This is a genomic window from Microbispora sp. H10670 (assembly GCF_014161385.1).
Classification (GTDB): Bacteria; Actinomycetota; Actinomycetes; order Streptosporangiales; family Streptosporangiaceae; genus Microbispora; species Microbispora triticiradicis.
The window spans coordinates 57,389-114,134 of the sequence record NZ_JABBWW010000007.1 but is presented as its reverse complement, the minus strand read 5'-3'; the positions used below and the strand labels follow the sequence as shown (position 1 = coordinate 114,134).

Annotated in this window: 53 protein-coding genes and 1 pseudogene (2 of these 54 cut by a window edge); 35 read left to right on the top strand and 19 right to left on the bottom strand. The window is 72.0% G+C overall.

Features of this window, described 5'->3' with window-relative positions; all coding sequences use genetic code 11:
• From hflX to holA, 8 genes are all read left to right on the top strand, one after another.
• Positions 1-1,087, top strand: partial view of a GTPase HflX gene (gene hflX, locus HHX33_RS12705; RefSeq protein ID WP_244302040.1) — the 3' portion only. Its footprint begins 317 nt before the window's first position; 1,087 of the gene's 1,404 nt are visible here — the last part of the coding sequence; the start codon falls outside the window, past its left edge; it ends in the stop codon at positions 1,085-1,087.
• Positions 1,088-1,584: 497 nt separating this feature from the next.
• Positions 1,585-2,793 (top strand): imidazolonepropionase, encoded by a 1,209-nt coding sequence (gene hutI / locus HHX33_RS12700; protein WP_111697217.1) that lies wholly within the window; start codon positions 1,585-1,587, stop codon positions 2,791-2,793.
• Positions 2,794-3,175: 382 nt separating this feature from the next.
• Positions 3,176-3,970, top strand: coding sequence for an MOSC domain-containing protein (locus HHX33_RS12695; RefSeq protein ID WP_182874754.1), 795 nt, complete (start codon positions 3,176-3,178; stop codon positions 3,968-3,970).
• A 28-nt stretch (positions 3,971-3,998) separates the two neighbouring features.
• On the top strand, positions 3,999-4,853 hold the full coding sequence (locus tag HHX33_RS12690; RefSeq protein WP_182874753.1) for a DegV family protein: 855 nt from the start codon (positions 3,999-4,001) through the stop codon (positions 4,851-4,853).
• A gap of 730 nt (positions 4,854-5,583) precedes the next feature.
• Entirely contained in the window at positions 5,584-6,378 is a 795-nt protein-coding gene (locus HHX33_RS12685) for a ComEA family DNA-binding protein (protein WP_220501756.1), read from the top strand.
• A gap of 377 nt (positions 6,379-6,755) precedes the next feature.
• Positions 6,756-9,278 carry a ComEC/Rec2 family competence protein gene (locus HHX33_RS12680; RefSeq protein WP_310741346.1) on the top strand — a complete coding sequence of 841 codons (2,523 nt, stop codon included), beginning with the start codon at positions 6,756-6,758 and terminating at the stop codon, positions 9,276-9,278.
• A 312-nt stretch (positions 9,279-9,590) separates the two neighbouring features.
• Positions 9,591-9,869, top strand: coding sequence for a hypothetical protein (locus HHX33_RS12675; protein WP_182874752.1), 279 nt, complete (start codon positions 9,591-9,593; stop codon positions 9,867-9,869).
• Between the two features lie 252 nt (positions 9,870-10,121).
• Positions 10,122-11,087 (top strand): DNA polymerase III subunit delta, encoded by a 966-nt coding sequence (gene holA / locus HHX33_RS12670; RefSeq protein WP_220501755.1) that lies wholly within the window; start codon positions 10,122-10,124, stop codon positions 11,085-11,087.
• A gap of 210 nt (positions 11,088-11,297) precedes the next feature.
• Here holA and rpsT read toward each other — a convergent pair whose 3' ends face one another.
• Positions 11,298-11,570 (bottom strand): 30S ribosomal protein S20, encoded by a 273-nt coding sequence (rpsT, locus tag HHX33_RS12665; protein WP_111697213.1) that lies wholly within the window; start codon positions 11,568-11,570, stop codon positions 11,298-11,300.
• Positions 11,571-11,708: 138 nt separating this feature from the next.
• Entirely contained in the window at positions 11,709-12,788 is a 1,080-nt protein-coding gene (locus HHX33_RS12660; protein ID WP_182874750.1) for a glycosyl hydrolase family 18 protein, read from the bottom strand.
• A 142-nt stretch (positions 12,789-12,930) separates the two neighbouring features.
• Here HHX33_RS12660 and lepA point away from each other — a divergent pair, with 142 nt between their 5' ends.
• From lepA to HHX33_RS12645, 3 genes are all read left to right on the top strand, one after another.
• Positions 12,931-14,754, top strand: a complete 1,824-nt coding sequence (lepA, locus tag HHX33_RS12655; protein WP_182874749.1) for a translation elongation factor 4 — start codon at positions 12,931-12,933, stop codon at positions 14,752-14,754.
• 69 nt (positions 14,755-14,823) lie between these two features.
• Positions 14,824-15,471, top strand: coding sequence for an MOSC domain-containing protein (locus tag HHX33_RS12650; RefSeq protein WP_182874748.1), 648 nt, complete (start codon positions 14,824-14,826; stop codon positions 15,469-15,471).
• 389 nt (positions 15,472-15,860) lie between these two features.
• Positions 15,861-17,528 (top strand): cellulose binding domain-containing protein, encoded by a 1,668-nt coding sequence (locus HHX33_RS12645; protein WP_220501754.1) that lies wholly within the window; start codon positions 15,861-15,863, stop codon positions 17,526-17,528.
• A gap of 50 nt (positions 17,529-17,578) precedes the next feature.
• On the opposite strand, the gene HHX33_RS12640 is transcribed toward HHX33_RS12645, so the two are convergent.
• Entirely contained in the window at positions 17,579-18,835 is a 1,257-nt protein-coding gene (locus tag HHX33_RS12640; RefSeq protein ID WP_182874747.1) for a glycoside hydrolase family 18 protein, read from the bottom strand.
• Between the two features lie 116 nt (positions 18,836-18,951).
• Here HHX33_RS12640 and hemW point away from each other — a divergent pair, with 116 nt between their 5' ends.
• On the top strand, positions 18,952-20,172 hold the full coding sequence (gene hemW, locus HHX33_RS12635; protein ID WP_111697208.1) for a radical SAM family heme chaperone HemW: 1,221 nt from the start codon (positions 18,952-18,954) through the stop codon (positions 20,170-20,172).
• Positions 20,173-20,185: 13 nt separating this feature from the next.
• On the opposite strand, the gene HHX33_RS12630 is transcribed toward hemW, so the two are convergent.
• Positions 20,186-21,001: a DUF3097 domain-containing protein gene (locus HHX33_RS12630; protein WP_182874746.1), complete on the bottom strand. Its 816-nt coding sequence runs from the start codon at positions 20,999-21,001 to the stop codon at positions 20,186-20,188.
• Positions 21,002-21,177: 176 nt separating this feature from the next.
• Between HHX33_RS12630 and hrcA the strand changes: the two genes are divergently transcribed.
• The 3 genes from hrcA to HHX33_RS12615 all read left to right on the top strand — a co-directional run bounded on the left by hrcA (position 21,178) and on the right by HHX33_RS12615 (position 24,126).
• Positions 21,178-22,191, top strand: a complete 1,014-nt coding sequence (gene hrcA / locus HHX33_RS12625) for a heat-inducible transcriptional repressor HrcA (RefSeq protein WP_111697206.1) — start codon at positions 21,178-21,180, stop codon at positions 22,189-22,191.
• Positions 22,192-23,328: a molecular chaperone DnaJ gene (gene dnaJ / locus HHX33_RS12620; RefSeq protein ID WP_111697205.1), complete on the top strand. Its 1,137-nt coding sequence runs from the start codon at positions 22,192-22,194 to the stop codon at positions 23,326-23,328.
• 63 nt (positions 23,329-23,391) lie between these two features.
• Positions 23,392-24,126, top strand: a complete 735-nt coding sequence (locus HHX33_RS12615) for a 16S rRNA (uracil(1498)-N(3))-methyltransferase (protein WP_182874745.1) — start codon at positions 23,392-23,394, stop codon at positions 24,124-24,126.
• A gap of 16 nt (positions 24,127-24,142) precedes the next feature.
• On the opposite strand, the gene HHX33_RS12610 is transcribed toward HHX33_RS12615, so the two are convergent.
• Together HHX33_RS12610 and HHX33_RS12605 are read right to left on the bottom strand one after the other, a co-directional pair.
• Positions 24,143-24,817: a hypothetical protein gene (locus HHX33_RS12610; protein WP_182874744.1), complete on the bottom strand. Its 675-nt coding sequence runs from the start codon at positions 24,815-24,817 to the stop codon at positions 24,143-24,145.
• Entirely contained in the window at positions 24,814-25,293 is a 480-nt protein-coding gene (locus tag HHX33_RS12605; protein ID WP_111697223.1) for a SigE family RNA polymerase sigma factor, read from the bottom strand. The genes HHX33_RS12610 and HHX33_RS12605 overlap by 4 nt, the downstream gene beginning before the upstream one ends.
• 247 nt (positions 25,294-25,540) lie before the next feature.
• Here HHX33_RS12605 and HHX33_RS12600 point away from each other — a divergent pair, with 247 nt between their 5' ends.
• The 8 genes from HHX33_RS12600 to era all read left to right on the top strand — a co-directional run bounded on the left by HHX33_RS12600 (position 25,541) and on the right by era (position 33,448).
• Positions 25,541-25,885: a histidine triad nucleotide-binding protein gene (locus HHX33_RS12600; protein WP_310741345.1), complete on the top strand. Its 345-nt coding sequence runs from the start codon at positions 25,541-25,543 to the stop codon at positions 25,883-25,885.
• Positions 25,886-25,944: 59 nt separating this feature from the next.
• Positions 25,945-26,967, top strand: coding sequence for a PhoH family protein (locus tag HHX33_RS12595; protein WP_182874743.1), 1,023 nt, complete (start codon positions 25,945-25,947; stop codon positions 26,965-26,967).
• Positions 26,968-26,995: 28 nt separating this feature from the next.
• Positions 26,996-27,466, top strand: a complete 471-nt coding sequence (gene ybeY, locus HHX33_RS12590) for an rRNA maturation RNase YbeY (protein ID WP_111697200.1) — start codon at positions 26,996-26,998, stop codon at positions 27,464-27,466.
• The gene (locus HHX33_RS12585) at positions 27,463-28,758 is read left to right on the top strand and encodes a hemolysin family protein (protein ID WP_310741344.1); all 1,296 of its coding nucleotides are present in this window, start codon (positions 27,463-27,465) and stop codon (positions 28,756-28,758) included. The genes ybeY and HHX33_RS12585 overlap by 4 nt, the downstream gene beginning before the upstream one ends.
• 39 nt (positions 28,759-28,797) lie before the next feature.
• The gene (locus HHX33_RS12580) at positions 28,798-31,146 is read left to right on the top strand and encodes a BTAD domain-containing putative transcriptional regulator (protein ID WP_182874742.1); all 2,349 of its coding nucleotides are present in this window, start codon (positions 28,798-28,800) and stop codon (positions 31,144-31,146) included.
• A gap of 250 nt (positions 31,147-31,396) precedes the next feature.
• Positions 31,397-32,203, top strand: coding sequence for a hypothetical protein (locus HHX33_RS12575; protein WP_182874741.1), 807 nt, complete (start codon positions 31,397-31,399; stop codon positions 32,201-32,203).
• On the top strand, positions 32,200-32,535 hold the full coding sequence (locus HHX33_RS12570) for a cytidine deaminase (RefSeq protein WP_182874740.1): 336 nt from the start codon (positions 32,200-32,202) through the stop codon (positions 32,533-32,535). The genes HHX33_RS12575 and HHX33_RS12570 overlap by 4 nt, the downstream gene beginning before the upstream one ends.
• A gap of 1 nt (position 32,536) precedes the next feature.
• The gene (gene era, locus HHX33_RS12565) at positions 32,537-33,448 is read left to right on the top strand and encodes a GTPase Era (protein WP_182874739.1); all 912 of its coding nucleotides are present in this window, start codon (positions 32,537-32,539) and stop codon (positions 33,446-33,448) included.
• A gap of 43 nt (positions 33,449-33,491) precedes the next feature.
• Here the strand turns inward: era and HHX33_RS12560 are convergent, their stop codons facing one another.
• The 7 genes from HHX33_RS12560 to HHX33_RS12530 all read right to left on the bottom strand — a co-directional run bounded on the left by HHX33_RS12560 (position 33,492) and on the right by HHX33_RS12530 (position 39,321).
• Positions 33,492-33,971, bottom strand: coding sequence for a hypothetical protein (locus HHX33_RS12560; protein WP_182874738.1), 480 nt, complete (start codon positions 33,969-33,971; stop codon positions 33,492-33,494).
• A 189-nt stretch (positions 33,972-34,160) separates the two neighbouring features.
• The gene (locus HHX33_RS12555; protein WP_310741343.1) at positions 34,161-34,928 is read right to left on the bottom strand and encodes an urease accessory protein UreD; all 768 of its coding nucleotides are present in this window, start codon (positions 34,926-34,928) and stop codon (positions 34,161-34,163) included.
• Positions 34,925-35,764: an urease accessory protein UreG gene (gene ureG, locus HHX33_RS12550; protein ID WP_182874737.1), complete on the bottom strand. Its 840-nt coding sequence runs from the start codon at positions 35,762-35,764 to the stop codon at positions 34,925-34,927. Before ureG ends, HHX33_RS12555 begins: the two co-directional genes overlap by 4 nt.
• Before the next feature lie 78 nt (positions 35,765-35,842).
• Positions 35,843-36,937, bottom strand: coding sequence for an urease accessory protein UreF (locus HHX33_RS12545; protein ID WP_259402400.1), 1,095 nt, complete (start codon positions 36,935-36,937; stop codon positions 35,843-35,845).
• A gap of 8 nt (positions 36,938-36,945) precedes the next feature.
• Positions 36,946-38,664 carry an urease subunit alpha gene (locus HHX33_RS12540; RefSeq protein WP_182874736.1) on the bottom strand — a complete coding sequence of 573 codons (1,719 nt, stop codon included), beginning with the start codon at positions 38,662-38,664 and terminating at the stop codon, positions 36,946-36,948.
• Entirely contained in the window at positions 38,657-39,022 is a 366-nt protein-coding gene (locus tag HHX33_RS12535; RefSeq protein ID WP_182874735.1) for an urease subunit beta, read from the bottom strand. The genes HHX33_RS12540 and HHX33_RS12535 overlap by 8 nt, the downstream gene beginning before the upstream one ends.
• The gene (locus HHX33_RS12530) at positions 39,019-39,321 is read right to left on the bottom strand and encodes an urease subunit gamma (protein ID WP_111697191.1); all 303 of its coding nucleotides are present in this window, start codon (positions 39,319-39,321) and stop codon (positions 39,019-39,021) included. The genes HHX33_RS12535 and HHX33_RS12530 overlap by 4 nt, the downstream gene beginning before the upstream one ends.
• 215 nt (positions 39,322-39,536) lie before the next feature.
• Here HHX33_RS12530 and urtA point away from each other — a divergent pair, with 215 nt between their 5' ends.
• From urtA to HHX33_RS35875, 6 genes and pseudogenes are all read left to right on the top strand, one after another.
• Entirely contained in the window at positions 39,537-40,730 is a 1,194-nt protein-coding gene (gene urtA, locus HHX33_RS12525; protein WP_204288235.1) for an urea ABC transporter substrate-binding protein, read from the top strand.
• A gap of 74 nt (positions 40,731-40,804) precedes the next feature.
• The gene (urtB, locus tag HHX33_RS12520; protein ID WP_182874734.1) at positions 40,805-41,659 is read left to right on the top strand and encodes an urea ABC transporter permease subunit UrtB; all 855 of its coding nucleotides are present in this window, start codon (positions 40,805-40,807) and stop codon (positions 41,657-41,659) included.
• Entirely contained in the window at positions 41,656-42,729 is a 1,074-nt protein-coding gene (gene urtC / locus HHX33_RS12515; RefSeq protein ID WP_310741342.1) for an urea ABC transporter permease subunit UrtC, read from the top strand. Before urtB ends, urtC begins: the two co-directional genes overlap by 4 nt.
• Positions 42,726-43,517, top strand: a complete 792-nt coding sequence (urtD, locus tag HHX33_RS12510) for an urea ABC transporter ATP-binding protein UrtD (protein WP_182874733.1) — start codon at positions 42,726-42,728, stop codon at positions 43,515-43,517. Before urtC ends, urtD begins: the two co-directional genes overlap by 4 nt.
• Positions 43,504-44,196 carry an urea ABC transporter ATP-binding subunit UrtE gene (gene urtE, locus HHX33_RS12505; protein WP_182874732.1) on the top strand — a complete coding sequence of 231 codons (693 nt, stop codon included), beginning with the start codon at positions 43,504-43,506 and terminating at the stop codon, positions 44,194-44,196. The genes urtD and urtE overlap by 14 nt, the downstream gene beginning before the upstream one ends.
• Before the next feature lie 197 nt (positions 44,197-44,393).
• Positions 44,394-45,833 (top strand): annotated as a pseudogene (locus tag HHX33_RS35875) (RNA polymerase subunit sigma-70); the annotation flags it as partial.
• Positions 45,834-45,922: 89 nt separating this feature from the next.
• Here the strand turns inward: HHX33_RS35875 and HHX33_RS35865 are convergent.
• Together HHX33_RS35865 and HHX33_RS12495 are read right to left on the bottom strand one after the other, a co-directional pair.
• Complete coding sequence (locus HHX33_RS35865; RefSeq protein WP_259402399.1) at positions 45,923-46,936, bottom strand: GNAT family N-acetyltransferase; 1,014 nt, start codon at positions 46,934-46,936, stop codon at positions 45,923-45,925.
• A gap of 153 nt (positions 46,937-47,089) precedes the next feature.
• A complete protein-coding gene (locus HHX33_RS12495) occupies positions 47,090-47,335 on the bottom strand; it encodes a DUF2630 family protein (protein WP_111697182.1) in 246 nt (81 codons plus the stop codon).
• A 307-nt stretch (positions 47,336-47,642) separates the two neighbouring features.
• Between HHX33_RS12495 and leuA the strand changes: the two genes are divergently transcribed.
• A complete protein-coding gene (gene leuA, locus HHX33_RS12490; protein ID WP_182874730.1) occupies positions 47,643-49,367 on the top strand; it encodes a 2-isopropylmalate synthase in 1,725 nt (574 codons plus the stop codon).
• 300 nt (positions 49,368-49,667) lie between these two features.
• Here the strand turns inward: leuA and HHX33_RS12485 are convergent, their stop codons facing one another.
• The 3 genes from HHX33_RS12485 to HHX33_RS12475 form a co-directional block, all read right to left on the bottom strand.
• On the bottom strand, positions 49,668-50,561 hold the full coding sequence (locus HHX33_RS12485) for a nucleotidyl transferase AbiEii/AbiGii toxin family protein (RefSeq protein ID WP_182874729.1): 894 nt from the start codon (positions 50,559-50,561) through the stop codon (positions 49,668-49,670).
• A 15-nt stretch (positions 50,562-50,576) separates the two neighbouring features.
• The gene (locus tag HHX33_RS12480; RefSeq protein ID WP_182874728.1) at positions 50,577-51,212 is read right to left on the bottom strand and encodes a type IV toxin-antitoxin system AbiEi family antitoxin domain-containing protein; all 636 of its coding nucleotides are present in this window, start codon (positions 51,210-51,212) and stop codon (positions 50,577-50,579) included.
• Positions 51,213-51,385: 173 nt separating this feature from the next.
• On the bottom strand, positions 51,386-51,898 hold the full coding sequence (locus HHX33_RS12475; RefSeq protein ID WP_182874727.1) for a carboxymuconolactone decarboxylase family protein: 513 nt from the start codon (positions 51,896-51,898) through the stop codon (positions 51,386-51,388).
• 152 nt (positions 51,899-52,050) lie between these two features.
• Between HHX33_RS12475 and sigJ the strand changes: the two genes are divergently transcribed.
• On the top strand, positions 52,051-53,019 hold the full coding sequence (sigJ, locus tag HHX33_RS12470; protein ID WP_310741341.1) for an RNA polymerase sigma factor SigJ: 969 nt from the start codon (positions 52,051-52,053) through the stop codon (positions 53,017-53,019).
• Between the two features lie 230 nt (positions 53,020-53,249).
• Positions 53,250-53,984: a hypothetical protein gene (locus tag HHX33_RS12465; protein WP_182874726.1), complete on the top strand. Its 735-nt coding sequence runs from the start codon at positions 53,250-53,252 to the stop codon at positions 53,982-53,984.
• 52 nt (positions 53,985-54,036) lie between these two features.
• On the opposite strand, the gene HHX33_RS12460 is transcribed toward HHX33_RS12465, so the two are convergent.
• On the bottom strand, positions 54,037-54,735 hold the full coding sequence (locus tag HHX33_RS12460; protein ID WP_182874725.1) for a TetR/AcrR family transcriptional regulator: 699 nt from the start codon (positions 54,733-54,735) through the stop codon (positions 54,037-54,039).
• A 107-nt stretch (positions 54,736-54,842) separates the two neighbouring features.
• Here HHX33_RS12460 and HHX33_RS12455 point away from each other — a divergent pair, with 107 nt between their 5' ends.
• The 3 genes from HHX33_RS12455 to HHX33_RS12445 all read left to right on the top strand — a co-directional run.
• Positions 54,843-55,187, top strand: a complete 345-nt coding sequence (locus HHX33_RS12455) for a YrdB family protein (protein WP_182874724.1) — start codon at positions 54,843-54,845, stop codon at positions 55,185-55,187.
• Between the two features lie 18 nt (positions 55,188-55,205).
• Positions 55,206-56,135, top strand: coding sequence for an NAD-dependent epimerase/dehydratase family protein (locus HHX33_RS12450; protein ID WP_182874723.1), 930 nt, complete (start codon positions 55,206-55,208; stop codon positions 56,133-56,135).
• A gap of 276 nt (positions 56,136-56,411) precedes the next feature.
• On the top strand, positions 56,412-56,746 hold the start of the coding sequence (locus HHX33_RS12445; RefSeq protein ID WP_310741340.1) for an AfsR/SARP family transcriptional regulator. Its footprint extends 2,668 nt past the window's final position; 335 of the gene's 3,003 nt are visible here — the first part of the coding sequence; it begins with the start codon at positions 56,412-56,414; the stop codon falls past the right edge of the window.

Below are 56,746 nucleotides of genomic sequence, written 5' to 3'. Positions count from 1 at the left end.
CATCGTGGCCGCCAGCGGGGCCGACACCGTGATCTGCGACGGCGAGCTGACCCCCGGCCAGCTCCGCCAGCTCGAAGAGGTCGTCAAGGTCAAGGTCATCGACCGGACCGCGCTGATCCTCGACATCTTCGCGCAGCACGCCAAGAGCCGGGAGGGCAAGGCCCAGGTCGAGCTGGCGCAGCTGCAGTACCTGCTGCCGCGCCTGCGCGGCTGGGGCGGCAACCTGTCACGTCAGGTCGGCGGCCGGGCCGCCGGCGGCGTCGGCATCGGCGGCCGCGGCCCCGGTGAGACCAAGATCGAGCTGGACCGGCGGCGGATCCGCGAGCGCATGGCCAAGCTGCGGCGGCAGATCAAGGAGATGTCCACCGCCCGGCAGACCATGCGGCACCGCAGGCAGGCCCGCGAGGTGCCCGGGGTGGCGATCGCCGGATACACCAACGCCGGCAAGTCGTCGCTGCTCAACCGGCTGACCGGCGCGGGAGTGCTGGTCGAGGACGCGTTGTTCGCGACCCTCGACCCCACCGTGCGGAGGGCCCGCACGCCCGAGGGCCGGCTGTTCACGCTCGCCGACACCGTCGGGTTCGTACGGCACCTGCCCCACCAGCTCGTCGAGGCGTTCCGCTCGACGCTGGAGGAGGTGGCCGACGCCGACCTGATCCTGCACGTGGTGGACGGGTCGCACCCCGACCCCGAGTCGCAGATCGCCGCCGTCCGCGAGGTGCTGGCGGAGATCGAGGGCGCGCGGGACATCCCGGAGATCATCGTCGTCAACAAGGCCGACGCCGCCGACCCCGTCGTGCTGACCCGGCTGACCATGAAGGAACGGCACAGCATCGTCGTCTCCGCCCGGACCGGGTCCGGGATCGGCGAGCTGATGGCGATGATCGAGCGCGAGCTTCCCCGCCTCGACCACGAGGTCAGGATGCTGGTGCCGTACGACAGGGGCGACCTCGTCGCGCGGGCGCACAGCGAGGGCGAGGTGCTGTCGCTGGAGCACACCGGCGACGGCACGATCCTGCACGCGCGGGTCTTCGCCGACCTGTACGCGGAGCTCGACAGGGTGGCGAAGCCCGTCGAAACCGTCTGATCCGGTCCGGACCGCTCTGGTCCGGACCGTCTGATCCGCTGGATCCGCGCCCTTCCCGACGGGCCGCCTCGGCGTGTCGGTGGCCCGTCAAGGCATGCCCTTGGTATGATAAGGAAAGCCCAATGGGACCTTATGGCGTGGGTGGAATATGTCTCCAGACAGCGTGGTCACCCTTCCGCAGGCGCTCGCGGACACCGGGTCGGAGCTGGGCGTCCTAACCTCGCCGCCGCGCGTGAAACAACTGGTAAGTCTCGGTGCTGGCGAGGCTGACGTGGGTTCTTGTCGATAACCCTGTACATCGAACCCACCCGTGAAATAACGTAACTGAACTGAATCGCCCGGGTTCGACACCCCGGCGGTAGGGTCATCGCACAACAACCCCGTGCGCGATGAGGCAGGAGACCCCCAATGACGTCCGAATACGAAGCGGACACGGCGGGCCCGGAGCCCACCGGCTGGGGCCGCTCGACGTCCAGGGGTGACCGGCAGGTGGTCGGATGACCGTTCGCCTTCTCACCAACATCGGTCGGCTGTGGACCGGGCACGACGTGTGCAGCAACGCCGCGATCCTGGTGCACAACGACCGCATCGCCTGGGTGGGCCGCGCCGCGGACCTCCCGCAGAGCGTTCCGGGGGTCGTCGACGACATCGTCGACGTCGACCACGTGGAGAACCTCGGCGGAGCGCTCGTCACGCCCGGCCTCATCGACGCGCACACCCATCCCGTGTACGCCGGCAACCGGTACGCCGAGATGGCGATGCGCTCTGGTGGCTCCAGCTCCTCGGCCATCGCGGCGGCGGGCGGCGGCATCGGCTCGACCGTCACGGTGACCCGCGGCACCGACCCCTGGACCCTCTGCAACGGCGTGCGGGAGCGGCTGCGCGAGTGGCTGCTCAGCGGCACCACCACCGTCGAGGCCAAGACCGGCTACCACCTGACCCGCGACGGCGAGCTCGCCGACGTGCGGCTCCTGCGTGAGCTCGAGAAAGAGCCGATGATGCCGCGGGTCCACGTCACGTTCCTGGCCGCCCATGTGGTGCCGCCCGAATACTTCGGCCGTCAGCGCGACTACGTCGAGGCGGTCGCCTCCTGGTGCGCGGACGCCGCCGGAGCCGGGGCCGACAGCGTCGACGTCTACTGCGACGACGGTCACTTCACCGCCGAGGAGGCCCGCTGGGTGCTGGCCTCCGGCCGCAACGTCGGGCTCCTGCCGCGCGTCCACGCCGGCGCGTACAACCGCCGCGGCGCCGTCCAGCTCGCCGCCGAGATGGGCTGCGCCTCCGCCGACCTGCTCCACCACGCCTCCGACGAGGACATCGCCCTCATGGCGAGGTACGGCGTGCCCGCGGTCGTCTGCCCGGGCGCGGCGCTCCAGGTGGGGCATCTCCCGCCGGTGCGCCGGATGCTGGCCCAGGGCGTGCCCGTGGCGCTCGGCAGCGACCACAACCCCGGCCACTGCGGCATCACCTCCATGTCCCTGGTGATCAGCCTGGCCGTGGCGGCGTTCGGGATGAGCGTCGGCGACGCGCTGCGGGCGGCCACGCTGGGCGGCGCCCAGGTTCTCGGCGCGCCGGACCGCGGCATCCTCGCCCCCGGCCGTCTCGCCGACATCGTGCAGTGGGACGCCGACCACGAGGGCGCCTTCGCCTGGTCGTTCGGCCTGAAGCCGCGGCGCGTCTGGCGGGGCGGCGTCCCCGTACAGTGAGCTCTGCGCACTGAGTTCTGTGCGTTGGGTTCTTCGCGCGTAGCGTCCTGTGCGCTGAGCCCTGCGCATTGAGTTCTTCGCGCGTAGCGTCCTACGCATTGAGTTTCGCGCGGTAAGGCCCGGGCTGTGAGCATGTTGCGGGCGGCGCCGGCGCGCCCGGCCCGGCCGGGGAGGCGCTGCGCCACCGGCACGCCGAGTCCTCCGGCGGCGCCCGCGATGAGAGTTTCACGGAAAGCGGTTCCCGGACTGCCGGCGGACGGTCCCCGCCGCCACGTCGAAGAGCACGGGAAACGCACATTTCAGAGGGGTCGAAGACCCCGCCCCGGCACCCCGTGGACACGCTCCCGTACCCCGAGAGAGCGCTTTCTTCTATCCTTGTCCAATGGAACTCGCCGAGATCCGCACCTACCCCATCAAGTCCGGCAAAGGCATTCCCCGCCTCTCTGCCAAGGTCTTGCCCTGGGGTCTGGAGGGCGACCGCCGCTGGGGTGTGGTCGACCCGATGGGCGAACTGATCTGGGTGGGCGAACACCCCCGGCTCCTCTCGGTCTCGGCCGTGGAGACGCCCGAAGGCGGCCTCCACCTGTCGGCGAAGGACATGGGCGAACTCAAGGTTCCCCCGGCCGCCGGCGACACGATCTCGCTGAGCTGCTCCACCCTCGACCGAGCCGTGCTCGCCCACGCCGACGCCCACGAATGGTTCACCCGCCTGCTCGGCCAGCCCGCCCGCCTCGTCTGGCTGGACGAACCCGAACGCCGGACCCTCGCCGCACACACCGGCGGCCTCTGGGACGGGCCCCTCCATCTCGTCTCCAGGAGTTCGCTCCGGCGCCTGGACGACTGGATCGCCGAAGGCGCGATGGAACGCCAGGAGCCTCCCCCGGACCCCCTCGACGTCGCCCGCTTCCGGCCCAACCTCATCGTCGAGGGCGCGGAACCCTTCGCGGAGGACGCCTGGACGTCGGTCCGCATCGGCGAGATCGACTGCCGCGTCTCGGTGCTGTGCGACCGCTGCGCCGCCACAATCTGGGACCCGACCACTCAGGAGCGCGGCAAGGAGCCCCTGCGCACCCTGGCCAAACACCGCCGCTGGGACGGAAACACCTGGTTCGGCGTCCGCCTGGTGCCCACGAATCTCGGCGAGTTGCGAGTAGGAGACGAAGTTCGGCCAGGCTAGGGCGATCACCGCCGGGTAATCTCGCGATATGTCACCATCCGTCGCGGTCGTCACAGACTCCACGGCGTATCTCGGCGCAGAGGCGACCGGTAGATGGAACGTGACCGTCGTACCGGTTCAGGTGATCCTCGGGGACCACGAGATCGACGACGTGACCCCGTTCGACGCCGGGCTTCTCGCGCACGCCCTGCAGGGCCGCTCGCCGATCGTCACCTCCCGCCCGTCTCCCGCGCGGTTCGCCGAGGCGTACGAGCGGGCGGCCGCCGCAGGCGCCACCGAGATCGTCTCCGTCCATCTGTCCGGTGCGCTGTCCGGCACCGTCGACTCCGCCCGCCTCGCCGCCCGGGGGGCGCCCGTACCGGTCCAGGTGGTCGACAGCCGGTCGATCGCGATGGGACTGGGGTTCGCGGTTCTCGCCGCCGCCCGGGCGGCCGGAGCGGGAGCCCCCGCCGCCGAGGTGGCCGCTGTGGCGAGCGGCAGGGCCGCCGCCTCCGAGACGGTCTTCTACGTCGACACACTCGAATACCTCCGTCGTGGCGGACGCATCGGCCGCGTGGCCAACCTCCTGGGCTCGGCGTTGTCGATCAAGCCGCTGCTGCGTCTCGCCGACGGCGAGATCACCGTGCTGGAGAAGGTCCGCACCGCGAGCCGCGCCCTCGCCCGCCTGGAGGACCTGGTGGTGGAGGAGGCCGGCGAACGGCCGGTCGACGTCGCGGTGCAGCACCTGATGGCGGCCGAGCGGGCCGAGGCGCTGATGAAGGGCCTGACGGCGCGGCTGCCCAGGTTGGTACGGATGTGGGTGGTCGAGATCGGGCCGGTCCTCGGCGCCCACACCGGGCCCGGAGTGCTCGGCGTCACCATCGCCCCCGGCGTCGCGGACTGATCCACGCCGTACGCCGGGCGCCGCCCTCCCACGCCGCGTGTCCGTAGTGCTGGGGCGCCGCGTCGCGTGGGCGGCGCTTTTTCGCAGCGCCGGGGCCGGGTCCGATGGTTGTCCACAGAACCACGTTCGGGATCCGCCGGGTGTACGCCGTGTGTCTACCGTCCTTGGCGTGCTGAGCAAGGAGTTCCGCGGAGCCGTACGCGATGTCGCGGTCGGTGAGTCCCGCCTGCGTGGGCTGCTGCGACCGGCGGATCCGGTCCCGCCGTCCGCGCGCCTGCGATCGGTGCCGTCCCCGCCTGGCCCGCCGCCGTCGTTCGGCGCCCCCTACCTGGCGGAGAAAGCCCGCGGGTGGAATCACCGGGATCACCGGGGGACGGTCTCGCGGCCGGAGGAGGAGGACGGCGAGCCGTCCGGGGAGTCCGCGCCGTACGAGGGGCCGCCGTCGCCGCCCGCGGCCGGGCGTGCCGAAGCGCGGCCCCGCACGATGTCCGGCCGGGCTTTCGGCAGCGCTTTCGGCGGGGCTGACCAGAGGGCGCCGGGTCAGGAGGCGCCGGAGCGGACGACGTCCGGCCGGGCTTTCGGCGGGGCTGACCAGAGGGTGGCGGGTCAGGAGGCGCCGGAGCGGACGATGTCGGGCCGGGCGCTTGGCAGAGCTGACCATGAGGTGCCGGGCCCGGAGGAACCGGAGCGGACGGCGTCCGGGCAAGCGCCGCACCGAATCGGCCGAGGGATGCCCGTCCTGGGGGCCCTGGAGCGGACGTCGCTGGGCCGGACTCTGGCGTGGATGGATCCGGGGGTGCCGGGCCTGCGGGTGCTGGTGGCCATCGGTCTGCTCGCCGCGGTCGTCACCGGAGTCGTCGTGTGGCGGTCGCGTGCGGTGGCCGAACCCGTCGCACCGCCGCTCCCGGCCGCCGGTCTGGAGTCCGGCCCCGGCGCCCGTTCCGCGGCGCTCTCCAGCCCCGGAACGGGTCCAGGTGCGGGTCACGATCCGGATCGGGGTCCGGACCGGACGAAGGCCGGTGAGCCGGGCGCGACGGCCTACACGCCTGGAGTGGGCGGATTCGGCGGTCCGTCGTCCGGCCCGGCGACGCGGGCCGTGGTCTACGTCACGGGCAGGGTCCGCAGGCCGGGAGTCTTCGTCCTTCCGCCAGGCGCGCGGGTGGCGGACGCGATCGAGGCCGCGGGGGGCCTCCGCAAGGGAGCGAGCCCGGGCGGCGTCAACCTCGCCCGGCATGTGGTGGACGGCGAGCAGATCACCGTCGGAGGCCCCGCCCCGTCCGGTGCGGCGGCCGGTCCGGACGCCCCGCCGGAAGGGGCGGCGATGCCGGGAGGCGTCGTCGTCAACCTCAACACCGCCACCGCCGGGCAACTCGACGCGCTGCCCGGGGTCGGGGGCGTGATCGCGCAACGCATCGTCGACTACCGGGACGCACGTGGGGGTTTCCAGAGCGTCGACCAGTTGAAGGACGTTCCCGGCATCGGGGAGCGGAAGTTCGCCGAGCTCCGCGACAAGGTCACCGTCTGATGCCCGCCGAGCCTTTCCGCCATCTCTCCACCGCCCTTCCGGCCGTCTTCGGTGAGACGCCCTTCCACAGGGCGTCGTCCTCGGGGGACGGCGGAGGCGAGCCCGGCCTGCCCAGGGCCGAGGCCGGTGGCCGCGCCGACCGGAGCAGCCCGGCAAGTACCGGTCCGGCAAGTACCGGTCCGGCAAGTACCGGTCCGGCAAGTACCGGTCCGGCAGGCACGGTTCCGGTGGGCTCGGGTCCAGGAGGTTCGGGTCTGGTGGGCTCGGGTCCGGGAGGTTCGGGTCCAGGAGGTTCGGGTCTGGTGGGCTCGGGTCCGGGAGGTTCGGGTCCAGGAGGTTCGGGTCTGGTGGGCTCGGGTCCGGGAGGCGCGGGTCCGGTGGCTCTGGTGGCTCCGGCGCTGGCCGCGTGGCTCGCGGCGGTCGTGCTGCTGACCTGCCCGGTCGTCATCGGGGTGGCGGTGGCGCTGACCGCCGCCGGCGCGGCCGCCGTCCTCCGGACGACGGCGTCCCGGCGACGGCGGCGGGCGGGAGGGCCGGGCGCCGCCGCACGGGCCGGGCTCGCCGTGCTCGCGTCCGTGGCGGTGACCGCGACCGTGGTGGCGTTCAGGGTGCACGGGGTGACGACCGGGCCGGTGCCGGATCTGGCCCGGCGTGAGGCGGCGGTCTCCGTGGAGGCGGAGATCACCGACGACCCGCGCATCCGGCCGCACCCGGGTGGCGTAACACGCCGCGACACGGCCGTGGTGCGGGCGAGGCTCCTGCTCGTGTCTGCCCTTCGGGAGCGGTACGCCGTGGACGTCCCCGTCGTGCTGCTGGGTCCCGCCGCCGGATGGCGCGCACTGCTGCCGAGCCAGCGGGTCCGGCTACGCGGAAGGCTGAGCCCGGCGAGATCGGGCGAGCCGGTCGCCGCGGTGCTGCTCGTCCGTGGGCCGCCCGAACCGATCGGCGTCCCGTCCGCCGTGCAGCGTGCGGCCGAGGTGTTGCGCGCGGGACTGCGCGAGGCGAGCGACGTGCTGCCGGAGGATCAGCGCGGCCTGCTGCCGGGACTGGTCGTCGGCGACGTGTCCCGCATGGACGAGGAGGTGCGCCTCGACATGACGACGGCGGGCCTCAGCCACCTGACCGCGGTATCCGGGACCAATTTGGCCATCGTCGCGGGCGCGGTGCTCGCACTGAGCCGCCTCGCCGGGCTGCCCCTCGCCGTCCGGGCGGTCGTCGCGGTCATCGCGATGCTCGCCTTCTCGATCGTGGCCAGGCCGTCGCCGAGCGTGCTGCGCGCTCTCGTCATGGGGATGGTCGCCGCCCTCGCCCTCGGCACGGGCCGCACGAGGGACGGTCTGGCCGCCCTGTCCGCCACCGTGCTCGGGCTGCTGGTGTTCGATCCCTGGCTGGCCCGTGAGTGGGGGTTCGCGCTGTCGGTCGTCGCCACGGGCGGCATCCTCGTCCTCGCGCCGCGCTGGCGGGATCGTCTGGAGCGCCGTATGCCCCGTATGCCCCGGCTGCTCGCCGAGGCGCTGGCCGTGACGGTCGCGGCGCAGGTGGCGGTCACGCCCCTGCTGGTGCTGATGTCCGGGCGGCTCGACCTGGCCGCGGTCCCGGCCAACCTGCTCGCCGAACCCGCCGTCGCCCCGGCGACCGTGCTGGGGTTCGCCGCCGCGGTGACCGCCCCGATCAGCATGGACCTGGCCCGGCTGCTGGTGCGTCCGGCCGGATGGGCCGTCGGCTGGATCACCGCCGTGGCGCGGCGGGCCGCCGACCTTCCCTTCGCCACCGCCGAGTGGCCGGGGGGAGCCCCGGGCCTGGCCGCGCTGGCGGCGGTGGCCCTGGTGGGCTGGGTCGTCCTCCGGGGCCGCGCACGAAGGCGCTTCGCGGCCGCGCTCGCGGCGGGGGCGCTGCTCACCGCTCTCGTGGCCGTGCCGGTGGTCTCGCCGTGGCCGCCGCCCGGATGGTTGCTCGTCGCCTGTGACGTGGGGCAGGGAGACGCCCTGGTGCTGGCCGCCGGTCCCGGCCGGGCGGTGGTGGTGGACGCGGGACCGGCACCCGCCCCCGCCAACCGCTGCCTGCGTGCCCTCGGCGTGCGGCAGGTGCCGCTCGTCATCCTCACGCACCCGCACCTCGACCATGTCGGCGGGCTCCCGGGCGTGCTGCGGGGCCGGGCGGTCGGTGCGGTGGTGGTCAGCCCGGGCCGGGTGCCCGAAGGGGAGGCGGGCCGGGTCTCGCGGCAACTCCAGGCGGCCCGGATCCCGGAGTGGCGGGCCGTGCGCGGCATGCGGTGGCGGTTCGGGCCCACCGAGATCACCGTGCTGGCGCCGGAGCCCGGCGCCGTGCCCCAGGGCACCGGAGAGGGCTCCATCGCCAACAACGCCAGCGTCGTGCTGCTCGTGCGCTGGTCCGGCCCGCCGCGAACGGCCACAGCCCACACGGTCAGAGAGCCCGATGGCCCCTCGGGGGAGCCAGGGGCCTTGGTCACCCCTGCGACGGAGGGGGCACAGGTAGGTGAGGCACAGGAAGGCGGGGCACAGGTAGGTGAGGCACAGGAGGCGGAGGGCGCATCGGGGGTGCGAGGGGACCAGGGAGCGCCCCTGGGCGCGGCTCTGCTCGCCGGGGATCTGGAGACGGAGGCGCAGGAGGCCCTGCTGCGCAGTGGCGTCCCCCGGGTGGACGTGCTGAAGGTGCCCCACCACGGATCGTCCCGGCAGGCGCCGGCGTTCCTCGCCGCCACGGGTGCCCGGGCCGCCCTCGTCAGCGTCGGCGCGGTCAACGACTACGGGCATCCCGCCCAGGTGACGCTCCGCCGCCTGCGCGGCCTCGGCATGCGTCCCTACCGCACGGACCTGTCGGGAGACATCGCGGTCGTCGCCGACCACGGTCGTCTCGCCGTGGTAGTACGCGGCAGATGACCCCCGCTGCCGGCTGGACATCGGCTGTGCCGCGGGGGCCTTCGACGCCGCTCTTTGATCCGCGCTTGCTTTCCTGCCCGGTGTCCTTGGGACGAGTGCGGGGATGGTGCCGGTGTGCGCTCGCCTGTCGGGGAGCGGGCGCGCACTCCAGGCATGGCCCCGGCGGCGGAACCCGGAGAGCACCGGCCCGTTCCGCCTGCCGATGAGGACGTGCCGTTCCTCCCCTGACCAAGACAGACGGAACCGAGCAGCCTCGCCAGAGCGAACTTAACGGAGAGTGACCAAGTGACGACACCGGTCAAGAGGATCACGATGTCCAAGCCATTCTGCGCCCTCGCCGGCGTGGGCCCCTACGCCATCGCCAAAGCCAACGAGGTCTACGAGGACATGGCTCTTCGCGGCCGCAGGCTCGTCGGCAGGATGACGAGGGAGGCCGCGCAGGAGTTCCAGGAGACCGCGCACGAGCTGGAGGACCTCTCCAGGACAGCTCGCCGGACGCAGGAGATGGAGGAGCGGGAGAAGGCCAGGGAGACCGCCGCCCAGACGCCGGCCGGCCAGGCCCGGGGTCGCACCGCGGCCACCCGGGCCTAGCATCGAGCATCTCGGCGGGCGAACCCGGCCATGCCGGCGGTGACGTCGATGGGGGGCTTCCGGTGACGGCCGCGGCGGGGTGCTCGTCGCCCGGCCGCCCGGCTCGCTCCCATCGGGCGTGAGCCGGACGGCCGATGCGGGGCCGCGACGAGCGCGCCGGGCGCCGGGTGTGCCGCCAGACGGCGGATGGCGCCGCGAACGCGCCGGGCGCCGGGTGTGCCGGCGCCGGGCCGGCGTGGCATGCTGCGTGCCATGGCGAACGCAGCACCCGTGACCCTGATCGTCGGCGACGAGGAGTTCCTGGCCGATCGGGCGGTCCGGGCCGTCGTGGCGGCGGTCCGCGCCGAGGACCCGGGGGCGGAGGTGCACGACCTCCAGGGGGGCAAGGTGGAGCCCGGGGAGCTGACCGGACTCACCTCGCCCTCGCTGTTCGGCGACAGGTCGGTCATCGTGATCCGCGCCGCGCAGGACCTGCCCAAGGACGTCGTCGCCGAGGTGGTGAAGTACACCGCGCGCCCGGCCGACGAGGCGGTGCTGGTGCTGGCCCATCCCGGCGGGGCCAAGGGAAAGGCGCTGGTCGACGGGGTGAAGAAGGCGGGCGCCGACGTCGTGACCGTGGCCAAACCGACCAAGGCGGGGGAGCGGCTCGACTTCATCAAGGCCGAGGTCCGCAGGGAGGGCCGCACGATCTCGCCCGCCGCCGCGCAGGCGCTGCTCGACGCGGTGGGCAGCGACCTGCGGGAGCTCTCGGCGGCGTGCGGCCAGCTCGCGTTCGACACGCAGGGCAAGAACATCGACGAGGCGGCGGTCGCGAAGTACTACCGGGGGCGGGCCGAGGTCAGCGGTTTCACGATCGCGGATCTGGCCGTGGAAGGCCGGTTGGGTGAGGCGCTGGAGCAGGTCCGCTGGGCCCTGGCGACGGGCGTGGCTCCGGTGCTGATCGTCAGCGCCCTGGCGGGGGGCCTGCGCTCGCTCGCCAAGGTGGGAGGCGCGCCCCGCAACCTCCGCGGCGGCCAGCTCGCGAGTCACGTGGGCATGCCGCCGTGGAAGATCGACCGGGTGAAGCGCCAGCTCGGCGGCTGGGGCCCTGACGGCATCTCCGCCGCCCTCCAGGCGGTCGCCGTCGCGGACGAGCAGGTCAAGGGTGGCGGCGCCGACCCGGGGTACGCGCTGGAGAAGGCCATCCACACGATCGTCGCCAGCCGCACCGCCCGCTGACACACTCGCGGGCGGAGCGAGGCGACAGCCGGTCAACGGGGCCACCCATCGGGGCCTCTCCTACACGCGAGCGGCCTCACCGCAGGGCCCCGCCGGAGGAGGCCTCGATTGCGGTACTCATTGCGGGAAAAGGCCGAGGGGCGGGCGCCGGGAACGCGAAAACGCCGCATCTTCCGATCAGGGAAGATGCGGCGTGCGCTCGGTGCGGAACTACTTGGCGCCCTGCAGAGCCGCGGCGCGCTTGGCGATCGCGGACTTGCGGTTGGCGGCCTGGTTCTTGTGAATCACGCCCTTGCTGACGGCCTTGTCGAGCTGCCGGGACGCGGCCTGGAGCGCGACGAGGGCGTCGTCCACGTTGCCCTGGTCGGCGGCCTCGCGGAACTTGCGGACCGCGGTCTTCAGGGACGACTTGACGGCCTTGTTGCGCAGCCGGCGCTTCTCGTTCTGCCGGTTCCGCTTGATCTGGGACTTGATGTTCGCCACGAAGAAAGCCTCAGTGTTAAGTCTTGGTCGGATGGGGCGCGCGGGCTCGTGAGAGGGCGCGCCACACGCAGTTGGACAGGATACCAACAGCCCGGGCCATCGCTCAAATCCGCGACGACGGGCCGCCCTGTGTTCATGCTATCGCGGCACGACGGCCGGGGTCCGCACATCGGCCCGCCCGAGCGACTCGGCGGACCCTCCTCCGGCTCCTCCGCGCACCCAGGCCGTCTCGTACTCCCTCCAGTCCTCCTCCGTGGCCGCGAAGTCGACGTACAGGGCCAGGCCGAACTCGGTGCGAGGCCCGTGCTCGCCGAGCGCCAGCCGGGCGCCCTCGGCCGCTGCCTCGACGCTCTCGGCGTAGTCGAGGTACGCGATGCCGTGGTCGTGGTAGGCGGGCGCCCCGATGAGGAGGGTCTTGTCCTCGGGCACGAGATCGAGGGCGAGCGAGGTCTGCCGCGCGACGTAGCCGCCGTACAGGGACGGCAGGGGCGTCCCGGAGTCATACGTCATGATCGCGACCTGGTCGGTCAGGCCGACGACCTGCCGGAAGTAGTCCGGCGTCCAGTACTTGTCGTGTCCGATCGCCAGGGCGGTGGGGGCGCGCATGCCGGTCAGCGGCTCGATCTGCTGGGTGGCGACCGACAGGAGCCGGGCGCCGATGGCCTGCCGCGTCTCCCGCAGCACGCCGAGGAACGGCCCGTCCCCGTCGGAGACCGGTTCGAAGTCGTAGTGGATCCCGTCGAAGCCGAGGGTGACAAGGTCACGGGCGCCCGCCACGATCCGGGCCCGAGTCGCCGCGTCGGCCAGGCTCAGGTGGGCCTTCCCGTTGTCGTTGACCGTCTGGCCGAGCCAGGCCGACACCCGGACACCGGGCAGATTCTTGCGCCACCATTTCAGGAAATTTCCGGCGTTGGCGTAGCGGTCTGGCGGCAGGGTCCCGTCGTACTTGAACGGCCCGCTGTGGACGTAGACGTCCCTGATCCCGCTCGCGCGCAGCCGTACGGCGAGGGCCCGGACGTCGGCCTCCGTGCGGCGGCCGTCCACCCAGGCGTGGCCCATCCACAGGGCGTCGTGCCCGGTGGTCCGCGTCCAGGCGGCGGGTGTCCCGGCGAACTGGACGCGCAGCGCGGCCGCCGCCGCGAGGCCGAGCGCGAGCGGAACGGCCGCGACGAGGGCGGTCCAGCGGAGAACGCGTCTGATGGTCCGTCTGGTGGTCAAGGCAAGCACCCGGACATGCCACCATGGAGGGTGGCTGGTCCGCCAGCCGAGAGAGGGCCCGCCGAGCGCGAGGCGAGGGCGGCCCGATCGACCAGCAGTCACTCGAAACCTGTATGACCACACCCTGTTGAAACGGACTCCGGTGCGCACTCAGCCTGGCCAGACCGACCCCGCGTTGATCCGCAACTTCTGCATCATCGCGCACATCGACCATGGCAAGTCGACACTCGCCGACCGCATGCTGCAGCTCACCGGCGTCGTGGACGACAGGTCGATGCGTGCGCAGTACCTCGACCGCATGGACATCGAGCGGGAGCGGGGCATCACGATCAAGTCGCAGGCCGTGCGGCTGCCCTGGAACGGCCACGTCCTCAACATGATCGACACACCGGGCCACGTCGACTTCACCTACGAGGTGTCGCGCTCGCTGGAGGCGTGCGAGGGCGCGATCCTCCTGGTCGACGCGGCGCAGGGCATCGAGGCACAGACGCTGGCCAACCTCTACCTGGCCATGAACGCCGACCTGCACATCATCCCGGTGCTCAACAAGATCGACCTGCCCGCCGCGCAGCCCGACAAGTACGCCGAGGAGATCGCGGGCCTCATCGGGTGCGACCCCGGCGACGTGATGCGCGTGTCCGGCAAGACCGGTGCGGGCGTCAAGGAGCTGCTCGACCACGTCGTGGAGCACGTCCCGGCGCCCGTCGGCAACCCGGACGTCCCCGCCCGCGCGCTGATCTTCGACTCCGTGTACGACACCTACCGGGGTGTGGTGACGTACGTCAGGGTGGTGGACGGGCACCTGTCCAAGCGTGAGCGCGTGCTGATGATGTCGACGGTCGCCCAGCACGAGCTGCTGGAGATCGGCGTCATCTCGCCGGAGCCCATGCCGTCCGACCGGGGCCTCGGCGTCGGCGAGGTGGGCTACCTGATCACCGGCGTGAAGGACGTCCGCCAGTCGCGGGTCGGCGACACGGTCACCAACGCGCTCAAGCCCGCCGCGGAGGCGCTGGGCGGCTACGAGCATCCCAAGCCGATGGTCTACTCGGGGCTCTATCCGATCGACGGCGACGACTATCCCGAGCTGCGCGAGGCCCTCGACAAGCTGCGGCTGAACGACGCCGCGCTCGTGTACGAGCCGGAGACGTCGGCGGCGCTCGGCTTCGGCTTCCGCTGCGGCTTCCTCGGCCTGCTGCACATGGAGATCGTGCGGGAGCGGCTGGAGCGCGAGTTCAACCTGTCGCTGATCTCGACCTCGCCCAACGTCATCTACCGGGTGATCATGGAGGACGGCAACGAGCACGTCGTCACCAACCCCTCGGAGTTCCCGGCCGGCAAGATCGGCGAGATCTACGAGCCGGTGGTGAAGGCCACGGTGCTCGCGCCGGCCGAGTTCATCGGCGCGATCATGGAGCTGTGCCAGGGCCGCCGCGGGCAGCTCCAGGGCATGGACTACCTGTCGGAGGACCGGGTCGAGATCCGCTACACGCTGCCGCTCGGTGAGATCATCTTCGACTTCTTCGACCAGCTCAAGTCCAAGACCCGGGGGTACGCCTCGCTCGACTACGAGCCGTCGGGCGAGCAGGCGGCCGACCTGGTCAAGGTGGACATCCTGCTCCAGGGTGAGACCGTCGACGCGTTCAGCGCCATCGTCCACCGCGACAAGGCGTACGCCTACGGCGTGGAGATGGCCAAGAAGCTCAAGGAGCTGATCCCGAGGCAGCAGTTCGAGGTCCCGATCCAGGCCGCGATCGGCGCCCGCGTCATCGCCCGCGAGAACATCCGCGCGATCCGCAAGGACGTCCTCGCCAAGTGCTACGGCGGTGACATCAGCCGGAAGCGCAAGCTGCTGGAGAAGCAGAAGGAGGGCAAGAAGCGGATGAAGATGGTCGGCCGCGTGGAGGTCCCCCAGGAGGCCTTCGTCGCCGCCCTCTCGTCCGAGGCCCCGGACAAGACCAAGAAGTAACTCCCTGTCTGGTTTCATGACAACTTAATGGGATCGCGCGGAAACATGACCATCCGTTAACGTTTGGCCATGCGCATCCTCTCTGTGAACGTGGGCCGGGCCGCCGACGCGGAATGGGCCGGCGACCTCCGGCGTACCGCCATCGACAAGCGCCGCGCCGAGGGGCGCGTCGCCGTACACGGGAACGGCCTGGCGGGGGACGAGCGCGCCGACACCGCCAACCACGGGCACCGGGACCAGGCGGTGTACGCGTACGCCCGGGAGGACTACGACTGGTGGGAGCCCCGGATGGGCCGGGACCTGCGCGACGGCCGGTTCGGGGAGAACCTCACGACATCGGGGGCCGACCTGACCGGGGCGCTCCTTGGCGAGCGCTGGCGGGTCGGCACCGCCGTCCTGGAGGTCACCTATCCCCGCATCCCCTGCGTCGTGTTCCGGAACTGGCTCGACGAGCGCGGCTGGGTCAGGCGCTTCACCGAGGCGGGCCGCACGGGAGCGTACTTCCGCGTGATCGAGGAGGGCGAACTCGGCGCCGGCGACGAGATCGAGGTGCTGGACCGGCCCGCGGACGGCGTGACCATCGGCGAGGCGTTCCGGGCCTACCACGGCGACGGGGACCTGCTGCGGCGGATCCTCGCCCAGCCCGGCCGCAGCGACAAGTGGGACAGGGTCGCCCAGCGCGTGCTCGGAAGCCGCACCGAGGCCCCCGCTTCCTGATCTCCATCGTGCGCGTCGGCGCCTCCTCGCCTACCTCGGCCGTACGGTGTGACGGCGGGCGCGCGAGCATGTGAGCCGGTCGCCTCTCGCCGGACGGGCGGGAGGTGAAAGTTACAGCCGGTGCTCCACGGCCGGGCGGCCCGCCTCGGGCTCCCGCGCCCAGATCAGGCCGGTGCGGCCCCGGCTCGTGCCCCGGCATCGCGCACACGGGTGTCTTGACCGTTCCCCGCGCATGGGATTGGCTCCGCGCCGTGGCGCCGTCCGCGGCCGCCACCGGACCTTCGCCAATGGGATACGCAACGGCCGGCACGTGATCGGCGACGATCACGGGCGGTTGTTAACGCTAACATCCCCGTCAGTTGAAGCGCACCCGCTGAGGAGCGATGCCGATGGACAGGAAACGCATCCGCACGACGCTGGTCCCCGCCGTCACGGCGGCGCTGGCCCTCGCGTCGGGCGCCGTGGCGCTTACCACCGTGAGCCCGGCGCAGGCACTGGAGAACGGGGTGGCCAGGACCCCGCCGATGGGCTGGAACAGCTGGAACACCTTCGGCTGCAACATCAACGAGTCGCTGATCAGGGGGATGGCCGACGCCATCGTCAACAGCGGCCTGCGCGACCTCGGCTACCAGTACGTGGTGGTCGACGACTGCTGGTTCAACCCCAACCGCGACTCGTCGGGCAACATCCAGGGCGACCCCTCCCGCTTCCCCAGCGGGATGAAGGCGCTCGGCGACTACCTGCACAACAAGGGCCTGAAGTTCGGCATCTACCAGGTGCCCGTGGACAAGACCTGCGCGCAGTACTTCAACAGCTATCCCGGCGCGACCGGCAGCCAGGGCCACGAGGCGCAGGACGCCCGGCAGTTCGCGGCGTGGGGCGTCGACTACCTGAAGTACGACTGGTGCTCCCCGAACGGCACGATCAACGACCAGGTCACGACGTTCGCCAAGATGCGCGACGCGCTGAAGGCGACCGGCCGGCCGATCGTCTACAGCATCAACCCCAACAGCATCCACTCGAAGACGGGCCCGCAGCGCAACTGGGGCGACGTCGCGAACATGTGGCGCACCACCGAGGACATCACGAACAAGTGGGACACCGGCCAGACCAACGGCTATCCCATGGGCATCCAGAACATCGTGAACGTCACCGTCCCGCTCGCCTCGTACGCCGGTCCCGGGCACTTCAACGACCCGGACATGATGGAGATCGGCCGGGGCGGCATGAACGACACCGAGATGCGCAGCCACTTCGCGCTCTGGGCGATGATGGCCTCCCCGCTGATCGCGGGCAACGACATCCGCTCCATGGACTCGGCGACGCAGACGATCCTCAAGAACAAGAACCTCATCGCGATCAACCAGGACTCGCTGGGCCTGCAGGCCACCCAGGTGTCCAACGACGGCACCCGGCGCGTGCTCGCCAAGAAGCTCGCCAACGGCGACGTCGCGGTCGCCCTGTTCAACCAGGGCGGCTCGACCACCACGGTCTCGACGACCACCTCCGCCATCGGCAAGTCCGGCGGCACGGTGACGCTGACGGACGCCTGGAGCAACGCGACCAGCACCACGAGCGGCACGATCTCCGCCAGCGTTCCGGCGCACGGCACGGTGGTCTACCGGGTCAGCAGCCCTGGGAGCAGCCCCAGCGCCAGCCCGAGCGCCAGCCCCAGTGCGAGCCCGAGCGCGAGTCCCAGTGCGAGCCCGAGCGCGAGTCCCAGTGCGAGCCCGTCGGCCTCGCCGTCGACGTCCCCGGTTCCCGGCGGATGCTCGGCGACGATCAAGACGATCAACAGCTGGGGCGGCGGGTTCCAGTCCGAGGTGACGGTGCAGGCGGGCGGCTCCGCGGTCAACGGCTGGACCGTGAAGTGGACCTGGCCGGGCGGGCAGAGCATCAGCAGCCTGTGGAACGGCCGGCAGAGCGTGTCCGGTTCCTCGGTGACGGTCACCAACGAGTCCTACAACGGCTCTATCGCGGCGGGCGCGTCCACGACGTTCGGCTTCACCGCCAACGGCAGCGCGGCCACCCCCACCGCCACCTGCACCAGCCCCTGACCTCCTGACGTCACGGCCTGGGGAGGGGGTGGCCCCCTCCCCAGGCCGGATCACCTCAGGACGGAGTAGAGGGCGGAGGTGAGGGAGGCTTCGGCGTCGTCCTGGTCGATGGACCACAGCATCGAGCCGCCGAGGCCCTTGAGGCGGATGTACGCGGCCTTCCGCAGCATGACGGCGGGGTCGTCGTAGGACCAGAACTCGTTGCCGTCGTAGAGCCACAGGGCGCCGGTGAGCAGGTCGCGGTAGCGCCTGCCGGGCTTGCCGACGAGGTTCTTGTAGTCGTCGCTGCCGGCGGCCCAGGTGCCGGGTGCGGGACCGGTGGCGGGGGCGTAGCGGCCGTCGCCGCCGGAGGTGACCCCGGTCCAGCCCTGGCCGTAGGCGGGGACGCCGACGACGATCTTGCGGGCGGGCGCCCCGCGGCCGACGTAGTCGCGTACGGTCTGGTCGACGCTGTACCTGACCGGGCCGGGGTCGCGGCGGTCGGTGAGCAGGTTGGCCTGGTGCCCGGTGTGGTTCTCCCACGGCCCGTGCAGGTCGTAGCCCTGGACGGTGGCGAAGTCGAGCAGGCCGAAGACCTTCTTCACCTCGAAACCGGCGTCGATCTTGGCGGCGGCGGCCGGGAGGAAGGCGGTGAGTTCGGCGCGCCGGTCGTGGGCCCGCATCTGGCGGCGGAGTTCGGCCAGGAACAGGGTGAAGTTCTGCTTGTCCTCGGCCCGGATGACGTTGCCGTCGTTTCCGGAGGAGCCGGGCCACTCCCAGTCGAGGTCGATGCCGTCGAACACTCCGGCGGCGGCGCCGCTGGGCAGGCCGGGCAGGTCGCCCCTGAGCCACAGGTCGACGCACGAGGCGGCGAGCCGGGCCCGGGAGGCGGAGGTGAGAACGGCGTCGGAGAAGTACTTCGATCCGGTCCAGCCGCCGAGGGAGATGAGGACCTTGAGGCCGGGGTGGCGGGCCTTGAGCTTCCTGAGCTGGCCGAGGTTGCCCTTGAGCGGCTGGTCGTCGGCGTCGGCCACGCCGTCGACGCTCTGCTCGGCGGGCACCGGGCGCTGCCAGTCCGCCCAGGGGTCCGCCGAGTAGCAGGTGCCCTCGGGGCCGACGAAGCCGAAGGCGTAGTTGAGATGGGTCAGCTTCGCCGCCGCGCCGCTGGCGTCCACGTCACGCACGTGGAAATTCCGGCCGTAGACCCCCCACTGGATGAAGTACGCCACCCGTTTGTAGCGGTCCCCGCCCGTCGTGGCCTGGGCCTGGGCGGGCGCGAGCCCGGCGGCCAGGGTGGCGGCGACCGCCACGGCGAGTGTCCTTCTCATGAGCACGCCGGCCTCCGGGCACAACTTATAGGAAAGTTTCCTGTAAATTGCGCCGATCGTAGACCCCTCCGATCACCCCGTCAACGGCACCGCGCGAGTGACGGCAGACTGGAGGCGTGCCTTCCGTGCTTCCCGACGGCGATCCCGTCCCCGCGAGCGGCGCGCTGCCGCCCGGAGCCCTCGACGGGCTCGGCTCCCGTCCGTTCGGCTTCTACGTGCACGTGCCGTTCTGCGCGACGCGCTGCGGCTACTGCGACTTCAACACCTACACGGCCGCGGAGCTGGGGCCGGGCGCCGCGCAGCGGGACTACGCCGCCACCGCGATCGAGGAGGTGCGGCTGGCCCGGCGCGTGCTCGGGGACGCCGCGCCGCCGGTCGAGACCGTCTTCTTCGGCGGAGGCACGCCGACCCTGCTGCCCGCCGCCGACCTCGTACGGATCCTGGACGCCGTCGGCGAGGAGTTCGGCCTGCGGCCGGGCGCCGAGGTGACGACCGAGGCCAACCCCGAGTCCGTCGACCCGGCCTACCTGAAGGAACTGCGGGAGGGCGGCTTCACCCGGATGAGCTTCGGCATGCAGAGCGCGGGCGAGCACGTCCTCACCGTCCTCGACCGGCGGCACACCCCCGGCCGGCCCGCCGAGGCCGTACGGGAGGCCCGCGCGGCCGGGTTCGAGCACGTCAACCTCGACCTGATCTACGGCACGCCGGGGGAGAGCGACGACGACTGGCGGGCCTCGCTCAAGGCCGCTCTGGCGGCCGGTCCCGACCACGTCTCGGCGTACTCCCTGATCGTGGAGGACGGCACCCGGCTCGCCGCCCGCATCCGGCGCGGCGAGCTGCCGATGCCCGAGGACGACGTGGCGGCCGACCGCTATCTCATCGCCGAGGAGACCCTGACGGCCGAGGGCCTGAGCTGGTACGAGATCTCCAACTGGGCGGCGGGGGACGAGGCCCGCTGCCGCCACAACCTGCTCTACTGGACCGGCGGCGACTGGTGGGGGGTGGGCCCGGGGGCGCACAGCCACGTCGGCGGCACCCGCTGGTGGAACGTCAAGCACCCCGCCGCGTACGCCGCCCGCCTGGCGGACGGGACCTCGCCGGCGCACGCCCGGGAGGTGCTGACGGCGGAGGACAGGGCCGTCGAGCGCGTCATGCTGGAGCTGCGCCTCGCCTCGGGCTTCCCGCTCGCCGACCTCGCCCCCGAGGCGCGTACGGCCTGCGCGCGGGCGCTGGGGGACGGGCTGCTGGAGACCGAGGCGTTCAAGGCGGGCCGGGCCGTCCTCACGCTGCGCGGCCGGCTCCTCGCCGACGCCGTCGTACGCGACCTGACCCCTTGATCCGTCTGACCCCTCAATCCGACTGATCAGGGGCTGTGACGAAGTCGATGAGCTCCTCGACGCGGCCGAGCAGTTCGGGCTCCAGGTCGGCGTAGGTCGTGACCCGGCCGAGGATGTGCCGCCACGCCTCCTGGGGGTCCATCCGCCAGCCCAGCGCGGCGATCACGCCCTCCTTCCAGGGCACGCCGCGCGGCACGTCCGGCCACGCCTGGATGCCGAGCGCCCGGGGCTTGACCGCCTGCCAGATGTCCACGAAGGGGTGCCCCACGACGAGCACGTCCGCGCCGGAGACCCGGGCGGCGATGCGGCTCTCCTTGGAGCCGGGCACCAGGTGGTCGACGAGCACGCCCAGCCGCCTGCCCGGCTCCGGGCCGAACTCCCCGACGATCGCGGGCAGGTCGTCGACGCCCTCCAGGAACTCGACGACGACCCCCTCGACACGCAGGTCGTGTCCCCAGATCTTCTCGACCAGCGCGGCGTCGTGGACGCCCTCGACGTAGATGCGGCTCTCCTTGGCGACCTGGGCGCGCAGCCCTTCGACCGCGATCGACCCGGAGGCGCTCCGCAACGGGCCGGACGGCCGGGCCTGGGGACGGACCAGCGTCACCGGCCTGCCGTCGAGGAGGAACCCGGCGGGGGTCAGCGGGAACACCCGCCGCCGCCCGAAGCGGTCCTCCAGCGTCACGGCCTCCCTGTCGCAGTCCACCACCGCGCCGCAGAAACGGCCCTCGGCGTCCTCGACCACGAGGTCGGGCTCGGCCGGGATCTCGGGGATCTGCCCCCGCCGTGGCCGCCGCCAGTCTCCGGAAAGCACGTCCCGCCCGTACATGCGGGGAACGCTAGCAAATCCCGGGCCGCCGGCCCGCCGGTTGCGCCCGGATTCACGGCGTGTTGCCCCTGATCGTCTGCTCGTTATCGCACGCTGAGCGGTGGTAGCCGTACACTTGGCACTCGGGAACACAGAGTGCCAGGGTCGGTGTTTCCAGGGCACAGGGAGGTGACACATTGCTCGACGACCGCAAGCTCGCCGTCCTGCGCGCCATCGTCGAGGACTACGTGTCCACCAACGAGCCGGTGGGGTCCAAGGCCCTGGCGGACAGGCACAACCTCGGCGTCTCCCCGGCGACCATCCGCAACGACATGGCGGCGCTGGAGGAGCAGGGCTACATCACGCAGCCGCACACCAGCGCCGGGCGGGTCCCGACCGACAAGGGATACCGCCTGTTCGTGGACCGGCTGTCGCAGATCAAGCCGTTGTCGGGGGCGGAGCGCAGGGCCATCGAGACGTTCCTCGCCGGGGCGGTCGACCTCGACGAGATCGTCATGCGCACGGTACGGCTGCTCGCGCAGCTCACCCGGCAGGTGGCCGTCGTGCAGTATCCCTCGCTCACCAGGTCGTCGGTCCGCCACGTGGAGATCGTTCCGCTGGCGGAGCGCCGGGTCATGCTGGTGCTGATCACGAACACCGGGCGGGTCGAGCAGCGGGTGGTCGATCTGCCCGAGGCGCTCGCCGAGGACCGGATCGCGAACCTGCGCTCCGTGCTGAACGGCTGCCTCGACGGGTGCTGGCTCTCTCAGGTGCCCGAGACCGTGGCCGGCATCCCCGAACGGCTGCCGCCGGAGGAGAGGCCGGTGGTGGCGACCATCATGTCCGTGCTCCTGGAGACGCTCGTCGAGCGGCACGAGGAGAAGATCGTCTTCGGCGGTACGGCCAATCTGGCGGGCGCCGACTTCAGCGTCGGCCTGCGTGACGTGCTTGAGGCGCTGGAGGAGCAGGTCGTGCTCATGCGCCTGCTGGGCGAGACCGGCGGGCTGTCCGAACTCACCGTCAGAATCGGATCCGAGAATCCCTACAGCGGGCTGCGCGGCACCTCTATCGTGGCCGCCGGATACGGTTCGGGCGACAAGGAACTGGCCCGGCTTGGAGTGCTGGGCCCGACACGAATGGACTATCCGGTGACGATGGGTGCGGTGCGCGCTGTGGCGCGGTACGTGGGCCAGATCCTGGCGGGGTCATAAGTGTCCAACGACTACTACGCGACCCTTGGCGTCCGGCGCGACGCCAGCCAGGAAGAGATCAAGAAGGCGTATCGCCGTCTCGCCCGTGAGCTGCATCCGGACGTCAACCCCGATCCGGAGACCCAGGAGCGGTTCAAGGAGATCAACCAGGCGTACGAGGTGCTGTCCGACGCGGGCAAGCGCCGCATGTACGACATGGGCGCCGATCCGTTCGCGAGTGGCGGCGGACCGGCCGGGGCGGGCGGCTTCGGCGGGGGCTTCCCGTTCAGCGACATCATGGACGCCTTCTTCGGTTCCGCCGGCGCCGCGAGGGGTCCCCGCTCGCGTGCCCGCCGAGGCCGCAACGCCACCATCCGGGTCGAACTGGACCTGGCGGAGTCCGCCTTCGGCACCACCCGAGAGATCGTGGTCGACACGGCCGTGGTCTGCGACGTCTGCCAGGGCTCCGGGGCGGCGTCCGGCACCCACCCCGACACGTGCGACATGTGTCACGGGCGGGGCGAGGTCTCCCAGGTCACCCGCTCGTTCCTGGGCCAGGTCATGACGTCGCGCCCCTGCCCCCAGTGCGGCGGGTACGGCAGCGTCATCCGGCACCCCTGCATGGAGTGCTCGGGCGAGGGACGGGTCAGAACCCGGCGCACGATCAAGGTGCGGATCCCGGCCGGCGTCGAGGACGGCACGCACATCCAGCTCGCGGGCGAGGGCGAGGTCGGGCCGGGCGGAGGCCCTCCGGGCGACCTGTTCCTGGAGATCGTCGAGCGGCCGCACCAGATCTTCGAACGCCGGGGCGACGACCTGCACTGCACCGTCCAGATCCCGATGACCGCCGCCGCGCTCGGCACCGTCCTGTCGATCGACACCCTCGACGGCGCGGAGGCCATCGACGTGCGGCCCGGCACCCAGGCCGGTCAGGTCATCCCCCTGTACGGCAAGGGCATCCAGCGGCTCAACGAGACCGGCCGGGGCGACCTGCTGATCCACGTGAACGTCGAGACGCCGACCAAGCTCGACCCGCAGCAGGAGGAACTCCTGCGGGAGCTGTCGAAGCTGCGCGGGGAGGAACGGCCGCCCGGCAAGTTCTCCCCGGGCCAGCAGGGCTTCTTCTCCCGCCTGCGGGACGCCTTCAACGGCCGGTGAGGCCGCCCGGATGAGCGAACAGAGCGGAGATCACCACATGGTCCGCTCACGTGAGGGGGTGGCGTGAGCGTTCCCGTGTTCCTGTCGGAGGCGGCCGGTGAGACCGGGGACACGATCGTCCTCGACGGGCCCGAGGGGCGGCACGCCGCGTCGGTGCGCCGCCTGCGGGCGGGGGAGCGAATCGACCTCACCGACGGCGCGGGCCGGGTGGCCGAGTGCACGGTGACGTCGGCCGGCAAGGACGCGCTGACCGCCGCGGTGCTGCGCCGCTACGAGGTGCCGCCCCCGCGGCCGAGGCTGGTGGTCGTGCAGGGGCTGCCCAAGGGCGACCGGGGCGAGCTCGCGGTCGAGATGATGACCGAGGCCGGGGTGGACGTGATCGTCCCGTGGGCCGCCGCCCGCTGCGTCACGCAGTGGAAGGGCGACCGGGCCGGCAAGTCGCTCGCGCGCTGGCGGAGCACGGCGCGCGAGGCGGCCAAGCAGGCCCGCCGCTTCCACCTGCCGGAGGTGACCGAGCAGGCCGCGACCGCGCGGGTCCGCTCGCTCGTCTCGGCGGCGGCGCTCGCGGTCGTGCTGCACGAGGAGGCCGCCGAGCCGCTGAGCCGCCTCACGCTGCCGGACGTCCCCGGCGACATCCTGGTGATCGTCGGCCCGGAGGGCGGCGTCACCGACGAGGAGATCGCCGGGTTCCGCACGGCGGGAGCCGTACCGGCCCTGCTCGGCCCCACCGTGCTGCGCACCTCGACGGCGGGCGTGGCCGCGGCGGCCGTCCTCCTGGCCCGCTGCGGCCGCTGGTGAGGACCGCAGGCATCGGTCAGGGAGTGGGGCTCTCGGCCGAGTAGGGCGTGGCCGTCTCCGTGGGCGGGGCGCTGGGAGTGGCCGAGGGCGTGGCGGTCGCCGTGGGCGGAGCCGACGAGGGCGCGGCGGTGTGCGTGGCCTGCGGCGGCGCGGGCTGCGTCGTCTGGACGGGCGGGCACGTCGCGGGCAGGGTCGGGTCGGGGTCGACCACTCCGGCCCGTGCCGGGGGCGACGCGCAGGGGTCGGACGGCGACGGCGACGGCCTGGTGGCCGGGCCCGGACGGTGCGTCGGGGACGGGCTGGTCCGCCCGTGTGACGGGCTCGGGCTGGTGGTGACGATGATCACCACTCCGGGCCGCGAGGCGGTCCCGCCGGCGGGCGGGCGCGTCCAGGTCGAGCTCTGCGGCTCCTGCTCACGGGTGTCACCCACATCCGCGATACCGGTGCGGTCGGCGACCTGCTCGCGCAGGCCGGGGACGAGCATCACGACCGCGCCCGCCGCGAGGACGGCTCCGGCGGCCGCGGCGCCCACCCGCAGCCACAGCACGTTCCGCAGGCCGCGCAGGCCCCGCTGGTCGATGCGCCGGCGGATGATGTCGAGTCCCTCGGGAGACGGCACGACCGAGTCCGCCTCCGCGCGCAGGGCACGGCGGAGCGACTCGCCGTACTCGTCGTCGGGCGGGAAGGTCATGAGAACTGCTCCAGTGCCATGCGTAGTGCGGCCATGCCGCGGGCCGTGTGACTCTTCACCGCGCCCTTGCTGATGCCCATCGCGTGCGCGATCTCGGCCTCCGACAGGTCGCCGTAGTATCGCAGCACCAGCGCCTCGCGCTGCCGGGTGGGCAGGCCGCGGAGCGCCTCGATGACGGCCGAGCGTTCGAGCTCGCCGATCGCGCCGTTCTCGGCGCTCGGGGCGTCCGGCAGGCCCTTCGGGGCGTACTTCTCGACGACCGCGCGGTGCCGCAGCACCGAACGCGAGCGGTTCACGACCGATTGGCGAAGGTAGGCCAGTGCCTTGTCGGTGTCCCTCAGGCGCCGCCACGCTCCATGGAGAGCGACGAAGGCGTCCTGAACGACCTCTTCCGCGCTGGCCACGTCACGGACCAGCAGCACCGCGAGACGCACCAGTGACCGATAGTGAGCGCTGTAGAGCGCCGTCACGGCCATGTCGGCATCCCACCCGACGGGCACCGTCCCCAACGACCTGTCGGCCACGAGGGTCTCGGTGGTCACGTCAATAGGACGCTCGTCATCCCCGGGGGGTTTACGTTCTTCCGAATCATTAGAGGGCATGGCCCAGCGGTGTCCTCGCGCGACACTAGGGGGGTTGTCTGGTGAAGTCTCGCACAACCACAGTAGCCGCGAGGATCATTGCCGTCATCAATCGTCGTCGGCGACCGTTAGGGTGAGGCGCGTGACCGACTGCCTATTCTGCAAGATCGTGGCCAGGCAGATCCCGGCGGACATCGTCCTGGAGACCGGGCGGGCGCTCGCCTTCCGCGACGTCAACCCGCAGGCCCCGACACACGTCCTCGTCGTGCCCAAGGCCCATCACGAGAACGCCGCCGCCCTGGCCGCGGCCGACGACGGCCTCGCGGACGACCTGCTCACGGCCTGCCACGCGGTGGCCGTCCAGGAAGGTGTGGCCGAGCCGGGCTACCGAGTGGTGTTCAACACCGGGACCGGCGCCGGGCAGACGGTCTTCCACGTGCACGCGCACGTGCTCGGCGGCCGGAGCCTCACCTGGCCCCCGGGCTAGGGACGCCCTAGTAGCATGAGAGGGAACCGAGGAGGCGATCAGGGCCGCAAGGGCCGCCCATGTCCGAGTCACAGCACATCAGCCAGACCCAGGCCAAGGTAGTCATCCCCGAGGGGCAGCCGATGGTCAGCCTCCTCGGGTCGGGTGACGAGCTGCTGCGGGTCATCGAGGGCGCTTTCAGCGCCGACATCCACGTACGGGGCAACGAGATCACCATCACCGGCAGTCCCGAGGAGAGCGGCGTCGTCGTCCGCCTCTTCGAGGAGCTGACGGAGCTGATCCGCTCGGGTGCCGAGCTGTCCCCCGACGCCGTCGAACGAAGCATCCACATGCTGCGGATGGCCACCGACCGCCCGGCCGAGGTCCTGTCCCTGGACATCCTGTCCTCCCGGGGCCGGACCATCCGCCCGAAGACGGTCAACCAGAAGCGGTACGTCGACGCGATCGACAGTCACACCATCGTCTTCGGCATCGGCCCCGCCGGCACCGGCAAGACGTACCTGGCGATGGCGAAGGCCGTGAAGGCCCTGCAGAACAAGCGGGTCAACCGGATCATCCTCACCCGCCCCGCCGTCGAGGCGGGGGAGCGGCTCGGGTTCCTGCCCGGCACGCTCTACGAGAAGATCGACCCCTACCTGCGGCCGTTGTACGACGCGCTGCACGACATGCTGGACCCCGACTCGATCCCCCGTCTCATGGCGGCCGGGACGATCGAGGTCGCGCCGCTCGCCTACATGCGCGGGCGCACGCTGAACGACGCCTTCATCATCCTGGACGAGGCGCAGAACACCTCGCCCGAGCAGATGAAGATGTTCCTGACCCGGCTCGGGTTCAACTCGAAGATCGTGGTCACCGGCGACGTGACCCAGATCGACCTGCCCGGCGGTCAGGACAGCGGCCTCAAGGTCGTCCAGCAGATCCTCGAAGGCATCGAGGACATCCATTTCAGCAGGTTGACCAGCGCGGACGTGGTCCGGCACAAGCTGGTGAGCGACATCGTCGACGCCTACGGCCGATACGACGCCGCGGTGGCCTCCGAGCCACGGGCGATCAACAAGCGGTCGCGGAACACCCGGCGGTGAGCACGACCATGGCGGGTGAGGAGACCCCGTGAGCATCGAGGTGGCCAACGAGTCCGGCGTCGAGGTCGACGAGACGGCACTCGTCGAGCTCGCCGGGCACGTCCTGGGCCGGATGGGGATCAACCCGCTGGCCGAGCTGTCGATCCTGGTGATCGACGCGGGGGCGATGGCCGAGCTGCACGAGCAGTGGATGGGGGAGCCGGGCCCGACCGACGTGCTGGCCTTCCCGATGGACGAGCTGCGCCCCAACACCGGGCGGGACGAGGACGCGTCCCCCGACCCCGCGCTGCTGGGCGACGTGGTGCTGTGCCCGCAGGTGGCCGAGAAGCAGGCCGCCGAGGCCGGGCACAGCGCCCAGGACGAGCTGGAGCTGCTGTGCACGCACGGCATCCTCCACCTGCTGGGCTACGACCACGCGGAGCCCGAGGAGCACGCCGAGATGTTCGGGCTGCAGGACGAGCTCCTCGGCGCCTGGCGGGAGGTGCGGCGGAAGCCGTGAACAACGGCTGGCTGATCTCGGCCGTCGTCCTCATCGTGGTCGGCGGCCTCCTCGCTAGCGCGGAGACCGCGCTGACCCGCATCTCCCGCGTACGGGCCGAGGAGTTCGTCAAGGAGGCGCGGCGCGGCGCGGTGCGGCTGCAGACGATCGTCGCCGACCCCCCGCGTTACCTCAACCTGGTGCTCCTGCTGCGGCTGAGCTGCGAGCTCGTCGCCACGGTGATCGCGACGCTGCTGTTCATCGACTGGCTCGGCGACCGCGGCCAGGCGTACGCCGGGGCGGCCGTGGCCATGATCCTGGTGAGCTACGTGATCGTCGGGGTCATGCCGCGTACGCTCGGCCGTCAGCACGCCGAGCCCGTCGCCCTGGCGAGCGCGCCGGTCGTGTACGGCCTGACCAAGATCTTCGGACCGCTGCCCGAGCTGCTGATCCTGCTGGGCAACGCGCTCACCCCCGGCAAGGGCTTCCGGGAGGGGCCGTTCACCTCCGAGGCGGAGCTGCGCGACCTGGTCGACCTCGCCGAGCAGCGCAGGGTCATCGAGCCCGACGAGCGCGAGATGATCCACTCGGTCTTCGAGCTGGGCGACACGCTGGTGCGCGAGGTCATGGTCCCGCGCACCGACATGGTCTTCATCGAGCGGGGCAAGACGCTGAGCCAGGCGCTCTCGCTGGCGCTGCGCAGCGGCTTCTCCCGCGTCCCCGTCGTCGGGGAGAACGAGGACGACGTGGTGGGCATCGCCTACCTGAAGGACATCGTCCGCCGCATACAGGACACCGGCGACGACGGCGTCCGGGTGGACGAGCTCATGCGCCCCGCGACGTACGTGCCGGAGAGCAAGCCCATCGACGAGCTGCTGCGCGAGATGCAGGCGCGGCAGATCCACCTCGCCATCGTCATCGACGAGTACGGCGGCACCGCCGGTCTCGTCACGATCGAGGACGTGATCGAGGAGATCGTCGGGGAGATCGCCGACGAGTACGACCAGGAGACCCCGCGGATCGAGTGGCTCGACGACGGCGCCGCCCGGGTGACCGCGCGGCTCCCGGCCGGCGAGCTGGGCGAGCTGTTCGGCACCGACGTCGAGGTCGAGGACGTCGACACGGTCGGCGGCCTGCTGGCGCACGCCCTGGGCCGGGTGCCGATCGCCGGCTCCGAGGCCGTGATCGGCGACCTGCGCCTGACCGCCGAGAACCTCGCGGGACGCCGCAACCGGATCAGCACCGTCGTCGTACGCCGTGAGGAGCCCGCTCCCGGCGACGAGGTCGTGGCCGCGAGCGCCGACCACGAGTGAATCTGGTCTGGACATATCCGGCCTTGTAATGTGCCCCCCATGGCGGTCTTCTCCGTACTTGGAGCGCTTCAAGCCATCGGCGAAGACGGGCCGATCGAGTTCGGCGGCCCTCGTCAGCGCTCGGTGCTCGGGCGCCTTCTGGTCGCCCGGGGCCAGGTCGTGCCCGTCGGGCGGCTGATCAGCGACCTGTGGCGAGACCAGCCGCCCCCGGGCGCCGCCGGTTCCATCCAGACGTACGTGTCCCATCTGCGCCGGGCCCTGGAGCCGCGGCGGACGATCCGCACGCCCGCCAGGCTCCTGGTGACCGTGCCTCCGGGGTACGCCCTGCGCGCGGAGCACGTGGACGCCTGGCGGTTCGAGGACCTGGTGCGGCAGGGCAGCCGACGGCTGCTCGACGGTGACGCCGCCGCAGCGGTCGCCGCGCTGGAGGAGGCGCTCGCCCTGTGGAAGGGCCCGGCGTACCTGGAGTTCGCGTCGGCGGACTGGGCGCTCAACGAGATCGCCCGGCTCGACGAGCTTCGGGCGACGGCCGTCGAGCAGCGGGCCTCGGCGGTGATGGCGCTCGGCACGCCCGGCTCGGTGATCGCGGATCTGCGCGCCCACCTCGCCGAGCATCCGCTGCGCGAGGAGGGCTGGCGGCTGCTCGCCACCGCGCTCTACCGGCAGGGCAGGCAGGGCGACGCGCTCGCCGCGCTCCGCGAGGCCCGCCGCATGCTCGTGGCGGAACTCGGCGTCGATCCCGGTCCCGCGCTGCGCCGCCTGGAGGCCGGCATCCTCGCCCATTCCCCCGAGCTGGACCTGCCCGGCCCGGCCCGTACGGCCGGCTGGGACGACCAGGCGGCACGCCCCCGTCTCCCACGCGACCTACCCGTGGGCGACATCCCCGTCCGCGGCATCGCGACGCGCGAAACCGGGCCGCACGGCACCCCCGCCGAGCCCGGCGCGGCGGCGGTGCCGCCGGCGACGTCCACGGAACCGCCCGGAGCGGGCTCCGCGGCGGCAGCGTCGCCAGCGGTCCCTACGGTGGCCGATGGAGCGGTTCTCCTGGAGATCTCCACAGCGGGCCCCGCGACGGCTCTCACGGCGGCGCCCGGAGGCGGGGAGGGCCGCGTCCGGCTCTTCGGGCGGCGGAGCGAGCTGTCGCTTCTGCTGGACCGGTCCGAGGGCGTCGCGCTCGTCAGTGGCGAGGCGGGCATGGGCAAGACCGCGCTCGTCGAGGAGGCCGCCGCCGTCCGGGCGGGGCAGGGCGCGCGGGTCGCGATCGGGCGCTGCCCGGCGACCCGGGGCGCGCCGCCCGGCTGGGCCTGGACCGAGATCCTCCGTACGCTCACGACGGCCGTGCCGTTCGACACGGCCGAGAGCGTGCGGGCCGGGAGCGTGCGGGGCGAGGGGTTCCACGGGCGGCGGGCGGTCGCGGCCCACCTGCGCGCCGCGGCCGCCGAGGCGCCGATCCTGCTCGTCGTCGAGGATCTGCACCGGGCCGACCGGGAGACGCTGGACACCCTCGTGGAGGTCGTCGCGGCGACGGCCGGCGCGGCCGTCGCCGTCGTCTGCACCTTCAGACAGGAGGAGGCGGGCCGGCTGGCCGGGACGATGGCGGCGCTCGCCCGGCGCGAACCGCTCCGGATCGCCCTGCGCGGCCTGCGGCCCGGCGCCGCCGCCGGCCTCGTGACCGCCGTCGCCGGCGTGCCGGTCACCCGCCCGGCCCTGACCGCGGTCGCCGCGCGGACCGGGGGCAACCCCTTCTTCCTCCGGGAGACCGCGCGCCTGATCGCGGCCGAGGGCGAGGCGGCGGCCCTGACGACCGTTCCCGCCGGAGTTCGCGACGTGCTCGCGGCGCGCCTCGCCGTCCTGCCCGCCCGGGTGCGTACGGTGCTGGGCGAGGCGGCGGTGCTCGACGCCGAGGTCCCGGGGGCTCACGCCAGGGGCGTGGACCTCGACGTGCTCGCGGCCGTCCACGGCGGCGGTGAGGACGCTGCGATGGACACTGTGCTGGACGCGGCCGAGGTGGCGCTCCTGGCCGGGCTGCTGGTCGAACCCGGCGGCGGCGGGCTTCGCTTCGCCAGCCCGGTCCTCCGCGACACCGTGTACGGCGCGATGCCGCGGCTGCGCCGCGCCCGCACGCACGCCCGGGTGGCGGCGGTGCTCGAACGGCTGCGCCCGGACGAGGCGGCGGCGCTCGCGCACCACCACGCGCTGGGCGGTGATCCGGTGCGGGCGGCGCGGTACGCCCTGACCGCCGCCGAGCGGGCCGACCTCCGCTACGCGCGGCGGGAGAGCGGGCTCACGCGGGGCCAGGGGGCGCGGCCCGCCAGAGACTACGCCTCGGTGGCCCGTGACCGGCTGCGGGAGACGCAGAGCCCGCCGACGGGTGCAAGCCTTCTTTAAGCGGCTTGCAAGTGCGCCCTGCCATTGTTGTCCCAGGCGCCCAGAAGGGGTTCGGGGCGCCTCATAGGGAGACCGGCGCTCCGGGAGGGGTTCGCGGCGCACCGGTAACTCTCGTGGGGGATCCGTAAGCGGTGCGGGGCTTTCACCTTCCGAGGTGGAAGCCCCGTATCGGTTACGCAAAGTGATTACCCGCTTCCGGTCCGGGGAAGGACAACCTCCGGCAACGCGCCCGAGCGGCGGGGAGGCGGACATGCGGATCGTCCACGCGGCAGTCGCGGGCCTCCTGGCCCTCGCCACCGGGCCCAGCGTCGCGACGTACACCACCGCGCGGGCCATCCGCGATTCTCCCCGGACGACCGGCGCCCTCGCCACGGACAGTGCGGGCGCGCGAGCCACGTCGGACGCGGGTGCGACCAGGGACCCCCGTGCCACCCAGGACGCCCGTGCCACCCAGGACGCGGGCGCGCGAGCCACGCGGGACGCCATGGCGGCGCGGAGCACGGGGCGTCTGAGGGGCGTGCTGGGGACGATGCGGGATCTTCCCGAGGGCTTCTTCAGCCATGCGCGGGCGCCCTGGCGGGCGCCGTTCCGCCCCCGCGCGAGCGCCTGCCGCGCCCTCTTCGACGCCGCGGCGGGCAGGCCTCCGCGTGACGGCCTCGGTGGCGCCGCAGCCGTGACCGCCGCCACGTACGACGGGCCGCACCTCGGCGAACTGGCCGGCGTCGGGCTCGCCGTCTACGACGGGAACGAGGCGGCCCAGCACCTCGACGTGCTGCGCGCCGCCCTGATCCGCTGCGCCACCGCCGACGCGGGCACGCCGTACGACCGCCTGAAGGCCTCGCCGGTGCCGCTGCCGGGCATCGGCGGTCCCGACGCCGCCGCCCGCGGGCTGACGGGCAGGGCCGGCGGCTACCCCTACCGCATGCACCTGGTCGTCGCCCGCTCCGGCCACACGCTGATCACGCTCGTGCACGCGGGGCTGACCCCGCCCGACCCGGCCCGTACGGCCGAACTGGCCCGGTTGCTCGTCCGGGAGGTCGGTACGCTTGACGGGTGACAGAGACGCTGGACCCCGAGGACACCAAAATCATCACGCTGGCCAGGTCGGCGCGGGCACGCGCGGGCGTTCCGGAGGGCGCCGCGGTGCGTGACGAGACGGGCCGCACGTACGCCGCGACGACGGTGACGCTGCCCTCGCTCCGCCTCTCGGCCCTCCAGGCGGCCGTGGCCATGGCCGTGTCCAGCGGCGCGAAGTCGCTGGAGGCGGCGGCGATCGTCAGCGAGGCCGACGAACCCGGTGAGCAGGACGTCTCCGTCGTCGAGGACATGGGCAACGGCACGCTGTTCCTGGCCGCCCCGGACGGCTCGCTGAAGGGCCGGTACATCTGACGTGAACGCCGAACCCAGCGGTTTCCGCGCGGGCTTCGCCTGCTTCGTCGGCCGCCCCAACGTCGGCAAGTCGACGCTGATGAACGCACTGGTCGGCACCAAGGTGGCGATCACGTCGTCGAAGCCGCAGACCACGCGGCGGGCCATCCGCGGCATCGTCCACCGGCCGGACGCCCAGCTGGTGATCGTCGACACCCCCGGCTTCCACCGTCCGCGCACCCTGCTGGGTGAGCGGCTCGACAGCCTGGTGCTGTCCACGCTCACCGAGGTCGACGTCATCGGGTTCTGCGTCCCGGCCAACGAGGCCATCGGCAAGGGCGACCGGTTCATCGTCGAGAAGCTCGCCGCGGTCAAGAAGACCCCGGTCGTGGCCGTCGTGACCAAGTGCGACCTCGCCACCCGCGAGCAGATCGCGCACCAGCTTCTCGCGGTGTCCGCGCTGGCCGAGTTCGCCGAGATCGTCCCGGTGTCCGGGCAGAGCGGCGAGCAGCTCGGCGTCCTCGCCGACGTGCTGATCGAGCGGCTGCCCGAGTCGCCCCCGCTCTACGTCGGCGGCGAGCTGACCGACGCGCCGGAGCAGGTGCTCGTCGCCGAGCTGATCCGCGAGGCGGCGCTGGAGGGCGTGCGGGACGAGCTGCCCCACTCGATCGCCGTCATGGTGGAGGAGATGAACCCTCGGGAGGGCCGCGACGACCTGCTCGACGTGTACGCCCACATGTTCGTCGAGCGGCAGTCCCAGAAGGCGATCGTCATCGGCCCGGGCGGCGCCCGGCTCAAGGACGTGGGCACCCGCGCCCGGCAGCAGATCGAGGCCCTGCTCGGCACCCGGGTCTACCTCGACCTCCGGGTGAAGGTGGCCAAGGAGTGGCAGCGCGACCCCAAGCAGCTGCGCCGGCTCGGCTTCTACGACTGACCCCGCCGCCCGCGGCGGTGGTCCTGCACGGTCGGCGGCGTGATCAGCGGCGGCGGAGCAGCGCGGCGCAGGCCAGCACGGCCAGCGCGACGGAGGCCAGCAGGCCGGCGAACCAGCCGTACTGGACCGTCGGGTGCACCCGGAGCAGCCCGGAGACCTGGAAGTCGAGCCGGCTCACCAGGTCGCGCGGATCGGCGAGGAACATCGCCAGCGCGAACGCCGCGACCGCGCCCGGCAGGATCGCCAGCCCGGTGAAAAGCCAGTTACGCGTCGCGCCGAGGACGCCGAGGAGCATCGCGGCGATCCCGGCGCCCAGGACCACCCACCCGGGGCCCTCGTCGACGCCGCGTACGGTGGTGAGCGACGCGTCGATCACGCCGAACTCGGCCGTGAGCCCGGCCCACGGGAGCAGTGCGGCGACGGCCAGCACGAATCCCGCGGCGATCACTCCGGCGGCCCGCAGGGCGCCGGCCACGCTCGTGCGGTGCGGTCGGGGGGCGGAATGCGGCGTGGGTTCCGGCACGATCACCAGGCTACGGCCCGGCGCCGCCCGATGCGGGGATCGGGTGCGGTCCCGGGCGGAGATTCGGCGGGGACGGGGTGGCCGGGGGCGCGCTTCAGCTGTGGGCAGGGTCCATGGGCAGGGTTCAGCGGTGGGCAGGGTCCATGGGCGCGGTTCAGCTGTGGGCACGGTTTCAGCTGTAGGCACGGTTCAGCCGGTCGCGTGTGACCTGGCGGCGTCCTCGCCGTGTTCGAGCCGCCGCCTGAGCTGCACCGCGTCCGCGCCCAGGGCGGAGACCAGCACGCCGGGACCGGCGAGCGGGAGCGCGGCCCAGCCTTCTCCGACCACCGCCCGCCGCTCCCGCTTGTCCCCGGCCGAGGGCCGCCAGGCGGGGCCCGCGACCAGGGTGGAGCCGACGCACCGGGCGTCTCCGTAGACGGCCGGGCTGCCGTCCACGGTCTCCTCGCCGATCACGAGGTTCTGCCGGAGCAGGGGACGTCCGGCGACGGTGGCGTCGAACCTCGCGTGGCAGCGGCCCGGCCGCTCACCGTGCCGCCCGAACACGATCTCCTCGCGCCACAGGACGGTCGCGTCCTCCGCCAGCGAGAGCCGTACGACGAGGCGGTGGGAGCACCCGGCGGCGAGCACCGTCGGCTCGGGGGAGAAGCGCAGTGTCGCGCCGGCCCCCACCCGCGCCCGCACCAGCATGACCGAGGGGGCCTCCGCGAGACCCGGCAGCACCAGCGTGGCGGCCACCGAGCACACCTCCAGCGACGTGCCCGGCGCGACGTCCACGCCGAGATCGAGGTGGTCGCCCCGCAGGGGACCGGCGCCCGTCGAGACCAGATGCACCCGGCGCGGTCCGGTCCGGCGCAGGGTCAGCGGCGGGTCCGACCGCAGGGTCTCCAGCCGGGTGCCGCCACCGTCGGCCATGCTCGTCCTGATCAGCGCCCGCGCGGTGACCGCCGCCGTGCTCACGGCGCGGTGACGGGACGCGACGGCTGCTCCCCGTGCTCCTTCCGCTCCGGCGCGACGTCGTCCGCGGTGACCCCGTCGACGGATATCTCGTTCGCGGCGACTCCATCGGGGGAGACGTCTTCCGGGACACGCCGCGCGGAGGAACCGTGCGCGGAGAGGCCGTGGTGGTGGGCGACGCCGTGGTCGTGACGCCAGACGTCGACCATGTCGGTCACCCACTGCGCGACCATGTGCGCGCTCCTGTCCTCCCTGATCGAGGTGAACAGCACCGGCCTGCCCTCCCGTACGGCCGCCGCGTCGCGGGACATCACGGTCAGGTCGGCGCCGACCATCGGCGCGAGGTCGGTCTTGTTGATCACCAGCAGGTCGGCCGTCGTCACCCCCGGCCCGCCCTTGCGCGGCACCTTGTCGCCGCCGGACACGTCCAGCACGAAGATCTGCCGGTCGGCCAGGCCCCGGCTGAAGGTCGCGGTGAGGTTGTCGCCGCCGCTTTCCACGATCACCAGGTCGAGCGGCCCGAACCGCTCCTCCAGCGTCTCGACCGCGTCGATGTTGGCCGCGATGTCGTCGCGGATCGCGGTGTGGGGGCAGCAGCCGGTCTGCACCGCCTGGATCCGCTCGGGGTCGATCACCCCCGTCCGGCGCAGGAAGTCGGCGTCCTCGGTGGTGTAGATGTCGTTGGTCACGACTCCGAGCCGCAGGGAGGGCCCGAGGCTGCGGCACAACGCCGCCACCAGGGCCGTCTTGCCGCTGCCGACCGGGCCGCCGATGCCGAGGCGGAGCGCCCGCCCGTCCGGCTCGGCCGCGTCGTGGAGGTCGTCGTGGTAGGCGCCCATGATTGGGACCCTTCTGCTCGTGAGCCGCGGCGTGGGTCGCGGCCCGGTCGGCGACGTCGGGGGACGTCTCGGGAGGTGTCAGGAGACGAAGAGCTTCATCGGGTTGGCCAGGTGTCCTTCGGCGAGGAGGTCGAGGGCCGGCGCGCTGTGCCCGGGCAGCCCCGCCCAGCCCCCTCGCCATCCCGTCTGGGCGGATCCGGGCGCGTCGCCCGGCGGAGGACCGGCGCTGCCAGGCGGGGTGTCCATGCCCGCCGGGCCGCTCGAAGCCGGGCCGCTCGAAGCCGGGCCGCTCAGAGCCGGGCCCGCCGGTGTCGTGTCCGTGAGTGCCGCGTCGTCGAGTGTCGTGTCCGTGAGTGCCGCGTCCGTGAGTGCCGGGTCCGCGAGCGTCGTGTCAGTGAGCGTCGTGTCCGTCAGGACCGTGTCCATGAGGGACGCGCAGGCGGCGTGGGCCGCGTCGTTGAGCGCCGGCGCGAGGTCGGCGAGCAGCCGGTGGACGGTGACCGGATCGAGGCCGAGGAGCCGCACCGCGGCCGTGGCCGGGCCCGTCACCGAGGTGTAGGCGGCGGCCAGCGCCGCCTGCTGGGGCTCGCAGCCCGCGGACGCCGCGGCGGCGCCCAGCGCGATCGGGTGATGCGGACCTTCCGGGATGGCCCGCGCCAGCGTCTCCAGGGCCGGCGACGGCCACAACCGGCGGGCGGTGCGCAGCAGGAGCCGCCCTTGGGTCCGCGCGGCCTCCCGCTGGGCGGGCGACGCGGTCCGCGCGTCGGCCTCGTCGTCCAGCCGCCGCCACAGCCGCCGGCGGAGGTCCTCCGCCGCCGCGACCTCGGCCGCCGCCGCACCCGGCCCGCCGTTGCCGCCCGTCCGCCACGACGCGTCCATGGCGTACGGCCGGACGGGCGGGGCCGGCGAACCGGCCGCGGCCGTCCCACCGGCCCCCCCGACGACGTCCGGTTCGCCGGCCGCGAGTTCGCAGGCGGCGGCGGACAGGGCCGCGGTCACGAGGCCGGCGGTGGCGAGCCTGCCGCGCAGGAACCGCGCGAGGTCGTCGACGTCGGTGACCGTGCCGAGCCGCACGGCCTCCTCCACCCCGCCCGAATGGGCGTGCCCGCCCGCGGGCAGCCGGGAGTCGGCCAGCAGCAGCAGTGCCGCCGGGTCTCCGCGCATGCCGTCCATCGCACCTCTCAGAAGAGGAAGTAGCGCTGCGCCATCGGCAGCGTCTCGGCCGGGGCGGGCTCGATGAGCTCGCCGTCCACGTGTACGGCGAACGTGTCGGGGTCCACCCGGATGTCCGGCAGGGCGTCGTTGAGGGGCATCGCGTCCTTGCGCCGTGAGCGGACGTCGGCCACCGGGGCCAGCCGCCTGCGGACGGCCAGCCGGTCGGCGAGGCCGTCCTCCAGCGCGAGCGGCGCGACGAAGTGCAGCGACGTCGCCGCGGCGGTGGCCGGGGCCGCGCCGAACATCGGGCGGGGCAGCACCGGCTGCGGCGTCGGGATCGACGCGTTCGCGTCGCCCATCTGCGCGTACGCGATGACCCCGCCCTTGATCACGAGATCGGGCTTGACCCCGAAGAAGGCCGGGCTCCACAGGACGAGGTCCGCGAGCTTGCCGGGCTCGACCGAGCCGATCTCCGCGTCGAGCCCGTGGGCGACGGCCGGATTGATCGTGTACTTCGCGACGTACCGGCGGGCGCGCAGGTTGTCGGCCGGGCCGTCGCCGGGCAGCGCGCCCCGGCGGCGCTTCATCACGTGCGCCGTCTGCCAGGTGCGGATGACCGTCTCGCCCACGCGCCCCATCGCCTGCGAGTCCGAGCCGATCATCGAGATCGCGCCGATGTCGTGCAGCACGTCCTCGGCCGCCATCGTCGACGGCCGGATCCGCGACTCGGCGAAGGCCAGGTCCTCCGGGATGGAGGGATTGAGGTGGTGGCACACCATGAGCATGTCCAGGTGCTCGTGGTGGGTGTTGACCGTGTGCGGCCGGGTCGGGTTCGTGGACGACGGCAGCACGTTGGCGTGGGAGGCCACCGTGATGATGTCCGGCGCGTGCCCGCCCCCGGCGCCCTCGGTGTGGTAGGCGTGGATCCCGCGGCCGGCGATGGCGCCCAGGGTCGACTCCACGAACCCCGCCTCGTTCAGGGTGTCGGTGTGGATGGCGACCTGCACGCCCGTCGCGTCGCACACCCGCAGGCACGCGTCGATGGCGGCGGGGGTGGTGCCCCAGTCCTCGTGCAGCTTGAAGCCCGACGCGCCGGCCCTGAGCTGTTCGAGCAGCCCTTCCTCGCTGACCGTGTTGCCCTTGCCGAGCAGGGCCACGTTGACCGGGTAGGCGTCCAGGGACTCCAGCATCCGGCCGAGGTACCAGGCGCCGGTCACGGTGGTGGCCTTGGTGCCCTCGGCGGGCCCGGTGCCGCCGCCGACGATCGTGGTCACGCCCGAGGCGAGCGCCTCGTCGAGGATCTGCGGGCAGATCAGGTGGACGTGCGAGTCGACCGCGCCCGCGGTGACGATCTTGCCGTTCGCCGCGAGGATCTCGGTGGACGGGCCGATGACCAGATCGGGGTGGACGCCGTCCATCGTGTCGGGGTTGCCGGCCTTGCCGATGGCGACGATGCGGCCGTCGCGCACGCCGATGTCGGCCTTGACGACCCCCCAGTGGTCCAGGATCACCGCGCCGGTGATGACGAGGTCGGCCGCGCCCTCGGCTCTGGTGGCGCGCGCCTGTCCCATCGACTCGCGGATGACCTTGCCGCCGCCGAACACGGCCTCGTCGCCTGCCCCGGCGGGCCCCATCGAGAGGTCCTCGGTCACCTCGACGTACAGGTCGGTGTCGGCCAGTCGCACCCGGTCGCCGGTGGTCGGCCCGTACAGCGCGGCGTAGCGGGAGCGCTCGATACTAGGCACCCGTCGTCCTTTCGGTACCCGTCGGTCTTTCGTCCAGGGGCCCGGCCCACTCGGGGCGCAGGCCGGGCACCACCCGGGCGCCCGCGACCGGAACCAGCGTCACGTCGCGCTCCACGCCGGGCTCGAACCTGACGGCGGTGCCCGCCGGGATGTCGAGGCGGTGGCCCCAGGCCGCCTCCCGGTCGAACTCCAGACCGGGGTTGGCGGCGGCGAAGTGGTAGTGGGACCCGACCTGCACCGGCCGGTCCGCCGTGTTGACGACCCTCAGGGTGATCCGCTCCCTGCCGGGGTTCAGCGGCACGTCGCCCTCGCCGTACAGGATCTCGCCCGGCGCGCCCGCGCCGCTCGCCGAGCTCATGAGATCGGCTGGTGGACGGTGACGAGCTTGGTGCCGTCGGGGAAGGTGGCCTCGATCTGGACGGACTCCAGCATCTCGGGCACGCCGTCCATGACGTCCTCGCGCCGCAGCACCCTGCGGCCGGCGTCCATCAGGTCGGCGACGCTCCGGCCGTCCCGGGCGCCCTCCAGGAGGAAGGACGCGATGAGGGCCGTCGCCTCCGGATGGTTGAGGCGAAGGCCGCGCTCCTTGCGGTCGCGGGCCACGCCCGCGGCGACGTGGATGAGGAGCCGTTCCTGTTCGTGTGGAGTGAGCCGCATGGCGGGACGATAGGTACCCGCGGTTTCTCCCGCGTTACCCAGGCATTTCGTATGCGTATCCGGAAGGCGGTGAGGCTTCGCTAATGAGTTGTTAACCGTCGTGATTTCGACGGGAAATAGCGCGCGCTCACCTTTGCGGCAGACGGATCGGCGCGGGGGCCGTAGGCGGCAAGGAGAGGCACTTGCGTAACTCATTATGGCGTACCGGGGCGGTCATCGCTCTCTCGACGGTGACGCTCGCGGCATGCGCTGGACAATCTGGAAAAAGTGACACATCGGCCTCGTCTGGGGGCGGAAACACCATCAAGGTCGGCATCCTGCACTCCCTGAGCGGCACCATGGCCATCAGCGAGGTCACGGTCAGGGACGCCGAGCTGCTGGCCATCGACGAGATCAACGCGGCGGGCGGGGTGCTGGGCAAGAAACTGGAGCCCGTCGTGGAGGACGGCGCCTCCGACTGGCCGACGTTCGCGGAGAAGGCCACCAAGCTGATCGCGCAGGACAAGGTCGCCACCGTCTTCGGCGGCTGGACGTCGGCGAGCCGCAAGGCGATGCTCCCCGTCTTCGAGAAGCGCAAGGCGCTGCTGTGGTACCCGGTCCAGTACGAGGGGCTGGAGAGCTCCCCCTACATCTTCTACACGGGAGCGACGACCAACCAGCAGATCGTCCCCGGGCTCGACTACCTCAAGGAGAAGGGCAAGAAGAAGCTCTTCCTCGTCGGCAGCGACTACGTCTTCCCGAGAACCGCGAACAAGATCATCAAGGCGTACGCCGCGGCGAACGGCATGGAGGTCCTCGGCGAGGAGTACACCCCGCTCGGGCACACCGAGTACAGCACGCTGGTCAACAAGATCACCGAGGCGAAGCCGGACGCGGTGTTCAACACCCTGAACGGCGACAGCAACGTCGCGTTCTTCAAGCAGCTCAAGAGCGCCGGGGTCAGCGCCGAGCAGATGCCGGTCATGTCGGTGTCGGTGGCCGAGGAGGAGGTCAAGGGCATCGGCGTCGACAACGTCGCGGGGCAGCTCGTGGCCTGGAACTACTACCAGACGACCGACACCCCGGCGAACCAGAAGTTCGTCGCCGCCTTCAAGGCCAAGTACGGCGCGGACAAGGTGACCTCCGACCCCATGGAGGCCGGATACAACGCCGTCTACCTGTGGGCCGAGGCCGCCAAGAAGGCCGGGAGCACCGACGTCGAGGCCGTGAAGAAGGCGGCCGGCGGCGTCTCGCTCGACCGCCCCGAGGGCAAGGTCACGATCGACGGCGACAACCAGCACGTGTACAAGACCGCGCGCATCGGCGTCGTCCAGCCGGACGGCCAGATCAAGGAGGTCTGGAACTCCGGTGAGCCGATCAAGCCGGACCCCTACCTCAAGACGTACTCCTGGGCCGGCGGCCTGGTCTGACCGCCGCCGATGACCGTACACAGCCGCGACCGGGGCGCGCCGCGCCCCGGCGCGGGACAACGTCGGGAGGTGACGTGGAAGGGGTGCTGAACCAGCTGCCGATCGGACTGTCGATCGGAGCGGTCCTGCTGCTCATCGCTCTCGGGCTGACCTTCACGTTCGGGCAGATGGGCGTGATCAACATGGCCCACGGAGAGTTCATCATGGCGGGGGCCTACACGGCCTACCTGCTGCAGGGCGTGGGCTTCCTGGTCGCCCTGCCGGCCGCCTTCGTGGTCGCCGGGCTCATGGGCCTGGTGCTGGAGCGCACGCTGATCCGGCGCTTCTACGGCCGCCCGCTGGACACGCTGCTGCTCACCTGGGGAGTCAGCCTGATGCTCCAGCAACTGGCCCGGGACCTGTTCGGGGCGCCCAACGTGCAGGTCGTCTCACCGGCCTGGCTGCGCGGGGGCCTCGGCATCCTGCCGTACAACCGGCTGTTCATCATGGCCCTCGCCGTGCTGTCGGTGCTCGCCATCTGGGCGTACATGCACAAGACCGGGCAGGGGCGGCGGATGCGGGCGGTGATGCAGAACCGCGGGCTCGCGGCCACCAGCGGCATCGACACCGGGCGCGTCGACCAGCGGACGTTCTTCATCGGCTCCGGCCTGGCCGGGGTCGCGGGGGTCGCCCTCACGCTGATCGGCCCGGTCGGGCCGACGCTCGGCACGTACTACATCGTCGACGCGTTCCTGGTGGTCGTGGCGGGTGGTCTCGGGCAGTTGCGCGGCGCGGTGCTGGCCGCGATCGGCCTCGGCCTGCTGAACTCCTACGCCGAGTTCTGGAGCGACGCCAGCCTGGCCAAGGTGATCGTGTTCGTGGCGATCATCGGGTTCCTGCAGATCCGGCCGCAGGGGCTGTTCTTCGTCCGATCGCGGGCGCTGACGTGACGGCCGTCGAGGCGCCGCCCGTCGTACGGCGGGAGCCGCGCCGGTGGCAGGGCCCGGCGGCCTTCGCGGCGGTGGCGCTGCTCGCCCTGGTCGTGGCGCCGCTGCTGCTCGAGCCGTTCCGGCTCGGCCTGCTGGCCAAGTATCTGTGCTACGCGATCGTGGCGCTGGGCATCGGCCTCGCGTGGGGGCAGGGCGGCATGCTGACGCTCGGGCAGGGGGTGTTCTTCGGCCTCGGCGGCTACGCGATGGGCATGTATCTCAAGCTCCACGACGCGGGCGGGGACCTGCCCGACTTCATGGTCTGGAGCGGGGTGGAGAAGCTCCCGGCGCTGTGGACACCGTTCGGCAACCCGGTCTTCGCGCTCGCCATGGCCGTCGCGGTGCCCGTCGTGGTCGCGCTGCTGCTCGGCGCGCTGGTGTTCCGCCAGCGTGTGCGCGGGGCGTACTTCGCGATCCTCACCCAGGCGCTGGCCGCGGCCCTGGTGATCCTGCTGGTGGGGCAGCAGGGACTGACCGGCGGCACGAACGGGCTGACCAACTTCTTCGACTTCTTCGGTCAGGACCTCGCCGCCGACGAGACGCAGCGGGGGCTCTACCTGACGGTGGCGGTCGTGCTGGGAGTGCTCTACCTGGGCGCCCGGCAGCTCGTCCGCAGCCGGTTCGGGCGGCTGCTGCTGGCGGTCAGGGACGGCGAGGACCGGGTGCGCTTCCTCGGGTACAACCCGGCCACCGTGAAGACGCTGACCTTCGCCGTCTCGGCGGGCATGGCCGGCATCGCGGGAGCGCTGTTCGTGCCGGTGGTCGGGATCATCTCGCCGGCGCTGCTGGGGGTCGTCCCCTCGCTGGAACTCGTCGTCGGGGTGGCCGTCGGCGGCCGCTTCGCCCTCGCGGGCGCGCTGCTCGGCGCGGTCGTCATGGGCTACGCGCGGACGTACTTCAGCGAGGAGCTTCCGGCCGCCTGGCTGTACCTGCAGGGAGCCCTGTTCGTCCTCGTCATGACGCTCGCGCCCCGGGGCATCGCCGGCCTGGCCGCCGGGCTCGTCCGCAGGAGAAGGGAGGCCGGGACGTGAGCGAGGCCCCGGCGGAGACCAGGTCTCCGGAGACGGCGTTACTTGAGATCAGAGGGCTGCAGGTCGCGTTCGGCGGCTTCCGGGCCATCGACGGCGTGGACCTGACGGTCGGGCGCGGCGAGCTGCGGTTCCTCATCGGGCCGAACGGCGCGGGCAAGACCACGCTCATCGACGTGATCACCGGCCTGACCAGGCCCACCGCGGGATCGGTGCGGTTCGAGGGCCGGGATCTCGCGGGCCGCAGGGAGCACGAGATCGTCCGGCTCGGCGTGGGCCGCACCTTCCAGACCTCCGTGGTCTTCGAGGAGCTCACGGTGCTGGAGAACCTCGACCTCGCCGCGTCGTTCCGCCGTCCCCTGTGGTCGCTGCTGCGCCGAGGGCGCGGGGTGTCGGCGGAGGTCGCGGCGGCGCTGGAGACGATCGGCCTGACCACGCTGGCGCGCAGCAGGGCCGGGGTGCTGTCCCACGGGCAGCGGCAGTGGCTGGAGATCGGCATGCTGATCGTCCAGCGGCCCCGGCTGCTGCTGCTCGACGAGCCGGTCGCGGGCATGGCGTCCGACGAGCGCGAGCGCACCGGCGAACTGCTCACCGAGATCGCCCGCGACCACACCGTGATCGTGGTCGAGCACGACATGGACTTCCTGCGCCGGTACGCCTCCCAGGTGACCGTCCTGCACGAGGGCAAGGTGCTGATGGAGGGCTCGGTGGACGAGGTGCGGGCCGATCCGCACGTGCAGGAGATCTACTTGGGACGCGCGCGGGAGGGTGCCGAGGATGCTGTCCGTTGAGGGACTCGAAGCGGGGTACGGCCGGGCCCGGGTGCTCTTCGGAGTCTCGCTGGAGGTGCCACCCGGCCGCCTCGTCTGCGTGATGGGCCGCAACGGGGTCGGCAAGACCACCCTGCTCAACACCGTCATGGGCGTGCTCCCGGCGACCGGCGGGAAGGTGACGTTCGAGGGCAGGGACGTCACCCGCCTGCGCCCCGACCAGCGCGTACGGCTCGGCATGGGCTACGTGCCGCAGGGACACGAGACGTTCGCGCAGCTCAGCGTGATGGACAACCTGCTGGTCACGCTGGAGGCGTCCGCGCACCGCGACCAGGCCGCCGTGGAGGAGGCCCTGGAGGTCTTCCCCCGGCTGAAGCCGCTGCTCAAACGGTCGGCGGGCTTCCTGTCCGGCGGCCAGCAGCAGCAGCTCGCGATGGCCCGCGCCCTGGTCACCCGGCCGAAGCTGCTGATCCTGGACGAGCCGACGGAGGGCATCCAGCCCTCGATCATCCTGGAGATCGAGGAGGCGGTCGAGCGCCTGCACGCGACCGGGCTCGCGATCCTGCTGGTGGAGCAGTATCTGGACCTCGCGCTGCGGCTGGCCGACGCCTTCCTGATCCTCGACGCGGGGCGGGTCGTGCGCTCCGGCGCGGCGCGGGACCTGCAGGACGAGGAGGTCCACCGCCTGTTGTCCGTCTGAGCCCTGTCGCCGGTCGCGGCCATGCCCTTACCCTGGAAGGGAGGAAGCGATCGCACGTGTGAACGCCTTCGGCCGCGCCGGAGGCTCCGCACCGCCCCAGGGCGGTGGGGGCCGTACGGACCCGGCACTGCGCACGGTCCGACCGCTTCCTCCGTCGTCTCCGGCACCGCCGCCCGGAGACGGGGCAGGATGGGCCGATGGGTGAGGAAACGGTCGGCCGGACGGGGGAGTCCGGCGCCGGACTGCTGGCCGCGGCCCGCTCGGGTGACGGCGACGCCTTCGGGCGCCTGGTCGGGCCACTGCGGGACGAGCTGCGCGCCCACTGCTACCGGATGCTGGGGTCGGTCCACGACGCGGAGGACGTCGTCCAGGAGACGCTGGACCGGGCCTGGCGTGCCCTGCCGCGGTTCGAGGCCACTGGACTTGCCGATGACCGGGGCTCCCTACGGCCATGGCTGTACGCGATCGCGACGAACAGGTCGCTGACGCTCATCGAACGGCGCGGACGGCGTGAGCTGCCCGCCGATCTGGGCCCTGAAGGCGCGCCGGCGGCCGAGGCGGCGTGGGTGGAGCCCTTCCCCGACCGGTTCACGAGCTGGACGGAGGAGCTGGGCCCGGAGGCGCGCGTCGTGGCGCGGGAGAGCGTGGAGCTGGCCTTCGTCGCCGCGCTACAGCACCTGCCGGCTCGGCAGCGGGCCGTGCTGCTGCTGCGCGACGTCCTCGGCTACGGCGCAGGCGAGGTCGCCGGTCTGCTGGAGACGACCGTCGCCGCGGTCAACAGCGCGCTGCAGCGGGCCCGCGCCACGCTCGGCCGCCTGGTCCCGCCGGCCACCCAGCGGCGCACCCTCGGCCTGACCGACGACTACGAGCGGATCCGCGACCTGATCGAACGCTGGGCCGAGGCGGTCCACCGCGGCGACATCGACGGGGTGGTCGCCGGCCACGCCGACGACATCGTGATGTTCGACGTGCCGCCGCCGTACGAGGGCGTGCGAGGCCTGGACGCCTACCGCGAGACGTGGCCGCCCTTCTTCGCCTGGCAGGTGCGGGGCGCCTGCTTCGAGATCGAGTCGCTGGACGTGACCGCGGGGGAGGACGTCGCGTTCGCCCACGCCCTGTTGCGCTGCGGCAGCCCGGAAGAGCTCGCGGCGAATCCGCGGATGCGCCTGCGGCTGACGCTCGGCCTGCGCAGGCAGGACGACCGATGGGTGATCGCCCACGAGCACCACTCGTTCCCGTACGTCGAGCCCGACGCCGATTCCGGAACGGCGGCCGAGAAGGAGGTGAGGGAACTGCACCGCCGGTGGTTCGCCGGCACCGCCGCCGGGGACCTGGAAGGCCTCATGACCGGCGTCGCCGACGACGTCGTCTCATACGAGCACGACGGGCCGCTGCGACTTCGTGGCGCCGAGGCGGTGCGCGAGGTCTGCGCGCGTGGCCTGGATGCCGCCGACGGCGGCGTGAGCTGGGACGTCCCCGACCTCAAGATCCTGGTCAGGCAGGACCTGGCGGTCGCGTGGGGGCTGAACCACATCCGGGTCGAGCAGGCCGGCGGCGAGAGCGCCGAGACGTGGTCACGCGGAACCCGCGTGTTCGAGAGGCGAGACGGCGCGTGGGTGATGATCCATCAGCATCTCTCCTTTCCGTACGATCCGGTCACCGGCGAGGCCAGGACCGGCCTGAGCCCGTGGCCGGACGTCGGGCTGTCACGGCGGATCGACCGCGATCAGACGGCGAGCTGCAGGCCGTTCCAGGTGTCGAAGACCGTGAAGCCGATCGCCTCGTTGATCGCCAGCATGTGCGGGTTCTCGACGGAGTTCCACGTGATCACACGCTCGGCCGAGGGTTCGCAGGCGCGCAGCCACATGAGGTTGGCGAGCTTGAGCACCAGACCGAGCCGCCGGCCGCGGTGCGCCTTGAGCACCGCCGTGGAGGACTGGCGGACCCATCCCTCCGGCTGCTCGGCGTCCATGACGAGCTGGGTGTATCCCGCCGGATCTCCACCGCTCAGGTGGCGGGCGATCACGGTGTAGGTCCGCTGGCCCGCCAGGGAGAGCATCTCGTCGCGGGCGCGCACACGCTCCGCGTTCCACCGCTGGTCCTCCATCGCGAGGTCGCCGAGCGGCTCGTCGTTCATGCCCTCGTTCAGCCGCGCCATGTCGTCGAGCAGGTCGGCGGGGGTCGGCCCGGCCCACCGTTCGAGCGAGTATCCGGTGGCGTGCCGTACGGCGCGGGCCCGCAGGAGTTCGAGGCCGGACCAGTCCGCCGTGGGCAGGTCGAGCACCAGCCGGGTCTCGGTGGTGGCGCGGGAGAAACCGCGGGCGTCGGCGAAGGCCGAGCCCGGGCCGTCCGCGGGGGCCTCGCCGACCAGCACGCTCCGGCCCTCCGCGTGAGCCCGCGCGGAGGCGTGGTCGAGCAGCGCTCCGCCGATGCCCTCGCGCCGGCGGCCGGGATGGGTCATCACCTGGAGCAGGGCGAGGTGGGTGTTGTCGTGCGCCGGCAGGCGGAGGATGAGGCCGCCCACCACCTCACCACCGTCACGCGCCACCCAGGTCTCCGTACGCTCTCCGGAGGACCCGCTCGCGGCGCTCGCGGCGAAGTGCCGCCACGACATGGCCGGGCCGGGCCGGGCGCAGACCCGGGCGATCTCGTACAGGCCGCCCAGACCTGCCGGACCGTCCTCCGGGCCGTCCTTCGGGCCGATCTCGTGCTCCGCGGCGGCGACGCGCTCGATGTGCATGCCGACAGGAAACCGCACCGCCTTTTCGCGGCGCGAACCATTTTGTCGCGGCGAGGTGGCGGGGCGGTCGTGGCGCGGGGCGCGGCCTCCGCCGTGGCCGGGCAGGTTCCGGCCCGACGGAGCGGCGTGGGTCCGTGGCGCCGGAGCGGACCCTTACTGCAGGTAGTTCTCCACCTCGCTGACGGGGCGGGGAGCGGCGTTGTCGGGGTCCTCGCCCATCTCGCGCCGGGCCCGGCGCTGCCGGAGCAGGTCCCAGCAGCGGTCGAGCTGCTCTTCCAGCGAGGCGATCCTGGCGTGTTCCTCCTCCGAGGTCAGCTCACCCGCGACGAGCCGTTCGCGCAGCGAGTGCTCCTCCTCGACGAGGTCCTTGATCTGCCCCAGGATCTGGTTGTCCTCCATCTGACCCCTCCTTCGTCCACGGCACACCCTAACCCGCCCCCGCTCCGTGGCCCGTCTCGCCATCTGATCGCTTGTCTCGTCCCGCCGAGGCGTCTGCTAGTCTGCTTGACATGCTGCGCGGACTTCTTCTTCTTATCCGCCGCGGCGAGGGCCTGTAAGAGGCCGGCTCCCTCGCCGCGGTGGCGAGAGTCATGCGCGTCGGCCGCCCTGGTTCATCCCTCGGCGCCCCCTTACCCATCGTGACGACGTGATCGTCGTGTGCACACGGGCAGAAGACGGGGCCGCCGCGCGTCCGACGAGGAGCATCATGACCAACGAACAGCAGCCCAGCCCCATGCCCTTCCATCGCTACACGCCGTACGAGCCCGTACGGCTGACCGACCGCACCTGGCCCGACAAGGTCATCACCAAGGCGCCGCGGTGGTGCGCGGTCGACCTGCGCGACGGCAACCAGGCGCTGATCGACCCGATGGACGCCGACCGCAAGCTGAAGATGTTCGACCTGCTGGTACGCATGGGCTACAAGGAGATCGAGGTCGGCTTCCCGGCGGCGTCGCAGACCGACTTCGACTTCGTCCGCCAGATCATCGAAGAGGACCGGATCCCCTCCGACGTGGTGATCCAGGTGCTGACGCAGGCCAGGCCCGAGCTGATCGAGCGGACCTTCGAGTCGCTGCGCGGCGCCCGCCAGGCGATCGTCCACCTGTACAACTCCACCTCCACGCTGCAGCGCCGGGTCGTCTTCGGCCAGGACAGGGAGGGCATCACCGCGATCGCCGTCGAGGGCGCCAAGCTGTGCAAGAAGCTGGCGGCCGCGATGGAGGGCACCGAGATCTACTTCCAGTACTCGCCGGAGTCCTTCACCGGCACCGAGCTGGAGTACGCCGTCGAGATCTGCAACGCCGTCAACGACGTGTGGCAGCCCACGCCCGACCGCAAGGTGATCCTGAACCTGCCGGCGACGGTCGAGATGGCCACCCCCAACGTGTACGCCGACCAGATCGAGTGGATGCACCGCCACCTGGCCTACCGCGACTCGGTCGTGCTGTCGCTGCACCCGCACAACGACCGCGGCACCGCGGTGGCCGCCGCCGAGCTGGGCTACATGGCGGGCGCCGACCGCATCGAGGGCTGCCTGTTCGGCAACGGCGAGCGGACCGGCAACGTCTGCCTGGTCACGCTGGGGATGAACATGTTCTCCCAGGGCATCGACCCCGAGATCGACTTCTCGGACATGGACGAGCTGCGGCGGGTCGTCGAGCACTGCAACCAGCTGCCCGTGCACCCGCGCCACCCCTGGGGCGGCGAGCTGGTCTACACCGCCTTCTCCGGCTCCCACCAGGACGCCATCAAGAAGGGCTTCGACCACCTGGAGCGCGACGCGGCGGCGGCCGGGGTGCCGGTCGACCAGTTCACCTGGGCCGTGCCGTACCTGCCGATCGACCCCAAGGACATCGGCCGCTCGTACGAGGCGGTCATCCGGGTCAACAGCCAGTCGGGCAAGGGCGGCGTCGCCTACATCATGAAGGCCGACCACCAGCTCGACCTGCCGCGACGCCTGCAGATCGAGTTCTCCCGCGTCATCCAGGCCCGTACGGACGCCGAGGGCGGCGAGGTCACCGCGGCCGAGATGTGGGAGCGGTTCTCCGACGAGTACCTGCCCAACCCGGCCAGCCCCTGGGGCCGCATCGGCCTGCTGGCCCACCGGCACACCTCCGCCGTGGACGACAAGGACGCGATCAACGCCGACGTGCGGATCGACGGCCAGATCCGGGAGATCGAGGGCGTCGGCAACGGCCCCATCTCGGCCTTCTGCGACGCGCTGGAGAGCGTGGGAGTGCGGGTGCGCGTCCTCGACTACACCGAGCACGCGATGAGCGCGGGCGCCGACGCCAAGGCCGCGTCGTACGTGGAGTGCGAGGTGGGCGACGCCAACGGCACGCAGGTCCTGTGGGGCGTCGGCATCGACGCCAACACGACGACCGCCTCTCTCAAGGCCATCATCTCCGCCGTCAACCGCGCCACCCGCTGAAGACGGCCGGACAGCGCCCGTAGATCTTCTCTGATCCACGGGTGCTCCCCAAGACCGGGCGCGACCGGCACGATCTGCCGGCGCGCCGGGGCGTAGGGACGGCATCCCGGTCCCGACGTCGAATCCTCGACCGCGCACACCGCGAACCCCGCGGCAGCGCGGTCGAGTCGTTCCCACCCCCGCCCGGGATTCCGTCTGGGCGGATAGCGCCCCGGCGTCCTCGGGGCAGTCACCGCCGCACAGGTGCTTGTTGAGCGGTCTCTCAACGGCGCGACGCGGTTCATGGCGATGAGTTGTGGCTCAGTTCCACGTCAGCGTCAGCGGATCCCATGTTCCCGAAGTGAGCCTTCCGGCCAGAACGGGATCGACCAGCGCCTTGGCCACAACCAGCGCCTCGTTGAGCGACCGTTCAGCCATCCAGGGAAGGTCCGCGACCACGGTGGCGTACCCGGCTGTCCACATCGCTTCATCCGGCACGCACAGCTCGGCCTCGTGAAACAGTTCGCGGCGGTGCGCCTCAGAGGCGAATGCCGTGCAGAGCGCCTGCGCCTGTAACGATCGCGATCTCGCTATGAGAACCAAGTCGACAAGGTCGCGGAACCGGGTGCTTGGTCTGCCGTTGTGGACCTCCAGCATTGCCATGACCTTGTCGGCGATGGTGTCGACCAGCGGATAAAGCCGATACGCCGGGCGGACCAGACCTGGAATGTCGAGCGCGAAAATCGGCGACGACACCTCTGGCTCGCCCGTGATGACCCCGCCGGTCACCAGATCTACTCCGAATCTCTCGAAGCGGCGCGGGCCCAGCCACGCTTCCACACCCACGCGAATACCCTCGACTCCCTGAATCAGGGTTCGCGGGCGGTCGAAGCGGAAGACGAAGAAGTCGCCCAGATCGGTTTCGGCGGCGGTGCACAGCGCTGACAATCCCGCCTCCGGCGAGTCGGCGCGGGCCACGACGTCGACATCGGCCGAGTGCCGGGCAGTGGAGAGGCGGGTGAGCAGTGCGACGCCCTGGATCCACCCACTCTCATTGCTTCCGAACAGGCGCGCGAGCAGGCGGTCATATGCGAAGTGGCGCCGACGCTGGGTCGTCGAGTAGGGGGAATCACCCGCGGTCTTCCTGAGACGGTCCGTGATAGCGGTGCCGAAAGCATGAGGAGAGGTGTAGGGAAACCTGTTGCTGGGCTGCATGGTGGTCGACTGTCCTTATCGGTGGGTCAGGTGCTCCAGGAACTCGTGACCGGTCGCGTCGGGCAGTCCGTAGGCCGCGGCGTAGGGTGCCAGGGCTGCGGCGAGGTCGTCGGGCTGGGCCAGTTGCCGATCCAGCATGTCCGCCGCGACGAGGCTCAGATGACCTCCGTCAAAGTGGACGTTCGCCAGATCGGTGACCGTCCGCTGCGGGGTGGTCACGAGGAGTCCGTCGACCCATTCGACATCATCGGGCCTGAGTGGCGCTTGGTGAATGGCCACATCCTGTCGCCGGGTCCGGAAGCGACGGGGCGGCGGGATGACGAATTCCCACCGCTGGGGTGAGAGAAGTCCTACCTCGTATACAAGAGCCGCGCTGCTGTGTGAGACGACTCCGTGAGCGGCTCCTCGCCGGTCCGTCTGGAGTTCGGGGGCGAGTTGGAGCCATGCGGCCCGCAGTTCCTCCAGTTCCGGGCGGGGGGCACCGGCCACCCGGTAGACGCCGTGGGCCACGTGTTCGAGAACCCCGGCCCGGACCAGGCGGCTGAGGTCACGGCGGTGCGCGCCCCGGCAGGTCGCCTGCCGGGCTGTGACCAGGCCGTGCTGGGTCTCGGCGATGGGCGAGAGACTGCTCATCGCACTGACGAGGCTCATGGCACGACTGTCTCATAGTCGAGACAGTCGTGCCAGAAGGCTGTGATCGGAAGAGCCCGCCTGTCGGGCTGTGAACGACGCGGAGCGAGGGCCGCGTCGAGTGGGGGAACGTGAGAGGCGGCGCCCCCGTCGTTTGTGTGCCGCCTCTCACGTTCTTCAGCGCCGAGGGCGCGTCACTTCCGGTAGTTCCTGCCGGGGGCCTCACCGGGGATCGGCCGGGCGATGAGGGCGACGGGGATGAAGAAGCAGATCTGGCCGATCGCGATCGTGAGCGTCCAGAGGGCCTTCTCGTCGTACTGCGCGGCGGCCCTGGCGTACAGCTCGTCGGGCACGCGCTCCCCGGACGGGTTCGGAGTGAGCACGGCCTCCACGAGCTCCAGCGCGATCCGTTCCGCGTCCGTGAAGTAGGGGGCGTCCCGCCAGGTCGCCACGGCGGTGATGCGCTCCTCGGTCTCCCCGGCCTTGCGGAGCTCGCCCGTCTGCCGGATGGTGTGGTAGGTGCTGCCGACGATCTGCCCGGCGCGGAGTTGCACCAGGGTGATGGTGGTCTGCGGGATCGAGCCGTTCCGGGTGGCCTTGAGCATGGCCCCGGCGAGCGCGGCCACCTCTTCCGGGAAGAACTGGACGGGGTCGGGCAGCCGCGACTGGAGACTGTCTTCCCTGGTTGCTGTGGGAGTGGTCGTCATGAGGTCATTCCTCCTGAGTTTCAGCGGTCCTACGGCCCAAGGGCCGGCGCGGGTTCCGTGCGTACGGCGTCCCGGTTGTCCGACGACGCGGCCGCCGGGAATGTGAGGCGACGCGCCGGCCTCACATTCCGCGCGGTCGTCTCGTCGTAGTGGTGAAGGCGGACGAGACCGAGGGGATCGGCGAGAACATGACCATCCAGTCCGAGCCGGCGGACGGCCCGATCGACCCGGGTCTGAGCGCGATCGTGAGCGAGCGGCGTCAGCTGATCAATCTCGCGTACCGGCTCCTCGGCTCCCTGGCGGAGGCGGAGGACGTCGTGCAGGAGACGTACGCCCGCTGGTACGCCATGTCCCCCTCGCGGCGGGAGGCCGTCGAGTCCCCGGGCGCCTGGCTGACGAAGGTGGCCGGTCGCATCTGCCTCGACCTGCTGGGCTCGGCGCGGGTCCGGCGCGAGCGCTACGTCGGCGAGTGGATCCCCGAGCCGCTACCCGACCGCGCGGAGTGGGCCGCCGGGCAGGCGGCCGACCCGGCCGACCGGGTCACCCTCGACGAGTCGGTCAGCATGGCCTTCCTCGTCGTGCTCGAATCGATGACCCCGGCCGAGCGTGTCACGTTCGTCCTGCACGACGTCTTCTGCCACTCCTTCGCGGAGGTGGCCGAGATCGTCGGCCGTACGCCGGGGGCGTGCCGCCAGCTGGCCTCCTCGGCGCGCCGCCGCGTCCGCGCGTCGCGTCCCGCCACGGCTCCGACGGCCCGGCAGGCCGGTGTCGTCAGGAACTTCAAGCAGGCATGGGAGGCCGGGGACATCGACGCCCTCATCGGCCTGCTCGACCCCGCCGCCACCGTGATCGCCGACGGCGGCGGGGTGGTCGACGCCCTGCTCCTCCCGCTCGAAGGCGCCGAGGAGGTCGCGCGCTACGCGGTCGCCCTGATCGGCAAGGCCGGCGGCCTGACGCTCCTGGAGCGTACGGTCAACGGCCAGCCGGGCCTGATAGGGCAGCGAGACGGCGTCACGGAGGTCGTGATGGCCTTCGACGTCGTGGACGACCGGGTCCGGCACGTCTGGGCGGTCCGCAACCCCGAGAAGCTCCACCCGTGGAGGGAGGAGACACGGCCCTGACGGCCCCGGAACCCCTGGCCTCCCTTCTCGGAATCTCGTGTCCGCGCTTCACCGTTCGACAGGAACACTTAAGGATAAAACGGTCAATTGCCCTAATGGCCATATAGATATCAGAAGTAAACCTGTGCCTCATATGAGCGTCCTCTTTTCGGTTGTCCCACCCGAGTGGAGGAGTGGCTTTGCGCGTTCGTTCTCTGTTGTTCGCCGTAGCTGTGGCTATCGGCCTGTTTGTGCCGATTCAGACCCAATCGGCCGTGGCCGTGTCCGCGTCCGTCGCAAGTTGTTACCGCCAGGTCGGGGACCACTGGGAATGCGTCACCCCCGGCGCCTTCTGCCCTGCCGCCGCCCATGGCCTGTACGGATATTCCGAGAGCGGCGGTAAATACCAGTGCGTCCAGGACGGCTCGTACTGGAGGTGGAAGCCCGCCGGTTCCTCGTCGGGCCAGAGCTCCCAGCCGAGCCCCAAGCCGACTCCCAAGGCGACCCCGACTCCCAAGCCGAGCCCCAAGCCGACGACCAAGCCGGCCAGGGCGAGGTGCTCGCGGGCCTACCTGCCCCTGCCCGATCCCCGCTGCCAGCCGGGCACGCGCAACCCTGCCGTCAGCCAGGCGACCATCGGCACGACGATCTGCAGGGCCGGCTTCACCGCGAAGGTGCGGCCCGTAGCGAGCTACCTGAGCGCGCTGAAGGTCAGGCAGATCGCCGAGTACGGCTACCCGGACCGCAGGCCGGCCCGCTACGAGGAGGACCACGTCATTCCGCTGCTCCTCGGCGGATCGCCCAAGAGTGCGAAGAACCTCTGGCCGGAGCCCGTGTGGAAGGTCAGGGGCAGGAGCGCGGCGGACAAGAACGCCGTGGAACGCCGTCTGTGGAAGGCCGTCTGCGCCGGTGACGTGCCGCTGGCCCGTGCGCAGAAGGCCATCGCGAAGGACTGGCGCACCGCGATCAGGCAGGCGGGGCTGTAACAGGGGAAAGGCGGCCGAGAATCCCTCGGCCGCCCTTTTCCACGGAGGAGCGCTATTCGGAGAAACCGAGCAGGTGGGCCAGGCAGGTCATGTTGTGGTCGAACAGCTCGGCCCGGTGCTCGATCACATTGTTGAACTGGCCGAACAGCTCGAAGCTGACCATTCCGAAGAGCCCGGTCCAGGCGACCAGCGCCCGCGTGACCACGTCGTCGGACACGCCCGGCATCACCGCGCGTACGGCCTCCGCGTCCTGCGACAGGATCGGGGGCGGCGGCGGGCACATCGGCGGAGGGGCGAGGCGGCCGGCCCGCTGGGCGTCCGCCAGTATGCGGCCGTACACGATCGTGCCCCGTGACGCCGGGCCGATCGTGTCCTCCGGGGCGCGGTAGCCCGGCACCGGCGAGCCGTACAGCAGGGCGTACTCGTGCGGGTGGGCCAGGGCCCACTCGCGGACGGCGCGGCAGGCGGCGAGCCAGCGCCCGGTGAAGTCGTCGCGCGGGCGGGTGGCGTCGGCGCGCTCGACGGCCTCGCCGATCGCGTTGTACGCGTCGACGATCAGCACGGTGAGCAGGTCGTCGCGGCTGGGGAAGTAGCGGTAGATGGCGGAGGAGACCATCCCCATCTCCCGGGCCACCGCGCGCAGGGACAGGCCCGGGGCGCCGTCGGTGGCGAGATGACGCCGCGCGATGTCGGTGATCTCCCTGATGAGTTCCGCCCTGACCCGCTCCCGTGCGGTACGGCTCGCGTTCATGGCCTGATGTTATCAGAGCACCGATTCGAGAGCACTGCTCTTGACGACTCGCGCTCTCATGAGAGAGCATTGCTCTCGTAACGGAGCGACGAACGCAAGGAGTGCCGATGCTCACCATGGTGAAAGGGGCGGCCGCCGCCCTCATGTTCTTCCTGGAGCTCGGCGTTCTGATCGCGCTGGCCCGCTGGGGTTTCACCCGGGAGGCGAACATCGTGGTCCGGATCCTGCTGGGGCTCGGCACGCCGGCCGCGTTCGCGACACTCTGGGGACTGTTCATGGCCGGCGGCAAGGCGCCGTACCAGCTGCACGGATTCGCCCGGGGAGCCTTCGAGGTCGTGTGGTTCGGCGCCGGAGCGGCCGCGCTGGCGGCCTCCGGGCTGGTGACCGCGGGTGTGGTGTTCGCGGTGGTGTACGTGGCCGACGCCGCGCTGCGGCTGCTGACGCAGCAATGACATCAATAGGGAGAGATCATGGGCAGGCATGTCGTGGTGGGAGCGGGACAGGTCGGCGGCGCACTCGCCGAGAAGCTGGCCGGGCGGGGGCACGAGGTGACCGTCGTCACCCGTTCGGGCTCGGGCCCGAGGCGCGCGGGGGTGTCGCCGGTCGCGGCCGACGCGGGTGACGCCGCCGTGATGCGGCGGCTCGCGGAAGGGGCCGACGCGATCTACAACTGCGTCAACCCGCCCTACCACCGCTGGCAGGAGGACTGGCCGCCGGTCGCGGCCTCGCTGCTGGCCGCCGCCGAGTCGTCCGGGGCGGTGCTGGTCACGCTGGGCAACCTCTACGGGTACGGCCCGGTGGACGGCCCGATGACCGAGGACCTGCCGCTCGCCGCGACGGGCACCAAGGGCAGGGTCAGGGCGCGGATGTGGGAGGAGATGCGGGCGGCCCACGAGGCGGGCAGGGTCCGGGTGACCGAGGTGCGCGGCTCGGACTACTACGGCCCGGGCTCGTCCGACCAGTCCTACCTGGGGCCGAGGCTCCTGGAGCCGCTGCTCGGCGGCAAAACCGCCACCGTCGTGAGCGACCCCGACATCCCGCACAGCTGGACGTACCTACCCGACGTCGTGCGGGCCCTGGTGGCGGCGGCCGAGGAGGAGCGGGCGTGGGGCAGGCCGTGGCACGTCCCGACCGCCCCGCCCGTGACGATGCGGGCGTACGCCGAGATGGTGTGCGAGGCCGGGGGAGTCCGGGCGCCGAGACTGCGGCGGCTCCCAGCGGTGCTGCTCAAGGCGGGCGGCCTCGCCGTGCCGTTCCTGCGGGAGCTGGGGGAGACCCGTTACCAGTTCGACCGGCCGTACGTGCTCGACTCGTCGGCCTCGCAGGAGGTCCTCGGCTTCGCGCCGACGCCGGTCGAGGACGGGGTGAAGGAGACGGTCGCGTGGTGGCGATCGCGCTGAGGAGCGCATAAGTCACGACATTTGACCCTTGCGCTGGGGATCCCGGCTGGCCATGCTTATTCGAAGATCTTTGAACGATCCCGCCCTCGCCGGCGCTCGGTCCTGGAGACCCCTGTCGGCTCCCGGGCGGGCGGTCGCGCCGGCCGACGACGACAGGCGCGGCCTCACCTTGCAGTTCCGCACTCACGCGCTCCCACGGGACCGCGTTTCACGCCCCGGCAGCAGGGGAGCCGCCGGGGCGACGTCCGGGGGGACGACGTGACAGGGGAGTGGCGGGTGGAGTTTCGACTGTTGGGGCCGGTCGAGGTGGCGGTCGGCGGGATCCCGGTCCCGCTGGGGGGAGTCAAACCGAGGACGCTGCTCGCAGCGCTGCTCCTGGAGCGGGGGCACGTCCTGCCGATGCACCGCCTCATCGACATCCTCTGGCCGGACGGGCCGCCGGAGACCGCCAAAGCGGCGATACAGACCTATGTCAAGACGTTGCGCCAGGCGCTGACCCGTGCCGGGGCCACGGACGTGATCGTCACCCGCGCACCCGGCTACCTGGCGCAGATCCCCGCCGGGTCACTGGACACCGACCTGTTCGAGCGGCTCCTCACCGACGCGCGCGG

Bases quoted from the DNA above. Each gene is read 5' to 3' on its own strand.
- hutI (WP_111697217.1), top strand. From the start codon at position 1,585: ATGACCGTTCGCCTTCTCACCAACATCGGTCGGCTGTGGACCGGGCAC.
- HHX33_RS12695 (WP_182874754.1), top strand. From the start codon at position 3,176: ATGGAACTCGCCGAGATCCGCACCTACCCCATCAAGTCCGGCAAAGGC.
- HHX33_RS12690 (WP_182874753.1), top strand. From the start codon at position 3,999: ATGTCACCATCCGTCGCGGTCGTCACAGACTCCACGGCGTATCTCGGC.
- HHX33_RS12685 (WP_220501756.1), top strand. From the start codon at position 5,584: ATGCCCGTCCTGGGGGCCCTGGAGCGGACGTCGCTGGGCCGGACTCTG.
- HHX33_RS12675 (WP_182874752.1), top strand. From the start codon at position 9,591: ATGTCCAAGCCATTCTGCGCCCTCGCCGGCGTGGGCCCCTACGCCATC.
- holA (WP_220501755.1), top strand. From the start codon at position 10,122: ATGGCGAACGCAGCACCCGTGACCCTGATCGTCGGCGACGAGGAGTTC.
- HHX33_RS12650 (WP_182874748.1), top strand. From the start codon at position 14,824: ATGCGCATCCTCTCTGTGAACGTGGGCCGGGCCGCCGACGCGGAATGG.
- HHX33_RS12645 (WP_220501754.1), top strand. From the start codon at position 15,861: ATGGACAGGAAACGCATCCGCACGACGCTGGTCCCCGCCGTCACGGCG.
- HHX33_RS12640 (WP_182874747.1), bottom strand. From the start codon at position 18,835: ATGAGAAGGACACTCGCCGTGGCGGTCGCCGCCACCCTGGCCGCCGGG.
- HHX33_RS12630 (WP_182874746.1), bottom strand. From the start codon at position 21,001: ATGTACGGGCGGGACGTGCTTTCCGGAGACTGGCGGCGGCCACGGCGG.
- HHX33_RS12610 (WP_182874744.1), bottom strand. From the start codon at position 24,817: ATGACCTTCCCGCCCGACGACGAGTACGGCGAGTCGCTCCGCCGTGCC.
- HHX33_RS12605 (WP_111697223.1), bottom strand. From the start codon at position 25,293: ATGGCCGTGACGGCGCTCTACAGCGCTCACTATCGGTCACTGGTGCGT.
- HHX33_RS12595 (WP_182874743.1), top strand. From the start codon at position 25,945: ATGTCCGAGTCACAGCACATCAGCCAGACCCAGGCCAAGGTAGTCATC.
- HHX33_RS12580 (WP_182874742.1), top strand. From the start codon at position 28,798: ATGGCGGTCTTCTCCGTACTTGGAGCGCTTCAAGCCATCGGCGAAGAC.
- HHX33_RS12575 (WP_182874741.1), top strand. From the start codon at position 31,397: ATGCGGATCGTCCACGCGGCAGTCGCGGGCCTCCTGGCCCTCGCCACC.
- ureG (WP_182874737.1), bottom strand. From the start codon at position 35,764: ATGGGCGCCTACCACGACGACCTCCACGACGCGGCCGAGCCGGACGGG.
- HHX33_RS12545 (WP_259402400.1), bottom strand. From the start codon at position 36,937: ATGGACGGCATGCGCGGAGACCCGGCGGCACTGCTGCTGCTGGCCGAC.
- HHX33_RS12535 (WP_182874735.1), bottom strand. From the start codon at position 39,022: ATGAGCTCGGCGAGCGGCGCGGGCGCGCCGGGCGAGATCCTGTACGGC.
- HHX33_RS12530 (WP_111697191.1), bottom strand. From the start codon at position 39,321: ATGCGGCTCACTCCACACGAACAGGAACGGCTCCTCATCCACGTCGCC.
- urtE (WP_182874732.1), top strand. From the start codon at position 43,504: ATGCTGTCCGTTGAGGGACTCGAAGCGGGGTACGGCCGGGCCCGGGTG.
- HHX33_RS35865 (WP_259402399.1), bottom strand. From the start codon at position 46,936: ATGCACATCGAGCGCGTCGCCGCCGCGGAGCACGAGATCGGCCCGAAG.
- HHX33_RS12495 (WP_111697182.1), bottom strand. From the start codon at position 47,335: ATGGAGGACAACCAGATCCTGGGGCAGATCAAGGACCTCGTCGAGGAG.
- leuA (WP_182874730.1), top strand. From the start codon at position 47,643: ATGACCAACGAACAGCAGCCCAGCCCCATGCCCTTCCATCGCTACACG.
- HHX33_RS12485 (WP_182874729.1), bottom strand. From the start codon at position 50,561: ATGCAGCCCAGCAACAGGTTTCCCTACACCTCTCCTCATGCTTTCGGC.
- HHX33_RS12480 (WP_182874728.1), bottom strand. From the start codon at position 51,212: ATGAGCCTCGTCAGTGCGATGAGCAGTCTCTCGCCCATCGCCGAGACC.
- HHX33_RS12475 (WP_182874727.1), bottom strand. From the start codon at position 51,898: ATGACGACCACTCCCACAGCAACCAGGGAAGACAGTCTCCAGTCGCGG.
- HHX33_RS12460 (WP_182874725.1), bottom strand. From the start codon at position 54,735: ATGAACGCGAGCCGTACCGCACGGGAGCGGGTCAGGGCGGAACTCATC.
- HHX33_RS12455 (WP_182874724.1), top strand. From the start codon at position 54,843: ATGCTCACCATGGTGAAAGGGGCGGCCGCCGCCCTCATGTTCTTCCTG.
- HHX33_RS12450 (WP_182874723.1), top strand. From the start codon at position 55,206: ATGGGCAGGCATGTCGTGGTGGGAGCGGGACAGGTCGGCGGCGCACTC.